Source organism: Nocardioides sp. Root1257, from assembly GCF_001425175.1.
GTDB lineage: Bacteria > Actinomycetota > Actinomycetes > Propionibacteriales > Nocardioidaceae > Nocardioides.
In genome coordinates, this window is the sequence record NZ_LMDV01000009.1 from 793,729 (window position 1) to 850,021 (window position 56,293).

General features: G+C 72.6%; 52 protein-coding genes and 1 pseudogene (2 of these 53 running past the window's edge). 31 read left to right on the plus strand and 22 right to left on the minus strand.

Annotated elements, in window-relative coordinates; translation table 11 throughout:
• Both ASC77_RS27525 and ASC77_RS17880 read left to right on the plus strand, forming a co-directional pair.
• Positions 1–5,230: the 3' portion of a putative Ig domain-containing protein gene (locus tag ASC77_RS27525; RefSeq protein ID WP_056156049.1), read on the plus strand. The gene continues 1,175 nt to the left of window position 1, outside the view; the window shows 5,230 of its 6,405 coding nt (coding positions 1,176–6,405); its start codon lies off the left edge, out of view; the stop codon is at positions 5,228–5,230.
• Positions 5,231–5,268: 38 nt separating this feature from the next.
• On the plus strand, positions 5,269–7,185 hold the full coding sequence (locus tag ASC77_RS17880) for a phospholipase C (RefSeq protein ID WP_056156051.1): 1,917 nt from the start codon (positions 5,269–5,271) through the stop codon (positions 7,183–7,185).
• Between the two features lie 22 nt (positions 7,186–7,207).
• Here the strand turns inward: ASC77_RS17880 and ASC77_RS17885 are convergent, their stop codons facing one another.
• The gene (locus ASC77_RS17885) at positions 7,208–8,077 is read right to left on the minus strand and encodes a LysR substrate-binding domain-containing protein (RefSeq protein WP_056156055.1); all 870 of its coding nucleotides are present in this window, start codon (positions 8,075–8,077) and stop codon (positions 7,208–7,210) included.
• A gap of 130 nt (positions 8,078–8,207) precedes the next feature.
• Between ASC77_RS17885 and ASC77_RS17890 the strand changes: the two genes are divergently transcribed.
• The 16 genes from ASC77_RS17890 to ASC77_RS17965 all read left to right on the plus strand — a co-directional run bounded on the left by ASC77_RS17890 (position 8,208) and on the right by ASC77_RS17965 (position 22,882).
• A complete protein-coding gene (locus ASC77_RS17890; protein ID WP_056156057.1) occupies positions 8,208–9,581 on the plus strand; it encodes an NtaA/DmoA family FMN-dependent monooxygenase in 1,374 nt (457 codons plus the stop codon).
• 87 nt (positions 9,582–9,668) lie between these two features.
• On the plus strand, positions 9,669–11,240 hold the full coding sequence (locus ASC77_RS17895; protein WP_056156060.1) for an ABC transporter substrate-binding protein: 1,572 nt from the start codon (positions 9,669–9,671) through the stop codon (positions 11,238–11,240).
• Positions 11,237–12,280 carry an ABC transporter permease gene (locus tag ASC77_RS17900; RefSeq protein WP_082574881.1) on the plus strand — a complete coding sequence of 348 codons (1,044 nt, stop codon included), beginning with the start codon at positions 11,237–11,239 and terminating at the stop codon, positions 12,278–12,280. Before ASC77_RS17895 ends, ASC77_RS17900 begins: the two co-directional genes overlap by 4 nt.
• Positions 12,277–13,167 carry an ABC transporter permease gene (locus tag ASC77_RS17905; RefSeq protein ID WP_056156063.1) on the plus strand — a complete coding sequence of 297 codons (891 nt, stop codon included), beginning with the start codon at positions 12,277–12,279 and terminating at the stop codon, positions 13,165–13,167. Before ASC77_RS17900 ends, ASC77_RS17905 begins: the two co-directional genes overlap by 4 nt.
• Positions 13,151–14,179 carry an ABC transporter ATP-binding protein gene (locus ASC77_RS17910; RefSeq protein WP_056156066.1) on the plus strand — a complete coding sequence of 343 codons (1,029 nt, stop codon included), beginning with the start codon at positions 13,151–13,153 and terminating at the stop codon, positions 14,177–14,179. Before ASC77_RS17905 ends, ASC77_RS17910 begins: the two co-directional genes overlap by 17 nt.
• Entirely contained in the window at positions 14,176–15,264 is a 1,089-nt protein-coding gene (locus tag ASC77_RS17915; RefSeq protein ID WP_082574883.1) for an ABC transporter ATP-binding protein, read from the plus strand. Before ASC77_RS17910 ends, ASC77_RS17915 begins: the two co-directional genes overlap by 4 nt.
• Positions 15,261–16,403 carry an LLM class flavin-dependent oxidoreductase gene (locus ASC77_RS17920; RefSeq protein WP_200945021.1) on the plus strand — a complete coding sequence of 381 codons (1,143 nt, stop codon included), beginning with the start codon at positions 15,261–15,263 and terminating at the stop codon, positions 16,401–16,403. Before ASC77_RS17915 ends, ASC77_RS17920 begins: the two co-directional genes overlap by 4 nt.
• A gap of 31 nt (positions 16,404–16,434) precedes the next feature.
• Entirely contained in the window at positions 16,435–17,571 is a 1,137-nt protein-coding gene (locus ASC77_RS17925) for an LLM class flavin-dependent oxidoreductase (protein ID WP_056156070.1), read from the plus strand.
• Between the two features lies 1 nt (position 17,572).
• Entirely contained in the window at positions 17,573–18,727 is a 1,155-nt protein-coding gene (locus tag ASC77_RS17930; RefSeq protein ID WP_056156073.1) for a CaiB/BaiF CoA transferase family protein, read from the plus strand.
• Positions 18,724–19,347: an enoyl-CoA hydratase/isomerase family protein gene (locus tag ASC77_RS17935; protein ID WP_156391163.1), complete on the plus strand. Its 624-nt coding sequence runs from the start codon at positions 18,724–18,726 to the stop codon at positions 19,345–19,347. The genes ASC77_RS17930 and ASC77_RS17935 overlap by 4 nt, the downstream gene beginning before the upstream one ends.
• Complete coding sequence (locus tag ASC77_RS17940) at positions 19,344–19,952, plus strand: hypothetical protein (protein WP_056156078.1); 609 nt, start codon at positions 19,344–19,346, stop codon at positions 19,950–19,952. Before ASC77_RS17935 ends, ASC77_RS17940 begins: the two co-directional genes overlap by 4 nt.
• The gene (locus tag ASC77_RS17945; protein ID WP_056156082.1) at positions 19,952–20,653 is read left to right on the plus strand and encodes an alpha/beta hydrolase; all 702 of its coding nucleotides are present in this window, start codon (positions 19,952–19,954) and stop codon (positions 20,651–20,653) included. The genes ASC77_RS17940 and ASC77_RS17945 overlap by 1 nt, the downstream gene beginning before the upstream one ends.
• Entirely contained in the window at positions 20,650–21,162 is a 513-nt protein-coding gene (locus ASC77_RS17950) for an NAD(P)H-dependent oxidoreductase (RefSeq protein WP_056156085.1), read from the plus strand. Before ASC77_RS17945 ends, ASC77_RS17950 begins: the two co-directional genes overlap by 4 nt.
• Positions 21,159–21,674 (plus strand): flavin reductase family protein, encoded by a 516-nt coding sequence (locus ASC77_RS17955; protein WP_056156086.1) that lies wholly within the window; start codon positions 21,159–21,161, stop codon positions 21,672–21,674. Before ASC77_RS17950 ends, ASC77_RS17955 begins: the two co-directional genes overlap by 4 nt.
• Positions 21,675–21,710: 36 nt before the next feature.
• A complete protein-coding gene (locus ASC77_RS17960; RefSeq protein WP_056156090.1) occupies positions 21,711–22,400 on the plus strand; it encodes an aspartate/glutamate racemase family protein in 690 nt (229 codons plus the stop codon).
• Positions 22,397–22,882 (plus strand): hypothetical protein, encoded by a 486-nt coding sequence (locus tag ASC77_RS17965; protein ID WP_056156093.1) that lies wholly within the window; start codon positions 22,397–22,399, stop codon positions 22,880–22,882. The genes ASC77_RS17960 and ASC77_RS17965 overlap by 4 nt, the downstream gene beginning before the upstream one ends.
• Here the strand turns inward: ASC77_RS17965 and ASC77_RS17970 are convergent.
• From ASC77_RS17970 to ASC77_RS27530, 3 genes and pseudogenes are all read right to left on the minus strand, one after another.
• Positions 22,869–23,363, minus strand: a complete 495-nt coding sequence (locus ASC77_RS17970) for a DinB family protein (RefSeq protein WP_056156096.1) — start codon at positions 23,361–23,363, stop codon at positions 22,869–22,871. The genes ASC77_RS17965 and ASC77_RS17970 overlap by 14 nt on opposite strands.
• A 9-nt stretch (positions 23,364–23,372) precedes the next feature.
• Positions 23,373–24,074, minus strand: coding sequence for a helix-turn-helix transcriptional regulator (locus tag ASC77_RS17975; protein ID WP_235547803.1), 702 nt, complete (start codon positions 24,072–24,074; stop codon positions 23,373–23,375).
• 42 nt (positions 24,075–24,116) lie between these two features.
• Positions 24,117–24,344: pseudogene (locus tag ASC77_RS27530) on the minus strand (helix-turn-helix domain-containing protein); the annotation flags it as partial.
• Between ASC77_RS27530 and ASC77_RS17980 the strand changes: the two are divergent.
• Positions 24,321–24,863, plus strand: coding sequence for a DUF664 domain-containing protein (locus tag ASC77_RS17980; RefSeq protein ID WP_056156603.1), 543 nt, complete (start codon positions 24,321–24,323; stop codon positions 24,861–24,863). The pseudogene ASC77_RS27530 and the gene ASC77_RS17980 sit on opposite strands and share 24 nt — an antisense overlap.
• A 65-nt stretch (positions 24,864–24,928) precedes the next feature.
• Here the strand turns inward: ASC77_RS17980 and ASC77_RS17985 are convergent, their stop codons facing one another.
• Together ASC77_RS17985 and ASC77_RS17990 are read right to left on the minus strand one after the other, a co-directional pair.
• Positions 24,929–25,573 (minus strand): fasciclin domain-containing protein, encoded by a 645-nt coding sequence (locus tag ASC77_RS17985; RefSeq protein WP_056156098.1) that lies wholly within the window; start codon positions 25,571–25,573, stop codon positions 24,929–24,931.
• Positions 25,574–25,683: 110 nt separating this feature from the next.
• On the minus strand, positions 25,684–26,847 hold the full coding sequence (locus ASC77_RS17990) for a PucR family transcriptional regulator (protein WP_056156101.1): 1,164 nt from the start codon (positions 26,845–26,847) through the stop codon (positions 25,684–25,686).
• Positions 26,848–26,940: 93 nt separating this feature from the next.
• Here ASC77_RS17990 and ASC77_RS17995 point away from each other — a divergent pair, with 93 nt between their 5' ends.
• Positions 26,941–28,056, plus strand: coding sequence for a ferredoxin reductase (locus ASC77_RS17995; RefSeq protein WP_056156103.1), 1,116 nt, complete (start codon positions 26,941–26,943; stop codon positions 28,054–28,056).
• A 13-nt stretch (positions 28,057–28,069) separates the two neighbouring features.
• On the plus strand, positions 28,070–29,305 hold the full coding sequence (locus tag ASC77_RS18000; RefSeq protein ID WP_056156106.1) for a fatty acid desaturase family protein: 1,236 nt from the start codon (positions 28,070–28,072) through the stop codon (positions 29,303–29,305).
• Between the two features lie 138 nt (positions 29,306–29,443).
• On the opposite strand, the gene ASC77_RS18005 is transcribed toward ASC77_RS18000, so the two are convergent.
• Together ASC77_RS18005 and ASC77_RS18010 are read right to left on the minus strand one after the other, a co-directional pair.
• Positions 29,444–30,547, minus strand: a complete 1,104-nt coding sequence (locus tag ASC77_RS18005) for an FUSC family protein (RefSeq protein ID WP_056156108.1) — start codon at positions 30,545–30,547, stop codon at positions 29,444–29,446.
• Positions 30,548–30,576: 29 nt separating this feature from the next.
• Positions 30,577–31,440, minus strand: a complete 864-nt coding sequence (locus ASC77_RS18010; RefSeq protein ID WP_056156110.1) for an aldo/keto reductase family oxidoreductase — start codon at positions 31,438–31,440, stop codon at positions 30,577–30,579.
• A gap of 102 nt (positions 31,441–31,542) precedes the next feature.
• Between ASC77_RS18010 and ASC77_RS18015 the strand changes: the two genes are divergently transcribed.
• Genes ASC77_RS18015 through ASC77_RS18025 form a run of 3 tightly spaced genes read left to right on the plus strand, consistent with a single transcriptional unit; the run spans position 31,543 to position 35,071 of the window.
• Positions 31,543–32,463: a helix-turn-helix domain-containing protein gene (locus ASC77_RS18015; RefSeq protein ID WP_082574976.1), complete on the plus strand. Its 921-nt coding sequence runs from the start codon at positions 31,543–31,545 to the stop codon at positions 32,461–32,463.
• 7 nt (positions 32,464–32,470) lie between these two features.
• The gene (locus ASC77_RS18020; protein WP_056156113.1) at positions 32,471–32,869 is read left to right on the plus strand and encodes a hypothetical protein; all 399 of its coding nucleotides are present in this window, start codon (positions 32,471–32,473) and stop codon (positions 32,867–32,869) included.
• A 39-nt stretch (positions 32,870–32,908) separates the two neighbouring features.
• The gene (locus ASC77_RS18025) at positions 32,909–35,071 is read left to right on the plus strand and encodes a DUF4185 domain-containing protein (protein ID WP_056156116.1); all 2,163 of its coding nucleotides are present in this window, start codon (positions 32,909–32,911) and stop codon (positions 35,069–35,071) included.
• On the opposite strand, the gene ASC77_RS18030 is transcribed toward ASC77_RS18025, so the two are convergent.
• From ASC77_RS18030 to ASC77_RS18040, 3 genes are all read right to left on the minus strand, one after another.
• Positions 35,013–38,063, minus strand: a complete 3,051-nt coding sequence (locus tag ASC77_RS18030) for an MMPL family transporter (protein WP_056156117.1) — start codon at positions 38,061–38,063, stop codon at positions 35,013–35,015. The genes ASC77_RS18025 and ASC77_RS18030 overlap by 59 nt on opposite strands.
• A gap of 107 nt (positions 38,064–38,170) precedes the next feature.
• Entirely contained in the window at positions 38,171–39,811 is a 1,641-nt protein-coding gene (gene pgm / locus ASC77_RS18035; protein ID WP_056156118.1) for a phosphoglucomutase (alpha-D-glucose-1,6-bisphosphate-dependent), read from the minus strand.
• 103 nt (positions 39,812–39,914) lie between these two features.
• Positions 39,915–40,268, minus strand: a complete 354-nt coding sequence (locus tag ASC77_RS18040) for a ClpX C4-type zinc finger protein (RefSeq protein WP_056156120.1) — start codon at positions 40,266–40,268, stop codon at positions 39,915–39,917.
• Between the two features lie 215 nt (positions 40,269–40,483).
• Between ASC77_RS18040 and ASC77_RS18045 the strand changes: the two genes are divergently transcribed.
• A complete protein-coding gene (locus ASC77_RS18045) occupies positions 40,484–41,176 on the plus strand; it encodes a VC0807 family protein (protein ID WP_056156123.1) in 693 nt (230 codons plus the stop codon).
• Here the strand turns inward: ASC77_RS18045 and ASC77_RS18050 are convergent.
• Entirely contained in the window at positions 41,173–41,994 is an 822-nt protein-coding gene (locus ASC77_RS18050; protein WP_056156124.1) for an oxidoreductase, read from the minus strand. The two genes, ASC77_RS18045 and ASC77_RS18050, sit on opposite strands and share 4 nt — an antisense overlap.
• Positions 41,995–42,059: 65 nt before the next feature.
• Between ASC77_RS18050 and ASC77_RS18055 the strand changes: the two genes are divergently transcribed.
• Entirely contained in the window at positions 42,060–43,472 is a 1,413-nt protein-coding gene (locus ASC77_RS18055; RefSeq protein WP_056156126.1) for a PQQ-binding-like beta-propeller repeat protein, read from the plus strand.
• Between the two features lie 25 nt (positions 43,473–43,497).
• Here the strand turns inward: ASC77_RS18055 and ASC77_RS18060 are convergent, their stop codons facing one another.
• The 5 genes from ASC77_RS18060 to ASC77_RS18080 form a co-directional block, all read right to left on the minus strand.
• A complete protein-coding gene (locus ASC77_RS18060) occupies positions 43,498–43,995 on the minus strand; it encodes a pyridoxamine 5'-phosphate oxidase family protein (RefSeq protein WP_056156606.1) in 498 nt (165 codons plus the stop codon).
• A 55-nt stretch (positions 43,996–44,050) separates the two neighbouring features.
• On the minus strand, positions 44,051–44,989 hold the full coding sequence (locus ASC77_RS18065) for an oxidoreductase (RefSeq protein WP_056156128.1): 939 nt from the start codon (positions 44,987–44,989) through the stop codon (positions 44,051–44,053).
• Positions 44,986–45,813 (minus strand): maleylpyruvate isomerase family mycothiol-dependent enzyme, encoded by an 828-nt coding sequence (locus tag ASC77_RS18070; protein WP_056156607.1) that lies wholly within the window; start codon positions 45,811–45,813, stop codon positions 44,986–44,988. Before ASC77_RS18070 ends, ASC77_RS18065 begins: the two co-directional genes overlap by 4 nt.
• A gap of 10 nt (positions 45,814–45,823) precedes the next feature.
• Positions 45,824–47,560, minus strand: coding sequence for a SpoIIE family protein phosphatase (locus ASC77_RS18075; RefSeq protein ID WP_056156133.1), 1,737 nt, complete (start codon positions 47,558–47,560; stop codon positions 45,824–45,826).
• A gap of 86 nt (positions 47,561–47,646) precedes the next feature.
• Positions 47,647–48,249, minus strand: coding sequence for a LysE/ArgO family amino acid transporter (locus tag ASC77_RS18080; protein WP_056156138.1), 603 nt, complete (start codon positions 48,247–48,249; stop codon positions 47,647–47,649).
• Between the two features lie 69 nt (positions 48,250–48,318).
• Between ASC77_RS18080 and ASC77_RS18085 the strand changes: the two genes are divergently transcribed.
• Positions 48,319–49,191 carry a LysR family transcriptional regulator ArgP gene (locus tag ASC77_RS18085; protein ID WP_056156141.1) on the plus strand — a complete coding sequence of 291 codons (873 nt, stop codon included), beginning with the start codon at positions 48,319–48,321 and terminating at the stop codon, positions 49,189–49,191.
• Positions 49,192–49,251: 60 nt separating this feature from the next.
• Here ASC77_RS18085 and ASC77_RS18090 read toward each other — a convergent pair whose 3' ends face one another.
• Positions 49,252–51,123, minus strand: coding sequence for an acyl-CoA dehydrogenase (locus tag ASC77_RS18090; RefSeq protein WP_056156145.1), 1,872 nt, complete (start codon positions 51,121–51,123; stop codon positions 49,252–49,254).
• Between the two features lie 180 nt (positions 51,124–51,303).
• Here ASC77_RS18090 and ASC77_RS18095 point away from each other — a divergent pair, with 180 nt between their 5' ends.
• The gene (locus ASC77_RS18095) at positions 51,304–52,209 is read left to right on the plus strand and encodes a sulfite exporter TauE/SafE family protein (RefSeq protein ID WP_056156148.1); all 906 of its coding nucleotides are present in this window, start codon (positions 51,304–51,306) and stop codon (positions 52,207–52,209) included.
• Positions 52,210–52,276: 67 nt separating this feature from the next.
• Positions 52,277–52,735 carry an RrF2 family transcriptional regulator gene (locus ASC77_RS18100; RefSeq protein WP_056156151.1) on the plus strand — a complete coding sequence of 153 codons (459 nt, stop codon included), beginning with the start codon at positions 52,277–52,279 and terminating at the stop codon, positions 52,733–52,735.
• A 30-nt stretch (positions 52,736–52,765) separates the two neighbouring features.
• Here ASC77_RS18100 and ASC77_RS18105 read toward each other — a convergent pair whose 3' ends face one another.
• Positions 52,766–53,629 (minus strand): hypothetical protein, encoded by an 864-nt coding sequence (locus tag ASC77_RS18105; protein ID WP_056156158.1) that lies wholly within the window; start codon positions 53,627–53,629, stop codon positions 52,766–52,768.
• 107 nt (positions 53,630–53,736) lie between these two features.
• On the opposite strand from ASC77_RS18105, the gene ASC77_RS18110 reads away from it, so the two are divergent.
• A complete protein-coding gene (locus tag ASC77_RS18110) occupies positions 53,737–54,189 on the plus strand; it encodes a nuclear transport factor 2 family protein (RefSeq protein ID WP_056156161.1) in 453 nt (150 codons plus the stop codon).
• Here the strand turns inward: ASC77_RS18110 and ASC77_RS18115 are convergent.
• Entirely contained in the window at positions 54,176–54,751 is a 576-nt protein-coding gene (locus ASC77_RS18115) for a TetR/AcrR family transcriptional regulator (RefSeq protein WP_056156164.1), read from the minus strand. The two genes, ASC77_RS18110 and ASC77_RS18115, sit on opposite strands and share 14 nt — an antisense overlap.
• A gap of 65 nt (positions 54,752–54,816) precedes the next feature.
• On the opposite strand from ASC77_RS18115, the gene ASC77_RS18120 reads away from it, so the two are divergent.
• Complete coding sequence (locus tag ASC77_RS18120; protein WP_056156166.1) at positions 54,817–55,308, plus strand: FBP domain-containing protein; 492 nt, start codon at positions 54,817–54,819, stop codon at positions 55,306–55,308.
• Between the two features lie 14 nt (positions 55,309–55,322).
• Here the strand turns inward: ASC77_RS18120 and ASC77_RS18125 are convergent, their stop codons facing one another.
• Both ASC77_RS18125 and ASC77_RS18130 read right to left on the minus strand, forming a co-directional pair.
• Positions 55,323–55,961 (minus strand): DUF2461 domain-containing protein, encoded by a 639-nt coding sequence (locus tag ASC77_RS18125; RefSeq protein WP_056156169.1) that lies wholly within the window; start codon positions 55,959–55,961, stop codon positions 55,323–55,325.
• Positions 55,962–55,971: 10 nt separating this feature from the next.
• Positions 55,972–56,293, minus strand: the 3' portion of a protein-coding gene (locus tag ASC77_RS18130; RefSeq protein ID WP_056156173.1) for a hypothetical protein. It continues 842 nt past the right edge of the window; only the last 322 of its 1,164 coding nucleotides appear in the window; its start codon lies beyond the right edge, outside the window — the gene reads right to left on this strand; its stop codon occupies positions 55,972–55,974.

The following is a 56,293-nucleotide window of genomic DNA, read 5'->3' on the forward strand; positions in this document are numbered from 1 at the left end:
CTACCAGTACGCCGCGACCGGGCTGCCGTCCGGCGTCGCGATCGACCCCGCCACCGGTGTCGTCAGCGGCACCCCGACCGCCCCGGTCGGCCGCTACGCCGTGCACGCCACCGCGACGGACAGCGGCGTCGGCGGGGCCGCCCAGTCGGCGTCCGTCGACTTCACGATCGTCGAGCGACCGAAGGCCTCGTCGCCCGGCGGGGGCGATGCGCTCACGGCCCTGCGGATCAACGAGGTCAGGGCGACGGGCACGCCGGGCGACGACTGGGTCGAGATCGTCAACACCGGCGCCGCCGTCACGGGCGCCGCGGTGAGCATCGTCGACGTGGACGGCGCGACCTACCACGTGCCGACCCAGGACGTGGCCGCCCACGGCTTCGTCGTCGTCGACGGGTCCGACCTCGACGCTGCGGGCCTCGACCTGACCACCGGCACCACGCTCGACCTCACCTCGGCCGACGACACGCTCCTGGACGAGACCACGCTGACCTCGTTGCCGTCGACGTCCTGGGCGCGCTTCCCCGACGGCACGGGTGACTTCGCCGTCGCCAAGCACGACACCCGCGGGGCCACCAACAGCGTGCCCGCGGCGTACGCCACCGACCACCTCGTCGTCGCTGCGGTGTACGGCGCGGACGGCACGGCGTTCAACAGCGACTGGGTGGAGCTCTACAACCCGACCGACGAGCCCGTCGTCCTCGGCACGATCGACGGCAACGGGGTGGTCACGCCGAACTACTACCAGTGCTACCGCTCCAACTCGTCCAACACGTGCTCGTCGATGAAGCTCTACGGCACCGTGCAGCCGCACCACTACTTCCTGGTCTGGAACGGGCACAACGCCGACGCCAACGTCGACGCCCACAGCAAGGGCGTGCCGCCGGCCGGCATCACGCCGGACCTGGACTTCCGCTACGGGTCCAACGACACCAACAGCGCCGCGACCAAGGCAGCCAACGACCCGTCCGGGCAGAGCAACAACGGCTTCGGCGGCTGCAACACCGGCGGCCAGCTCTGGCTGCTGAACGCCTCGAGCAACGGCGTGGCGCCGGGTGGCGACATGTCGTCCGTCTCTGCGCGTGCCGCCGGGGTGGTCGACGGCGTCGGGTGGACCGCCAACGGCGCCACCCAGCCGACCGGGGCCGAGAGCACCGGGGCCGAGACCGTCACCGGCCTGAGCTCGGGCACCAACAACGCCTGTGTCATCACCCGCCGCTACGCGTCCGGCTACGCGATCGACTCCGACGCCAACAGCACCGACTTCACCACCGTCCAGGACCCGGGCACCGTCGTCCTCCACGCCCAGGCGAGCGACCGCGTCGCGATCACGCCGATCGGTGCCACCGAGATCTCCCTCAACGGGCCGATGGACCCGATCCAGGTCGAGGCGACGGCGATCTGGGGCGACCTGACGTACGCCGCCACCGGCCTGCCGGGCGGCATCTCGATCGACCCGAGCACGGGCATCATCAGCGGCACGCCGACGGCCAGCGACGAGCTCGGCGACTACCCGGTCACGGTCACCGTCTCCGACGACGTCCCCAGCGACACGGCCACGACGTCGTTCACGCTGACCGTGAGCAAGGTCCTGCGCCTGGACCCGATCTCCGACCTCTCGGTGCACCAGGGCGCTGCTCTCACCGGCGTGCACGCGACGGCTCACGGCGGCTTCCCCGGCTACACGTACGCCGCCACCGGCCTGCCGGCCGGCGTCGCGATCGACCCGGCCACCGGCGTCATCAGCGGCACGCCGACCGCCGCACTCGGTCGCTACGACGTGCACGTCACCGCCACCGACAGCGGGACCGGCGCCGAGCAGGGCTCCGTCTCGCGGGACTTCACGATCGTCGTGCTCCCGCCGGTGGGCGGCCCGTCCTCGGGCGACCCGCTCGCGGGGCTGGCCCTCAACGAGGTCAGGACGACGGGCACCCCCGCCAAGGACTGGGTCGAGATCTACAACACCGGCGACGCCCTCGACGGTGCGGCCCTCGCCCTCGAGGACCGCGCGGGCGACACGTACGTCGTGCCCACGCAGGACGTCGCCGCCCACGGCTTCGTCGTCGTCGACGGTGCCGACCTCGACGCCGCCGGGCTCGACCTCGCAGCCGACGACACGCTCTACCTGACCGAGGCCGACGGCACGCTCCTCGACGAGACCTCCTGGTCCTCGCGGCCGACGACCTCGTGGGCGCGCCACCCCGACGGCACCGGCGAGTTCGGCGTCGCGGCCTACGCGACCAGGGGCGCCCCCAACAGCGGCCCGCCGGAGATCAGCCCCAACGACCTGCTCGTGACCGAGGTCAACTACGACAACAACTCGACCGACTACTACGAGTACAGCGAGATCACGAACACCACCGACCACCCGATCGACTTCTCGGCCTACGGCCTCACCGTCACCAAGAGCGGCGCGGTGATGACGCTCCACGACCCGTCGGACACCTCCCAGCACTCGCCCACGATCAACCCGGTCATCCCGGCGCACGGGACCCAGGTCTTCTGGTGGGTCGAGAACCAGTACGGCGCCACGCTCGACGTCGGCGCCAAGACGTCGGCGCAGTTCCGCGCGAACTACGGGATCCCCACCACGACGCCCGTGGTGCTCGTCTACGGGTTCGCCTCGATGGCCAACTCGGGCGGTGACCACAGCTTCTACATCTCGGTCAACAAGGGCAGCACGCTGGTCTCGCGGGCGTACGTCGACACCCCGTGCGCGGCCAACACCTTCAACGGTGCGGCCGTCTGCACCGCGACCAACGGCAACTACGCCGAGCACTACCGGACGCCGGCGGACCGCTCCAGCGCGGACGCGGCGGTCTGGTACAACTCGCTGTACGCCGGGGGCGACTCCGTCGGACACCCGCTGAAGAAGGCGCTGAGCAGCCCCGCCACCGTCGACCTCGAGCAGCTCGGCTTCACCCGGGGCGTCAAGATCACGGCGACGAGCAGCACGTCGCTGACGCTGACCAACACGACGAGCTCCGCGGTCGACCTGTCCGGCTACGTGCTCGAGGACCGGGCCGGCGCCGACCACGTCCTGCCGCCCGGCACGACGCTCGCTGCCGGTGCCGACCTGGTGCTCCCGTCGAGCGACACCGGCTTCACCCTCGGCGCCACCGACTGGGTGACGCTGCTCGCGCCGCGTGGCTACGCCTACACCGACGGCGCGGGCATCGTGGACACCACCGGGCCGCTGCTCACGGCGGTGCCCTACGACTCCAGCACCGGCGGTGAGCCGGTGATCGACGAGACCACGGGCCTGCCGCTGCCCCCGGCCGGGGGTCTCTACCGCCCGGCCGGCATCTCGGCCGCCGACGGCACCGTCTACGTCTCCAACACCGGCGACAACGTGCTGGCGTCCATCACCGACGGAGAGACCAGCACCGTGGCGGGCTCGCTCACCGGGTACGGCGACCTCGGCGACGAGGGACCGGCCAAGGACGCGCAGCTCTACCAGCCGGGCGGCACCGCCGTCGACGCCGACGGCAACATCTACGTGGCCGACAGCGGGGACAACGTGATCCGCAAGGTGACGGCCGACGGCGTCATCCACCGCTTCGCCGGCACCGGCGTGGCGGGCGGAGCGGGCGCCACGGTCACCGCGGCCAGCACGCCCCTCAGCGTGAACCTCTGGCACCCGAACGACGTCGCCGTCGACAGTGCGGGCAACGTGTTCATCGCGGACACCTACGACAACCGGGTCCTCGAGGTCTCCGCGGCCGGTGCGATCTCCGTGGTCGCCGGCACCGGACGGGCCGGCTACACCGGGGACGGCACGGCCGGCCCGAGCGCGCGGCTCTCCCAGCCCGCGGGCGTCGCCGTGGACAGCGAGGAGAACGTCTACATCGCCGACGCCTCCAACAACGTCGTGCGCCGCGTCGACGGCTCGACGGGTCAGATCACCACCGTGGCGGGCGACTACGCCAAGAACCAGTCGACGAACGGCTGCCTCGGCGCCTACTCCGGCGACGGGGGACCGGCGACCTCGGCGCAGCTCAACACCCCGCAGGACGTCGCCCTCGACGGCGAGGGCAACCTCTTCATCGCCGACACCTTCAACCACGCGATCCGCCAGGTCAGCCCCGGCGGCACCATCTCGACCCTGGTCAACACCTCGGCGAAGGCCGGGACGGAGAACCTCAGCCCGGTGGGCGGCGGCTCCTTCCCGTGGGGCACGCACCTGAACACGCCGTACGCCGTGGCGGTCGACCGCACGACCAACATCGTCTACATCGCCGACACCAAGAACAACGCGGTCGCCCAGGTGGTGCACGCGGCGTTCACCGGCGACGCCTCCGGCCCGGTCGAGCCGCCCGAGCAGGTCGCGATCACGGGCTCCGGCACGGCGGCGAACGCCTGCGCCGTCCTCCTGAACGGGCCGGTCGTCTCGGCGAGTGCGCCGACCGTCTCGGGGACCCTCGCCGTGGGCTCGACCCTCACCGCCGACGCCGGCGCGTGGTCGCCGACCCCGGACTCCTTCACCTACCAGTGGCTGCGCGACGGCGTGCCGATCAGCGGCTCGACGCAGGCGACCTACACGGCGACGACCGCCGACGCCGGTCACCTGGTGTCGGTCGCGGTCACGCCGGTCAAGGACGGCTTCTCGTCGACCAGTACGACGTCGGCGGCCGTCCTGATCCCGGTGCCGGTCGACCCGCAGGAGAAGACGCTGACGACGGTCGTGCCGACCGTCTCCGGCGGGTTCGTCGTCGGCTCGAAGGTGCGGGCCGTGGCCGGGGCCTGGAAGGCGGGCACCACCCCGGTGACGTCGTTCGACTACCAGTGGCTGCGCAACGGCGTCCCGATCCCCGGCGCCACGTCGGCGACCTACACGGTGACGACGGCCGACTACCGGACCCGCGTCGCCGTCCAGGTGACCGGCGCCTACCCGACGTACACGACGGCGTCCGCGCTCTCCGCGTCGCACGTCGTGGCGGCGGGCGCCCTGACCCGCGGGAAGCCGGCGATCCACGGCCCGGCCAAGGTCGGCCGCAGGCTGACGGCCTCCCCGGGCACCTGGCGCGCCGGGACGGTCAAGCTGACCGCCTCCCACCTGAGGTACCAGTGGTTCGCCGGCGGCAAGCGCATCGCGGGCGCCACGAAGGCGGCGTACAAGATTCCGCGGAAGCTCGCCCACCAGCGGATCACGGTCCGGGTCACCGGCCTCTACCCCGGCTACGCCACGGCCACCGCCACCTCCCGGCCGACGCCCGCCGTCAAGACCACGTGACAGCCTCCGCACCCGAGCGCGCAGAAGAGAAGGAACCCATGACTGACAACAGCACCAGCCCGCTCGACACCCACGCCAAGCGACGCACGGTGGTGATGGGCGCGGCCGCCGTCGCGGGTGCGGCCGGCATGTCCGGGCTGCTCCCGAGCCGGCTCGAGGCGGCCGCGGCGGCGGAGCCGGAGGAGTTCGACCTCTCGAAGGTCAAGCACGTCGTCTACGTGATGCAGGAGAACCGCTCGTTCGACCACTACTTCGGGACCTTCCCCGGCGTCCGTGGCTTCGACGATCCGGACGCGATGACCCTGGCCAACGGCAACTCGGTCTTCCAGCAGCCCGACCCGTCGAACCCCGACGGCTACCTGCTCCCGTTCCACATGGACACGAAGAACACCGGCGCCGCGGCCGTCCCGTCGCTCTCCCACGACTGGCGCGACCAGCACGCGTCGTGGAACAAGGGCGCGATGGACGGCTGGCTGAGCACGCACGTCGCCTCGGACGGCGCGGCGAAGGGCAGCTTCACCATGGGCTACATGGAGCAGCAGGACATCCCGTTCCACTGGGCGCTCGCGGAGCGCTTCACGCTGCTCGACAATTACCACTGCTCGGTGATGGGGCCGACCTACCCCAACCGCGCGATCTGGATGTCCGGCACCAACGACCCGCAGGGCGAGCAGGGCGGGCCGATCCTCGAGACGGTGGCGCCCAACACGCTGACCTGGAAGTCCGCGGCCGAGGTGCTGTACGACGCCGGCTACAGCATCAAGACCTACTCGAGCTCGGGGTCGTACAACTACTTCAAGTGGTGGAAGAGCTTCAAGACCACCGGCCAGGTGGACACCGAGCTCTACAACTGGGCGACCGGCAACGGCACCCTCTTCGGCAACGGGACGCCCGGCGGCGCCGGCAACCCGCTCGCTCCGACGAAGGCCCAGGTCGGCTACCTCGCGTTCGAGGAGGACTGCGCCAACGGGACGCTCGCCGACGTGACGTGGCTCTTCCCCGACGGCCCGTACGCCTCGGACGAGCACCCGCCGAACACGCCGGCCGCCGGTGCCTACTTCCTCGCGTCGAAGCTCGAGGCGCTGGCCGCCAACCCGGACCTGTGGAGCTCGACCGTCTTCATCATCAACTACGACGAGAACGACGGGTTCTTCGACCACGTGCCGCCGCCGGTGCCGGACCCCGAGCTGCACCCCGAGGAGTACGTCCACATGCCCTCGCCGCGCGGTACGCCGGGCGGCGGGCTGCCCGCCGGGGCCGGGTTCCGCGTGCCGTGCCTGATCATCTCGCCGTGGACCGTGGGCGGGCACGTCTACTCCCAGGTCGCCGACCACACCTCGCCGCTGCAGCTGATCGAGGCGATCACGGCGGCCGGCGGGCTCGCCGGCACGGGGCCGGTCACCTTCGACGCGATCACGCCGTGGCGTCGCTCGACCTTCGACGACCTCGCCGGCGCGTTCCAGGCGGTGCCGCAGGCAGCGCCCGACGACGCGGAGTTCGACCCGGCGGCGCGCCAGGCGAACTACTCCGCCCAGCTGACGGCCTCCGCGCTCCCGATGCCCGCCCGTCCGACGGCCGCGCAGACGGTGCCGCACCAGCTCCCCGAGGAGCAGCCGGCAGCGACGACCACCTCCTCGACCGCGGCATCGGCGACGCCGGCCGCGATGGTGGCGGTCGCACCGGCGAAGAGCTCGGTCACCGTGACCGAGACGGTCCGCTCAGGGCGCAAGGCCGCGCTGAGGGTCGTGGGTGCCAAGCCGGCGAGCCGGGTCGTCGTGCGCCACGCGCACGGTGCCGTGGTCGGGCGGGTCGTCGCCGCTGCGGACGGCACGGCCGCGCTGCGGATCAGCACGCGGCACCTGAAGGCCGGGCGCCAGCACCGCTACACCGTCATGTACGTCGACGCGGCCGGTCACCACCACACCCGCAACGTGGCGTTCAAGGTCACCCACTGAGGGTGGTCGGACCGCGGCCCGGTCAGGCGCCGACGGCCAGCGTCGGCCGGGGGCGCAGGAGCGGTCGGAGGACGCCGGCGACGGCCTGACCGATCGGTCCCTGCAGGCCCGGCCGCGAGCAGACGTAGAGCTGCAGCGGCTCCGGCGTGGGCAGGTCGCTGACCGGCACCAGGCCCTGCGGGGCGTGCCCGAGCGTGGCCATCAGCGCGACGCCCAGCCCCGCGGCGACGGCGGCCTGCACCCCGGCGAGCTGGGTGGCCTCGGCGCCGATGACCGCCGGGATGTCGTGGCCCGACAGGGTCTCGAGCGCCCGGGTGCGCAGCGAGCACGGGTTGTCGAAGGCGACCACGGGCACCGGCGTCGACCCGTCGGGACGCGTCCAGGTGGGTGCGGCGTACCAGGACAGGTCGAGCTCGCCGACCAGCTCCGCCCGCGGGCCTTCGGCCTGCAGGAGCAGCGCGAGGTCGACGGCTCCGGTGGCGACGCTCTCGCGGAGCCGGGCGCCGCGGTCGAGGCGGAACCTGACCCGGTGGTCGGGGGCCGCCTCCGCGAGGCCGGCGGCGAGCGCGGGGAGCAGCTGGGCCGCGGCGTGCTCGGTGGAGCCGATCGTGATCGTCTCCTCCACCTGCACGCCGAAGCCACGCAGCGTGTCGTCGTGGAGGGCGAGGATCCGCCGGGCCTGCACGAGGAGCTGCTCGCCGTCGGTGGTGAAGCGCGAGCCGCGACCGTGGCGCACCACCAGCGCGCGCCCGGTCGCGGACTCGAGGCGGCGCACGTGCTGGCTGACCGCCCCCTGGCTCAGGTGCAGCGAGGAGGCGGCGCGCTGGAAGCCGCCGCAGTCGGCGATGGCGACGAGGCTCCGCAGAGGTGCAATGTCGAGTGTGCCGCTCATATTTGTCAGGTTAGCGGACGCGCCATCACGGGGGGTGATCGGTCCGCATCACGAAGTGTCGTTGGAGTCCCGGCCTAAAGTCATCTAAATTGGTCGACATAAGAGGAAAACTCGGAGGAGGGCGGGGCAGATGGTCACGAAGCGACAGATCCACCTCGGTGCCGTGCCCTACGGCACCGGCGGCCCGGGCAGCCACACGCTGTGGTTGGACCCGGAGATCCCCGGCGACGCCTCGGTCGACGTCGACTGGTTCACGGGCATCGCGCAGCTGGCCGAGCAGGGCAAGTTCGACCTGGTCTTCATCGTCGACAGCCAGTTCATCACGCCGTACTCGCCGCCCCACTACCTCAACCGGCTCGAGCCCCTGACGCTGCTCAGCGCGCTGGCCGTTCAGACGGAGCGGATCGGCCTGGTCGGCACGGCGACCACCAGCTTCAACAGCCCCTTCAACCTGGTCCGCCGGCTCGGCTCGCTCGACCTGATCAGCCGCGGCCGTGCGGGCTGGAACGTCGTGACGACCGGTGACGCCGGCACCGCGGGCAACTACGGGCTCGACGACCACTACGACTACGACACCCGCTACGGGCGGGCGCAGGAGTACGTCGAGCTCGCCCGGGCGCTCTGGGACTCCTACGAGGACGACGCCTTCGTCCGCGACCGCGAGAGCGGTGTCTTCCTCGACCGCAGCAAGCAGCACGTGCTCGACCACGAGGGGCAGTACTTCAAGGTCCGCGGTCCCCTCAACCTGGTCCGCTCCGCGCAGGGACACCCCGTGGTCTTCCAGGCCGGTGACTCCGACCAGGGCCGCGACCTCGGCGCCAGCGTCGGAGAGGGCATCTTCACCCACGCGCCGGACATCCCCGCGGGCCAGGCGTTCTACCAGGACCTCAAGGGCCGGGCCCGCGACCGGTTCGGCCGCGATCCCGAGCACCTGGTGATCATGCCGGGCATCAAGGTCGTCGTCGGCGACACCGACGAGGAGGCCCGCGAGATCGAGGCGTTCAACAACGACCGCGACCACACCTTCGGCGCGGCCCTCGCGGAGTTCGGCCGCCCCTTCGGCTGGCACGACTTCACGCAGTACGACCTGGACGCGCCGTTCCCGGTCGAGACCCTCGAGCTCGGCCGCCGTTCCTTCTACACGCAGGCGAAGGCGATCACCGAGCGCGCCGCGGAGAACGGCTGGACGCTGCGCCAGACCGTCGAGGCGACGCGCTACTTCCGCAAGAGCGAGTTCGTCGGGTCGGCGGCCACCGTCGCCGACAAGCTCGTCGAGTGGTGGGAGGCCCGTGCCTGCGACGGCTTCAACATCGGTGTCGACCACCCCTCGAACTTCCGCCGCGTCGTCGAGGAGGTCGTCCCGATCCTCCAGGAGCGCGGTGTCTTCCGCGCCGACTACGACGCGACCACCCTGCGCGGGCATCTCGGGCTGCCCGTGCCCGTCAACCGGCACACCGCCGCCCGTCACCTGGCTGACGACCAGGGCGCCGGCGTCCCGGCCTGAGCTCCGGGCGCCCGGCCAGCACCCGGCTGGGCGCCCGGTCCTTCCTCGACCGTCACCACCCCGAGTCCCCCGAAAGGCAACACCACGATGCCCACGTCCTCCCGTCCCCGCCGTACGCCCACGACCAGCCTGGGCCGTCGCACGTTCCTCGGCGCCAGCCTCGGCGCGAGCCTGATCATCGCGCTGGAGGCCTGCGGCGGCACCGCCACCGGAGGTGCCGGTGGTGCGGCCGGAGGCAGCGGCGGCGGCACCCTGACCTGGGCCTGGCAGCTGCCGACCACCTGGGACCCGGTCACCTCCTCCGCAGGCTCCGACGTGCAGATGCTCGCGCTCGCCTACGACCCGATCACGGCCCTCGACGAGCAGGGCAACGCGATCCCGTGGCTCGCCGAGTCGTGGGCCTACGACAAGTCCGGCACCCAGGTCACCTTCACCCTGCGCAAGGGGCTGAAGTTCAGCGACGGCAGCCCGTTGGACGCCACGGCGGTCGCGAAGTCGATCGAGCGCGGCCGCACCCAGGACGGCTCGCTGATCGCGCCCCAGATGACCACGATCAAGAAGGCCACCGCCTCGGGCGACCTCGACGTCGTCCTGGAGCTGAGCGAGGTCGACTACCAGTACCCGCTGCTGTTCGCGGGCAAGACCGGCATGGTCGTCAACCCGGCCGCGTTCGAGAAGGACGCCGACGCGCTGGCCACCCAGCCGGCCGGCTCCGGGCCGTTCTCGGTCACGAAGTACGTCCAGAACGACCACGCCTCGCTGACGAAGAACAAGAACTTCTTCGCCGCCGACGAGATCAAGGTCTCCGCGTTCGAGCTCTACCCGCAGGCGGACCCGGCGACCGTCGTCGCCTCGGTCCAGTCCGGCCAGTACAACCTCGCCCGGATCTCCGGCGCCCAGATCGACCAGGCGAAGAGCGCGGGCCTCGACGTCCAGGTCATCGACACGATGTTCGTCTACACGCTCGACGTGCACTCCGGGATGGCGCCGTTCGACGACCCGGCCGTCGTGGAGGCACTGAAGTACGCGATCGACCGCGACAAGCTCGCCGAGGTGGTGTTCTTCGGCGTGGGGCAGGCCGACTACCAGCCCTTCCCGCCCGGGTACGTCGGCTACAACGACGACCTGGCCGACGCGTTCGCCTACGACGCCGACAAGGCGCGCACGCTCCTGAAGGACGCGGGCTACACCAAGCCGGTCCCGGTGAAGTTCACCAGCTCCGGCTTCTCGACGCCGTCGGTCGAGCTGATCCAGGCGCAGCTCAAGGACGTCGGCTTCGACGTCACGATCGACACGATCCCGGCCACCCAGCACACCCAGCTCGTCTACATCGAGCACTCCAAGGCGCTCACCTTCGACGGCTTCGCCGGGCGCGAGTCGCCGGTGCAGGCCTTCCAGGTGCTCTTCGGCGCCGAGGGCCTGATGAACCCGGGCCGGCAGACCGACCCCAAGCTCGAGGCCCAGCTCAAGAAGGTGAAGCAGACGCCGACCGACGACCCGTCGTACCCCGGCCTGCTGCAGGAGGCGACGCGGATCGCGGTCACGACCTTCCCGAACGCCTTCCTGGTCACCGCGCCGGCCGCGGTGATCCGCAAGGGCGTCTCGGAGCTCCCGGACTCGCCGAGCCTGCGCCGCTTCGAAGGGGTGACCGTGTCGTGAGCATCGCCGTCCAGGCGGCGGCCGTCACCCGGGCCCGCCGTGCGCCCGTGGCCGCGGGCCGGGCACTGCCCTGGCTGCGGACGCTGCTCAGCACCCTGGTCGTCACGGTCACGGTGCTCTTCCTCGCCTCGGTCGTCACCTTCGCGCTCGGCGCGCTCAGCGACAGCAACCCGGCCGCCGCGGCCCTCGGCGAGACGGCGACCCAGGCCGACATCGACCGGCTCAACCACGAGTTCGGGCTGGACCGGCCGCTGGTCGCGCAGTACTTCTCCTGGGTGGGCCACGCGCTGACCGGCGACCTCGGGCGGTCCTGGTTCACGACGATCCCGGTCACCGACAGCATCAAGGCGGCGCTCCCGGTCGACCTGTCGATCGCGGCACTCGCACTGGTGCTGGCGATCGTGATCGGCGGCGGCGCCGGCATCGGTGCGGCGCTGAGCAACGGCGGGATCGTCGACCGCTCGGTGACGCTCGTCTGCTCGATCCTCGGCACGCTGCCGCCGTTCGTGATCGGCATGGCGCTGATCGTGGTCTTCTCGGTCAAGCTGCAGCTGCTGCCGGCCGGCGGCTACGTGCCGCTCGCCGTCGACCCGGCGCAGTGGCTGCGGTTCTCGATCCTGCCGGGCCTCGCGCTCAGCCTCGACGTGGCCGCCTCGATCGCCCGCCAGCTGCGGACCTCGCTCGTCGGCGAGCTGCGGGAGAACTACGCCGTGGGCGCCGAGATGCGCGGGTTCGGCCGGCGTCGCGTGCTCTTCGGGCACGTGCTGCGCAACGCGGCCGGCCCGACGCTGGCCGTCATCGGCCTCGCGATCCCGCTCATCATCGGCGGCGCCGTGATGACCGAGAAGCTCTTCGGGCTGCCCGGCATCGCCCAGCTCGCGCTGCAGTCGGCCGAGAAGGGCGACGTGCCGGTCGTGCTCGGGACACTGCTGGTGACCGCCGTGATCGTGGTCGCCGCCAGCCTGGTCATCAACGTGCTGCAGACGGCGCTCAACCCGGCCGCGCGCCGCGGTGCCGGGGCGACGGGAGCGGCCCGATGACGACCCTCAAGGCCCTGTGGCGCGTGCCCAGCGCCCGCTTCGCGTTCGTCGTGCTGGCGCTGGTCGCCTTCCTCGCGATCTTCGGCGGCGCGCTCGCGCCCGACGACCCGCTCAAGCAGTACACGGACGACGTGTTGCAGGGGCCGAGCAGCGCACACTGGCTCGGCACCGACTACCTTGGCCGCGACGTGCTGAGCCGGCTGATGGCCGGCACCCGGCTGTCGGTCGTCGGAGCCCTCGAGGCGGTGCTCATCGGCGCCGCGCTCGGCGTACCGTCCGGCCTCGCGTCGGCCTGGCTCGGGCCCCGGCTCGAGTGGATCACCCTGCGGGTCAGCGACACCCTCGTGATCCTGCCGTTCACGGTCTTCGCGATCGCGGTCGCCGGCACGCTCGGCAACGGGCTCCAGCAGGCGATGATCGCGATCGGCGTGCTGATCAGCCCGATCTTCTACCGGGTCACCCGGGCCGCGGCGCTCGGCCTGCGGCGCACGCAGTACGTCGAGGCCGCGGAGCTGATGGGCGCGACCGAGTGGTGGACCCTGCGCAAGCACATCTGGAGCAAGGTGCTGCCCAACGTCGCGGTGACGTCGGCCCACGCCATGGGCGCCGCGCTGCTGGTCGTCGCGTCGCTCGCCTTCCTCGGCCTCGGGGTCACCCCGCCGGCGCCGACGTGGGGCGGGATGCTCTCCGCCGACCTCGGCTACCTCGCCCAGCAGCCGTTCGCTCCGATCTACCCGGCGCTGCTGATGATGGCGACCGTCGGGTCCCTCAACCTGCTGGCCGATGCCGTCCGCGACGCCACCGGAGCGAGCGCCGTCCCGCGCCGGCGTCCTCGGCGCACCGCCGCAGCCCCGCGAGAGGAGCAGCCCGATGTCGTCACTGCCTGACCCCCGTGCCGAGCGCACCCTGGAGGTCTCCGGCCTCCAGGTCTCGGTCGGCGACCATCTGGTCGCCGTGCAGGACGTCTCCTTCTCGATCGGCCGCGGCGAGTCCGTCGGCCTGGTCGGCGAGTCCGGCAGCGGCAAGACGCTGACCTGCCGGGCGGTGCTCGGGCTGCTGCCGGCGAGCGGCGCGATCGACCACGGCCGGATCACCCTCGGCGACGGCGCCGACGAGGTGGAGCTCACCGCCCTGAGGCGCTCGGCCTGGGACCGCGTGCGCGGCCTCCGGCTCGGCGCCGTCTTCCAGGACCCGGCGTCGTACCTGAACCCCTCTCTCACCGTGGGCCACCAGCTCGCCGAGCAGCTCCGGGTGAAGCGCCGGCTGTCGCGCAAGGACGCCCACCACCGCTCCGTGGAGCTCTTCGCCGAGGTCGGCCTGCGTGACCCCGACGCCGTGTTCCACCAGTACCCGCACCAGCTCTCGGGCGGCATGCTGCAACGCGTCCTGATCGCGATCGCGGTCTCCTGCGAGCCGGAGCTCCTCATCGCCGACGAGGCGACGACCGCCCTCGACGTCGTGATCCAGGCCGAGATCCTCGCGCTGCTGCGCCGGCTGCGCGAGACCCACGGGCTGTCGCTGCTGCTGGTCACGCACGACCTCGCCGTGGTCGCCGAGACGTGCGAGCGGATCCTCGTCATGTACGGCGGGCAGATCGTCGAGAGCGGCCCGACCGAGCAGGTGCTGCGCAACCCGCAGCACCCGTACACGCAGGCGCTGATGGGCGTCGCCACCATCGGCGACTGGCAGCGACGCACGCTCGACGTCATCCCCGGCCAGCCCCCGGCGGCCGGTGAGGAGATGCCGGGCTGCCGGTTCGCGCCGCGCTGCGTCTTCGCCTCCGACCGCTGCACGACCGGCCCCGTGGACCTCACGGACCTCGGCCAGGACCGCGCCGCGCGCTGCGTCCTGGTCGAGCAGCCGACCGCCCAGGCCCCCACGAAGAAGGTGTCCGCATGACCACGACCCACGAGGTGCGCTCGCAGGTCGCCGTGACCACCACGGGGTCACCGCTGCTCAGCGTGCGGGGCCTCTCGGTGTCCTACGCGCCGCCCAAGAAGGCCGCGAGCCTGGGGACCGGCGCCGCGCTGTCGGAAGCCGACCTCGACGTACGAGCGGGTGAGGTGGTCGGGATCGTCGGCGAGACCGGCTCCGGCAAGACCACGCTGGCCCGCGCCACGGTCGGCCTGGTCCGGCCCGTGGCGGGCTCCATCGGGTTCGCGGGCGAGGACGTCGGGTCGCTGCGGGGCCGTGCGCTGCGAGCGTTCCGGCGCTCCGGCCAGGTCCAGCTGGTCTTCCAGGACCCGCTCCGATCACTCGACCCCGACCTCACCGTCGCCGACGTCGTCCGCGAGCCGCTCGACATCGCCCGGACCCTGGACCGCCGGGAGCGGGACGAGCGGGTCGACGACTCGTTGCGGCTGGTCGGTCTCGACCCGGTCGCGGTCCGCGGCCGCTTGCCGCGCGAGCTGTCGGGCGGCCAGCGCCAGCGGGTGTCGATCGCCCGGGCCATCTCGACCCGGCCACGCCTGCTCTTCTGCGACGAGCCGGTCTCGGCCCTCGACGTGTCCAACCGCAACCTCGTGCTCAACCTGCTCGACCGGCTGCGCACCGAGCTCGGGCTGGCGGTCATCATCATCGCCCACGACCTGAGCTCGCTGGCCGGCATCGCCGACCGGGTCGCGGTGTTCTACCGCGGTCGGATCGTCGAGCAGGGTCCGATCCGCGCGGTGCTCGAGCAGCCCGCGCACCCCTACACGGCACTGCTCGCGGCGTCCGCGCCCAGCGTCGAGCGACGCGCCGACGAGGCGGACCGGCTCCGTCCCGAGCAGCTGCAGCCCGCCGCCGCCGGCCGCGCGTGGCCCTCCGACGGCGTCTGCGTCTTCGCCCAGCGCTGCCCGTTCGCCCACGACGCCTGCACCGACCAGCCGGCCCTCGTGCCGGTGCCGCACGACACCGGCCGCCAGGCCGCGTGCCACGTCGCCGCCACCTGGCGCGACCGACTGGACCACGACCACGAACAGCCCACCCGGGAGTCAGCATGAGCACGCCCCAGATCGAGTTCATCGGCATCACCGCCACGCAGCGCGTGGACACCAGCGGCCCCACCGGAGCCCAGGCCGGTGAGGGGCGGAGCGGGATGGCGACCCACACCGAGGTCGGCGTACCGGTCGGCCCGCCGGTCGACAAGGAGTTCGCCGCCGAGCTGGCGCGGGCCCACGAGGCCGCCGGCTTCGACCGGGTCCTGATCGCGCACTCCTCGTCGTCGATCGACGGGTTCGTGCTCGCCGACCAGACCCTCGAGGCCACCGACACGCTGGGGGTGCTGCTCGCGCACCGGCCGGGCTTCTGGGCGCCGACGATCGCCGCCCGCGCCTACGCGACGCTCAACGCGTTCCACCGCGGCCGGGTCGCGATGCACGTGATCACGGGCGGCGACGACACCGACCAGCAGCGCGACGGCGACTACCTCACCAAGGAGGAGCGCTACCGGCGCACCGACGACTTCCTCACCGTCGTCCGGAAGGAGTGGGAGTCCGAGGTCCCGTTCGACCACGACGGCGAGTTCTACCGGGTCACCGGAGCACAGGCCTCGGTCCGACCGGAGCCCGGGCAGATCCCGATCTACTTCGGTGGTGCGTCCGAGGACGCCATCCGGGTCGGCGGCAAGCACGCCGACGCCTACGCGTTCTGGGGCGAGCCCCTCGACGGCATCCGGCAGCGCATCGCCGAGGTGCGTGCCGCGGCGGCGCCGTACGGCCGCGACCCGCGCTTCTCGGTGAGCCTGCGCCCGATCGTGGCCGACACCGAGGAGGAGGCCTGGGCGCGGGCCGACGCCGTGCTGGCCGCGGCGCAGGCCACGGCAGGGGGCAACGGGCCCCTCACCGGCTTCGGGAAGAACGCCGTCGGCTCGCAGCGGCTCGTCGCCGCCGCCGAGGCGGGCGACGTCCACGACAAGCGGCTCTGGACCGCGCTCGCCAAGGTCACCGGCGGCGCCGGCAACTCGACCTCGCTGGTCGGCACCTACGAGCAGGTCGCCGACGGCCTCCTCGACTACGTCGACCTCGGCGTCACCACCCTCCTCATCCGCGGCTTCGACCCGCTCGAGGACGCGAAGCAGTACGCCCGCGTCATCGAGCTGGTCCGCGCGGGTGCCCAGCAGCGCCCGGCGCTCGCCGGCTGACCACTCCCACGACGCTCAGGAAGGCAGAGACATGACGTACGACGACGTCGAGATCCTCGGCATGATCGGCACCGCCGACGGATCCGAGATCCGCCCCGGCGACGGCCGGGCGATCGACCCCGACTACACCGCCCGCTTCGCCCGCGCCCACGAGGACGGCGGCTTCGACCGGGTCCTCATCGGCTACGGCTCCGGCTGGGCCGAGGGCAGCCAGGTGGCGGCGTACGCCGCCGCGCACACCGAGCGCCTCGGCCTGCTCGTCGCGCACCGTCCCGGTGTCGTGCACCCGACCCTCGCGGCACGCACCTTCGCCACGCTCGACCAGTTCAGCGGCGGCCGGGTGGCGCTCAACATCGTCACCGGCGGCACCGACTCCGAGCAGCGGCGCGAGGGCGACTACCTGTCCCACGACGAGCGCTACGCCCGCACCGACGAGTACCTCGGCATCCTGCGCCAGGTGTGGGACTCCGCCGGACCGCACAGCCACGAGGGCACCTACTACCGCTTCGAGGACCTCAGCCCACACGTGCGTCCTCTCGACGGGCGGCACCTCGAGCTGTTCTTCGGCGGCAGCTCGCCGGCGGCGTACGGCGTGGGCGCGAAGCGCGCCGACACCTACATGCTCTGGGGCGAGCCGCTCGCGGAGACCGCCGGGCAGATCGACACCGTCGCCCAGCGCGCGGCCGAGGCCGGCCGGGCCAGTCGTCCCCGGATCTCGGTGTCCTTCCGCCCGATCCTCGGCAGCACCGACGCCGCGGCGTGGGAGCGGGCGCACGGCATCCTCGACACGATCAACGGCCGGGTCGGGGCGCAGTTCAAGGAGAAGGTCGGACAGCTCCACCCGGCCGGCAAGGCGCCGGAGAACGCCGGCTCCCAGCGGCTCCTCGCGGTCGCAGCGAAGGGCGACGTGCACGACCGGTGCCTGTGGACCCCGACGACCACCGCGGTCGGCGGCGGTGGCAACTCGACCGCGCTGGTCGGCTCCCCGGAGACCGTGGCCGCGGCGATCCTCGACTACGTCGAGATCGGCGTCGACACGGTCCTGATCCGGGGCTACGACCCGCTCCAGGACGCGGTCGACTACGGCCGCGACCTGCTGCCGCTCGTCCGCCAGGAGCTCGCGCACCGCGCCGCGACCCGCGGCCAGGCCGAAGCGGCGGCTGTCTGACGTGACTCGACCGTTGGAAGGGGTGCGGGTCGTCGAGCTGGCGCACGTCGCCGCCGGGCCGTTCGCGGGCATGCTGCTCGCGGACCTCGGCGCCGACGTCGTCAAGCTCGAGCCGCCGGCGGGTGACCAGATGCGTGCCTGGCCGCCGTTCGCGGAGTCCGGGGACGAGCGGTTCAGCCACAACTTCGCCTCCGTCAACCGCAACAAGCGCTCGGTGGTCGTGGACCTCAAGGATCCTCGCGACCTGGCCCGGGCGCGTGCGCTGGTCGACGCCGCCGACGTCGTGGTCGAGAACTACCGCCCGGGCGTGCTGGACCGCCTCGGCCTCGGGTACGACGCGGTCCGCGAGGGCCACGCCGGCCTGGTCTACTGCTCGATCTCGGGCTACGGCCTCACCAGCCCGTACGTCGACGCCGGCGCCTACGACGTCGTCATCCAGGGGATGTCGGGGCTGATGAGCGTGACGGGCGAGCCCGACGGCGGCGCGGTCAAGGCCGGTGTGCCGGTCGGCGACTTCACCGCCGGGCTGTACGCCGCCTACACGATCGCGGCGCTGCTGCCGCAGGTGCGGGAGACCGGCACCTCGGTGCGGGTCGACTGCCCGATGCTCGACTGCCTGCTCGGCGTCTCGGCCCTGCAGACCAGCGAGTTCTGGGGCACCGGCCGCGAGCCCCAGCGGCTCGGTACGGCGCACCCGCGCAACGCGCCCTACCAGGGCTTCGCCGCCGCCGACGGCGACTTCACGGTCGCTGCGGGCAACGACCGGCTCTGGGCGGCGGTCGCCGACGTCGTCGGCCGGCCCGAGCTGGTCGACGACCCGCGCTTCCGCACCCAGGTCGACCGGGTCCGGCACCAGCACGAGCTCGCGGGGCTGCTCGCCGACCGGTTCGCCCTCGAGAAGCGCGAGCACTGGCTGGCCGAGCTCCGGGACCGGGGCGTGCCGTGCGGCCCGGTCAACACCTTCGGCGAGATCCTCGCGGACCCGCACGTCGAGCAGACCGGCCTGGTCGCGTCCCTCGACGTCCCGGTCGCCGGCCCGACGCCGACCGTCGTCTTCCCGGTGCGCATCGAAGGGGCCGTGCCCCGGCTCGACCGCGGCGCGCCCCGGCTGGGCGCCGACACCGACGTGCACGACGAGTGGGTGGCGGCGTCATGACGGTGTCGGTGGAGCGTGGCGACGTGTGGACGGTGACCCTCAACCGTCCTGCTCGCGCGAACGCGCTCTCGGCCAACCTCGTCGAGACGCTGCACGCGGTGCTCGACCAGGCCGACCGGGCCCGCCCGGAGGCGCTGGTGCTGCGCGGCAACCCGCGCCACTTCGCGGCCGGCTTCGACCTCGGCGGCCTCGAGGTCGAGACCGACGCCTCCCTCACCCTGCGCTTCCTGCGCATCGGGCTGCTGCTCGAGCGGCTCCTCGCGGCGCCGTACGTCACCGTCGCGGTCGCCGAGGGGGCGGCCGTCGGCGCCGGTGCCGACCTGGTGCTCGCGTGCGACCACCGGCTGGTCGACCCGCGGGTCTCCCTGCGCTTCCCGGGTTCCGCCTTCGGCGTCGCCCTGGGTGCGGTCCGGCGCGCGGAGCTCGGCGACGCGCAGGTGACCGGCCGTCCCTCGGACCTGGCCTTCGCCCTCCGGTCGACCCCTCCCCGCCCGTCGCACGACGGCGACGCCGAGCTGGCCACGCTGGCCCGCTCGCTGGCGGCGCCGGGCCTCCGCGACCGCATCGCGGCGTACGCCGCCGCCCGAACCGCCGCCCGACTCACCCAGGAGCGAGCATGACCCAGCAGCAGATCGTCCCCGTCGACACCGACGTCCCCGAGCTCGTGACCTTCGCCCGCACGGTCGAGGGCCTGATCGCGCAGGGCCTCGACGAGCAGACCCTCACCTCCGCGATCCAGGCCGAGCTCACGGCGACGCTCGCCGCCGGCTTCGACCTCCCCGCCGGCACGACCGAGCCGGACCCCGACCGCTACGTGATGTATCCGCTGCACGTCGCCCGCGACGGCTCGTTCTCGATCGCCAGCGCGGTCTGGAACGTCGGCCAGGGCACCCCCGTGCACGGCCACGAGACCTGGGGCGTCGTCGGCATCTACAGCGGCGTCGAGGTCGAGACCCGCTACGAGAAGCCGGCCGCGCCCGACGTGCCCCTCGTCGAGCAGGGCACCGACGACTGGGGCGCCGGCGAGGTCACGGTCTGCTGCACGACCGACGACGACGTGCACCAGGTGCGCTGCGGCGGCGACCAGCCGGTCGTCGGCATCCACGTCTACGGCGCCGACATCGGCACCCTGCCCCGCCGTTCCTACGACCCCGAGACCGGGGCCGTCCACTGGTTCACGTCCACGTGGGCCCACCGACCCTCCGATGCAGAAGGAGCTCGCTGATGACCGTCACCTCCTGGGACGAGCCCGCCGGCGCCAACCCGCGCGGGACCCTGATCGTGCTGCCGGGCCGCGGCGAGACGCCCGCGGCGTACGAGCGCTTCGGCCGCCGGCTCGCGGCCGACGCCTACCGGGTGCGGCTGGTGCCGGTGGCGCTGGCCGACGTCGAGGCCGCGCGCGTCACGGTCGAGAAGCTGCTCGCCGACGAGGAGCTGCCGGGGCCGAAGGTCCTCGTCGGTGCCGACAGCGGGGCCACGCTCGCCGCGCTGCTGGCGCCGGAGATCGCGGTCGACGCCGTGGTGGTCGCCGGCCTCGCGCTGCCCGACTCCGCGGGCGTGGGGTCGTGGGACGACGAGATCGAGGCGCGCACGGCCTGTCCGGTGCACCGCTCCGTGATCACCGGGGACGACGGCTTCGGTCGCGGGGGCCTCAACGAGCCGCTGCCGTGGAGCTCCGTCGAGCTGGCGCCCTCCGGCAAGCCCACGCTGCTGCTCCACGGCTCCGCCGACCCGATCACCCCGGCGGCCGCCGCGCTCGCGCCGTACGCCGGCGCCGAGGACGTGCGGGTCCGGGTGGTCAACGACGGCCGGCACGACGTGCTCAACGACGCGTCGCACCGCTCGGTCGCCGCGACGATCGTGCTCTTCCTCGAGTCTCTGCGGCTCGGCTCCGAGCTGCCCGAGATCGTGCGGGCAGCGTCATGAGCGTCGCCGTCGTCGTCGGCAACCCCAAGCCCGGCAGCCGGACCCTGGCCTCGGCGATCCACGTCGCCCGGGAGCTGGCCGGCGAGCCCGACCTCGTCGTCGACCTCGCCGACCTGGGGGCCGCCCTCCTGGACTGGTCGAACCCGCAGGTCACCGCGCTCGTCGAGCAGGTCGGCGCGGCCGACCTCGTGGTGGTCGCCAGCCCGACGTACAAGGCGGCCTACACCGGCCTGCTCAAGCTGTTCCTCGACCGGTTCGCCGGTGGCACCGGGCTGTCCGGGATCGCCGTACCGCTCATGCTCGGCGGCAGCCCGGCGCACTCGCTCGCGCCGGAGCTGACCCTGCGTCCGGTGCTCACCGAGATCGGCGGCACCGTCGTGGGCCGCGGCCTCTACGTCCTCGACTCGCAGCACGACGACCCGGCGGCGCACGACGCCTGGCTGGCCGCGACCCGCCCGTTCGTGACCACCCTCCTCAGTCATACCTCCGCGAAAGGCAGTGCCGCGTGACTCAGCAGCTCTCCACCAACCAGGACCTCGACCCGACCCTGCTGCGCGCGGCGTTCGGGTTCTTCCCGACCGGCGTGGTCGCCATCGCCGCGGAGGTCGACGGGCGCCTGGTCGGCCTGGCCGCGAGCTCGTTCACGACGGTGAGCCTCGACCCGCCGCTGGTCTCGGTCAACCTCGCCCGCACGTCCAAGACCTGGCCCGACCTGCGCCGCGCCGGCCACCTCGGCGTCACCGTGCTGGCGGGGGAGCAGGCGGTCGTCTGCCGGCAGCTCGCCGGCCCGGTCGACGACCGGTTCACCGGCATCGCGCACCTGGTGAGCGACGAGGGCGCGGTCACCCTCGACGAGGGACTGGCCCGCTTCGACTGCACGATCTACCAGGAGGTCGACGCCGGCGACCACATCCTGGTGCTGCTCGAGCTGCACGCCGTCGAGCACGTCGACGCCGACAGCCCCAGCACGCCGCTGGTGTTCCACCGCAGCGGCTTCGGCAGGCTCGAGCAGACCGCCTGAGGGCCGACGTGAGGTCCTGCGTGGTAGGTATCTGGGGTGCGACGCATCGGCCTGCTGGGTGGGATGAGCTGGGAGAGCTCGGCGCTGTTCTACGACCTGCTCAACCGCGGGGTCGCGGAGCGGCTGGGCGGGTTCCACTCCGCGCGGCTGCTGATGAGCTCGGTGGACTTCGCGGAGATCGAGGAGCTGCAGCGCGCGGGTGACTGGGACCGCGCCGGTGAGCTGCTGGCCGACGAGGCCGCGCGGCTCGAGGCCGCGGGTGCCGACCTCCTGGTGCTCTGCACCAACACGATGCACAAGGTGGCGCCCGCGATCGAGGCGGCGACCGGCGTACCGCTGCTCCACCTGGGCGACGTCACCGCCCGGGCCGTGCGTGCGGCGGGCCTGACGACCGTCGGGCTGCTCGCCACCCGCTTCACGATGGAGCAGCACTTCTACGTCGACCGGATCGCCCGGCACGGCGTCGCGGTGCTCGTGCCGTCGGCGGAGGACCGTGAGGTCGTGCACCGGATCATCTACGAGGAGCTGGTGCTCGGCGTCGTCCGCGACGAGTCGCGCGAGGCCTACCGCGCGGTGATGGAGCGGCTCGCCGCCCGGGGTGCCGAGGGCATCGTGCTCGGCTGCACCGAGATCGAGCTGCTGGTCGGCGCCGACGACAGCCCGGTGCCCGTCTTCCCGACCACGCAGCTGCACGTGGATGCCGCGATCGACGCGGCGCTCGCATGACCGAGGACTTCCGGGCCGATCGGGTCGGTACGGCGCTGGCCGGCACGAACCCGACGGTGCTCCGACGGCTGCGCGCGGGCTTCGCGGTGATCGCCGACGTGCAGCACCTGCCCGGCTACTGCGTGCTGATCAGCGACGACCCGGCGGCCGACCAGCTCACCGACCTGACGCCCGAGCGGCAGCTGGCGTTCCTCGAGGACATGGCGATCCTCGGCCGGGCGGTGGCGGCGGTGGCCGCCCGTCGCGACCCGGACTTCCGGCGGATCAACCTGGAGATCCAGGGCAACACCGACGCGTTCCTGCACGCGCACGTCACGCCGCGCTACGCCTGGGAGCCGGCCGACGTCGTGGGCTGGCCGGCTGCGCTGCACCACTGGACGAAGCAGGTCGGCGCCGGCCACGAGCTCGGCCCGCAGCACGACGAGCTGCGCGCGGAGCTGACCGCCGAGATCGACCGTCAGGTGGCGGCTACCGGCCGGTGACCTCGTCGATCTGCTCGCGCAGGATGTCGGCGTGGCCGACGTGGCGGATGACCTCACTGGTGGTGTGGGCGAGCACCCAGCGCAGCGTCTTGCGGTGACCGTCGACGGGGACCACGGTCAGCGCCTCCGGGGAGCCGGCCGCCGCGATGTGCCGGTCGGCTTCGTCGACGGCGGCGCGGAAGTCGGTGATCACGTCGGCTGAGCTGCGGTCCTCCGGGACCACCATGGTGAAGTCGGTGTCGGCGTACGCCGGGTCGCCGCCGACGTGGTGGGCGAACCACCAGCGCTCGCCGGCCGCGCAGTGCTGCACCAGGCCGAGCAGGTTCGTGTCGGACACGACGAGGCGCCGCCGCAGTTGCTCCTCGTCGAGGCCGTCGAGCTTCTTGAGCAGGCAGGAGCGGGCGAAGTTGAGGAAGGCGAGGGCGGTGTCGAGCTCGCCGTCGTCGTCGCGGGGGACGATCTCACGCTGGGTCTCGAGCATGGCCCGACCCTAGGTCGCGCCGTCGGCCGACGCGACCAGCCGCCGGCCGAGCTCGGCGAGCGCGTCCCGCACCTCGTCGCCCTCGACGGTGAAGGCGACGGGGATCAGCGCGAGCTGCCGGGCGTACCAGTCCGGGTCCTCGGTGCTCGCCACCATCCGGGTCCGGTGGCCGGGCAGCTCCTCGAGCAGGGCGAGGCTGCGCGGGACCCAGCGCCGGACCCACACCGGAGGCGCCTCGACGACCACCTCCACGGCGTACCGCCAGCCCTGCGAGAAGTGCTCCTCGACGGTGCGCAGCGCGTCGAGGTCGGCCGGGGGAGTGAAGGTCTCCGGGAGCGTCGCCACGTCGGTCACCCGGTCGACGCGCAGCACCCGTCGGGCGTCCCGGCTGCGCGACCAGCAGAGCAGGTACCACCGGCTGTGCCGCAGCACGACGGCCCACGGCTCTACGACCATCTGCGAGAGGTGGTCGCCGGACCGGTAGGAGAGGTCCAGCACGCGGGCCGACGAGCAGGCCGACAGCAGTCGCTCGAGGTGCTCGTGCGGGGTCGCCTCGCCCGCCGGCTCCGGCAGGGGTACGGCGACCCGCTCGGGCAGCGCGCGCACGATCTTGCCGAGCGCGCCGCCGACGACGTCGGCCGGGTCGGCGGCTCCGGGGTGCCCCTCGAGCGTCGCCATCACCAGGCCGGCGGCCTCCGCCGCGGTGAACATCAGCGGCGGCAGCCGCAGTCCGCGGCCGACCCGGTAGCCGCCGTACGGGCCGCTGACGGACTCGATCGGCAGGTCGGCCTCGCGCAGGATCGCGACGTAGCGACGGGCCGCGCGACCGGTGACGCCGAGGGCGGCGCCGAGCTGGTCGGCGGTGATGCCGCGGCGCGCCTGGACCAGCTCGAGGGCCTGGAGCGCTCGTGCAGTCGGGGAAGTAGATCGTCCGGGAATGGTCCTAGTGTGCCGGACATGACGGAGATCAACATCGGACAGGAACCCCCACTCGCCGGCACCGAGGTCGAGGCCCTGATCGGGTCGCTCAACCGGATGCGCGGCTACCTGCTGTGGAAGTGCGGCGGCCTGGACGCCGCCGGCATCCGCGCCACGCTCGGGCCGTCGACCCTCACGCTGGGCGGCCTGCTCAAGCACCTCTCGGCGGTCGAGGCGGTGACCTTCGCGTGGAAGCTGCACGGCCGCCGGCCCTTCCCGCCGTTCGACGAGTGGGACTGGGACGACGGGGCCTCGCTCTTCCGGGTCGAGGACGACGACACGCCAGAGTCGCTCGAGACGCTCTTCAAGGAGTCGGTGGCGAAGGGCCAGGCGCTCGTCGACGAGGCGATCGCGACGGTCGGCCTCGGCGGCGACGCCGACATCGCCGACGACCAGGGCACGCACGCCAACGTGCGCCGGCTCGTCTACGACATGATCGAGGAGTACGGCCGCCACGTCGGCCACGCCGACCTGATCCGCGAGTCCGTGGACGGTCTGGTGGGCGAGGACCCCTCGGACTAGCTGCGCCCCGCCGGGACGTCGTACGGACGGGGCGACGACCCCGTCCGTGCGACGTCCGCGGTCGCTCAGAGGTCGAGCGGCAGGAGCACCCGGTCGATCGCGTGGCCGATCTGCCGGTTGCCCTTGTTGATGTTCGTCGCCACCACCCGCGGGTTGCGGAGGTCGGGGTCGGCGTCGACGAGGGTGACCTTCGAGCCCTTCACCCGGACCGTGACGGTCCCGCCCTGCGCGGTCGTCAGCTTCGCGCCGTCGGACTTGAGCACCTTGGCGGCGCCCAGGGTCTTGCCCGGCACGACGTGGTAGAGCAGCACGGTCTCGATGACGTCCACGCCGGCGGCCTTGGCGAGCGCCTTGAAGGTCGCCCGCTCGGTCTTCGGTGCCGTGCCGGTGAGCGTCTTCGCCAGCTGGCGGAAGGCGCGGTCGGTCGGCAGGAACGCCGTGAGGCGGACCTTGCCCCGGGCGAGGACGCCGACGGGGCTCTTCGGCTTCTCCTTCAGGACGGTCGAGACCGCCTGGTCGAGGATGTCGAAGTCGCCCCAGTTCTTGTCGAAGTGGTGCCCGTCGGCCGCCAGCACCGCCGCGAGGCTGGTCCGGCCTGCTCGATCGGCGGTGCTCGGCGCCGCCTGGGCACCGGGTGCTGCCGCCACGGTGGTGGTGGCAGCGAGGACGGCCGCAGTGAGGCCGGCGGCAACAGTGTGCTTCCTGATCATCGGTTTCCCTCCCGAAAGTTCCGCGGCGACGCCGCGGGATAGGTGCAGTTGCACCGGGGGTTCGGAGACGTCCGGGGAACGGATGGGGCGGATCTCGAAAGCTTTTCGGCTCAGCCCAGCGCCACCGTCAGCGCCAGCACGGTGTCGGGGTCGTCGAGGCGGTCGCCGTACAGCTCGCGGAGCTGGCCCATCCGGTAGCGCACCGTCTGGGCGTGCACGAAGAGGTCGGCGGCGACGTCCTCGCGCCGGCCCTGGTGCAGCAGCCACGAGCGCAGGGTGTCGGTCAGCTTCTCGGCGGTGCCCGGGCGCAGGTCGGCGAGCGGCGCGAGCAGCTGCGCGCGCAGGTCGGCGCGGGCGGCCGGGTCGGCCTCGAGGACCAGCGGCACCAGGTGCGCCTCGGTGTCGAGCTCGAGACCGGCGGCACGGGCGCGCAGGGCCCGGTCGTACGACGCGCGCACCTCGAGCCACGGCCGCGCCGGGCCGGCGGTGCAGCCGCGGGTGCCGAGCGTGCGCAGCAGCGCCGTACGCCGGTGGCCGTGCGCGTCGGGCACCAGCAGCAGCACGCTCTCGTCGAGCTCGGGCGCCTCGGTGGCCGCGATGGTCGCCGGGGAGACGGAGGCGAGCACCGGTCGCACCTGCGACTCCGGCACGATCACCGCGGTGAGGGTGCGCGGCGGCTCCCACCCGGCGCGCTCGACCGCGGCCTGCACGGTCTCGACCGGCGACCCGGTGAGCAGGTGGTGGGCGATCCGCTCGAGCCGGCGCTGGCGCACCCGGCCGGTGGTCGCGAGCTCGTCGGAGTGCCCGGCGACGCTCGCCGCGGACAGCTCGTCGATGTAGGCGAAGACCAGCTCCGCGAAGGCCACCAGGGTCTCGGCGTCCAGGCCGTTGCGCACCGCCGTCGTCGACATCTCGCGCCAGGAGACGCGGGCGCCGATCCGGTACGCCGCGAGCAGCGCCTCGGTCGTCCGGCCGCTGCGCGCCTCGCCGCGACCGAGCTGGTAGGCGCCCTCGACGGCGGGCGCGGTCGGCGTGGACACCTCGGCGCCGCGCTTGCCGCTCGCGAGCGAGAGGAAGCCGCCGAGCGCGAGCTGCACCGCGTTGCGGATGGTCTCGCCCATCGGCCCGCTGAACGCGTCGGTGTAGCTGGGGACCTCGTCGATGATGGCCGCGACGACGTGCTCGGCGACCTCGGGCAGCTCGCCGCGCATCCGGTCGACCGCGAGCGGAGGGAGGCGGAGCCCGTGGTCGGCGGTGCGGCGTACGGCGGCCATGGCGTCCTTTTTGTCATCTGCGAACAACTGTGACGTGGATCTTCACGTCCTGCGGTCAGGATCTTACGCCCTGGGCGCAGCACACTGGAGTGCATGAGCATCGCCCTCCCGTCCACGACGACCCGGTCCACCCGCGGCCGGACGTTGCGCGACAGCCTGCGCCGCGTCGCGGAGGCCGCCGTCACGCCGCTGGAGCTCAGCGACGTCCTCGACGTGTTCCACCCGCTGCGCCGCGGCGCCGACCTCCGAGCCCGCATCGTCGAGGTCCGCCCCGAGACCCACCAGTCCGCCACGATCGTGCTCCAGCCGGGTCGCGACTGGACCGGCCACGTGCCCGGTCAGTACGCCCGCGTCGGTGTCGACGTCGACGGCGTCCGCCTCTGGCGCACCTACTCCCTGACGCACGGGCCGCGCGCCGACCGCCGGATCAGCATCACGGTCAAGGCGATCCCCGACGGCGTCGTCTCCAACCACCTGGTCCACCACGCTCGCGCCGGCCAGATGATCCAGCTCGACCAGCCCCAGGGTGAGTTCGTCCTCTCCCAGCCCCTCCCCGCCAAGCTGCTGCTCGTCACGGCCGGCTCCGGCATCACGCCGGTCATCGGCATGCTGCGCAACCTCTTCTCGCGCGCCGAGCGGCCGCAGACCGACATCGTGCTGCTGCACTCGGCCCTGTCCCGTGCCGAGGTGATCTTCGGCAGCGAGCTGCGCCAGTACGACGCCGCCGGGTGGCTGCGCCTCGTCGAGATGCACACCGACACCCACGGGCTGCTCCAGGTCGACGACCTCGACGAGATCGTCCCCGACCTGGCGGAGCGCACTGCGTACGCCTGCGGACCGGCGGGCCTGCTCGACGCGCTCCAGGAGCACTACGACGAGCGCGGCCTCGTCCTCACCACCGAACGCTTCCGGCCCGTGACCGTCGTCGCCGGCGAGGGCGGCACCCTCACCTTCGCGGGCGGCACCGTCGTCGAGGCCGACGGCGCGACCCCGATCCTCGACGCGGCCGAGAGCGCCGGCGTCCTGATGCCCAGCGGCTGCCGGATGGGCATCTGCATGGGCTGCGTCGTCCCCCTGAAGGAGGGCGCGGTGCGCGACCTCCGCAACGGCGCCCTCACCGTCGCCGTCCCCGGCGAGACCGGGCCGGGTGGCGTCCGCATCCAGACCTGCATCAACGCGGCCGCTGGCCCGTGCCACATCGACCACTGAGAGCGAGGCACTGATGACCACGATCACCAAGAAGCCCGTCAACCCCACCGCCCACCTGACCCCGGAGGACATCGAGCAGCTCGGCATCGAGCTCGACGCGATCCGCCAGGACGTGCTCGACAGCCGCGGCGAGCAGGACGCGGCGTACATCCGCAACATCGTCACGGTGCAGCGCCGCCTCGAGCTGGCGTCGCGCGCCGTGCTGCTCGGCTCCGCGCTGCCGCCGCTGTGGGTGCTCGGCACCGTCGGCCTGTCCGTCGCCAAGATCCTCGAGAACATGGAGATCGGCCACAACGTCATGCACGGCCAGTGGGACTGGATGCGTGACCCGAAGATCCACTCGACCACCTGGGAGTGGGACAACGCGTCGACGGCCGACGGCTGGAAGCACGCGCACAACGAGATCCACCACACCTACACGAACATCGTCGGCAAGGACAACGACCTCGGCTACGGCATCATGCGCGTCGACGAGGACCAGCGCTGGCACCCGATGTACCTCGCGCAGCCGGTGTGGAACTTCATCAACGCCTGCTTCTTCGAGTACGGCATCGCGGCGTACGACCTCGAGCTGGGCCGCAACCTACGCATCCCCAAGGAGAAGCGCAGCGAGCAGTTCAAGACCAACCTCTCGAAGACGCTCAAGAAGATCCGCAAGCAGGCCACGAAGGACTACGTCGTCAACCCGGCGCTGGCCATCCCGTTCGGCGGCTTCCTGCCGACGCTGGCCGCCAACTTCACCGCCAACCTGGTGCGCAACGTGTGGTCGCACTCGGTGATCATGTGCGGTCACTTCCCCGAGGGCGTCGAGACGTTCGAGAAGAAGTCGATCCCGGACGACGAGACCCGCGGTGAGTGGTACCTGCGCCAGATGCTCGGCTCGGCCAACATCTCCGGCTCGAAGGCCATGCACCTGATGAGCGGCAACCTGTCGCACCAGATCGAGCACCACCTCTTCCCCGACCTGCCGTCCAACCGGTACGCCGAGGTCGCGCCCAAGGTCCAGGCGCTGTTCGACAAGTACGACCTCAACTACCACTCGGCCCCGCTGCCGCAGCAGGTCTACTCCGCCTGGCACAAGGTGGTCCGGCTGTCGCTGCCCAACGGCTGGCTCGAGACCACGACGGTCAAGAACCTCCCCGAGCAGACCAAGCTGCTCTGGGCGATGACGACGAAGGGCCCGAAGGTCCGCCGCGCCGCCACCGCCCGCCTCCAGCAGCAGGCGCGCAGGATGACCAAGGCCGCCTGAGGCCTGCGGGTTTCACCGGTCAGCCGCCAAGGCCCGCGCGACACGCCGACGACCGACGGCGTGGCGCACGGGTTCTGGCTGCCAGGTCTGCGGGTTCTGGCGGTCAGCCGGTGAAACCCGCAGACTTGCCGATCGCAGTCAGCGCCGCTGCAGGCGCGTGATCGCCAGCGGCGGCTGGCCGAGCGGGTTGGCGGCGGCGACCTCGTCCATCGCATCCAGGGTGTTGCGCAGGTTGACGACCAGGGCGCCGTAGACGGGCCAGTGCGCCGGGGATCTCTCGAGCGCGCCGAGGTCGTCGACCAGCGAGCTGAGCCGGACGTGGACGTCCCCGATCCGGTCCGGGTCCGCATCGGCGATCGCCCGCCCCGCGTCCCTGACGAGGAGCGGCCAGCGATCGCGGAAGCCAGGCTCCCACTGGTCGCGGCCGGCGACGTGGTAGCCGAGGGTGCGCGCCATGCTCCGGGTCTCGGCCACGGCCTGCTCCATGCGGCCCAGCAGGGCCTGCCAGCGCCGCGGGTCGCGAAGCCCACGCGCCGAGCGGCGCGGGTTCATCCGCCCGCTCTCCTGCGCTTGTCGCACGAGCGCCCAGGCGTGATCCAGATCGGCGTCCAGCGAGCGGGTGCGATCGATCCACGCGGCGACGTCCTTGTCCGTGCAGGGTCCGACCATGCCGTCGCCGATGTCGATGAGCAGGGCGCCGATGTCGTCGTCGATGCTGTTCATGGCCGAGATCGCCGTACGCCGGCGCAGTGGCGGCCAGACGACGGCGTTCACGAGCAGGCCCACGACGATGCCGATGGCGGTGTCGAGGAGCCGGTCGAGCAGCAGGGAGTCGTCACTCGTGTAGCCGGTCGTCAGCACCACCATCGCGGTGGCCGCGACCGTGATCGCTTCGGAGCCGAACCAGTCCAGTGCGCCCACCACCAGTCCCAGCGTGATCACCACGGCGACCGAGACCGTGTCCAGCCCGAGCGCGTTGCCGACCGCCCAGGCGAGCACCACCCCGACGACCGCCGCGGTGACCTGCTGGAGCCCGCGCGAGAACGTCCGGTACACCGTCGCGTGCACCACCAGCAGTGCGGCCCAGGGGGCGAGGAACGACTGCGACAACGAGAACGCCTCGGTGGCGAGCACCCAGGCGAGCACGGCCGCGAGCGCCGTCTTGAGGAGCTGGGTGACGTCGGTCCAGAAGACGGGGTCGTTGGACCGACGTCGCCACTCATCGGGCAGGGAGGCAGTCATCTGGGGACGGTAACCGTCTCCGCCCGAGGTCAACCCCCGATCGCGTCCAGCTCGGCGACGTCCTCGGCCGACAGCACCAGGCCCGCACCGGCGACGTTCTCGCGCAGGTGCGCCACGGACGAGGTGCCGGGGATCAGCAGGATGTTCGGCGAGCGCTGGAGCAGCCAGGCCAGCGCGACCGCCATCGGCGACGCGTCGAGCCGCGTGGCGACGGCCGACAGCGCCGAGGACTGGAGCGGGCTGAAGCCGCCGAGCGGGAAGTACGGCGCGTACGCGATCCCCTGCTCCGCCAGGGCGTCGATGAGCTCGTCATCGCCGCGGTGGGCGAGGTTGTACTCGTTCTGCACCTGCACGACCGGGGCGATCGCCTGGGCCTCGGCGACCTGGCCGGCCGACACGGTCGAGAGCCCGATGTGCCGCACGAGGCCCTCCTCCTGGAGGGCGGCCATCGCCTCCATCCGCTCGGCGATCGACGCGGCGGGATCGTCCATGATCCGCAGGTTCACGACGTCCATCGCCTCGAGGCCCAGGTTGTCGAGGTTGTCGAGCACGCCCTGGCGCAGCTCGGCGGGCGACTGGGCGGGCAGCCAGCCACCCTCCTCGTCGCGGCGGCCGCCGACCTTGGTGACGATCACGAGGTCGGCGCCGTACGGGTGCAGCGCCTCCTTGATCAGCCGGTTGGTGACGTGCGGGCCGTAGAAGTCGCTGGTGTCGATGTGGTTGATGCCGAGGGCGCGGACCTCACGCAGGACCGCGAGCGCGCCGTCGTGGTCGGCCGGCGGCCCGAAGACGTGCGGGCCGGCGAGCTGCATGGCGCCGTACCCGACGCGGGCGACCGTGCGGTCGCCCATCGTCCAGGTGCCGCCGGGGAGTGTCGTCGTCGAAGTAGTCATGGCCCCACCGTGCGTCGCGGGCGCACCGACACCCAGAGCCCCGCTGATCCTGGGAGTGAGGGGACCAGGGACGGCCGGGCTCGCGCGGCTACCGTGAACCAGGTGAGTGACGACGCCGGTCCGAAGGACAACCGCCTGGGCGACTACCTGCGGGCCCGTCGCGAGCTGGTGTCGCCCGAGAGCGTCGGCCTGCCCGGCCACGGCGTACGCCGGGTCGCCGGCCTGCGGCGCGAGGAGGTCGCCATGCTCGCCGGCATCAGCGCGGACTACTACCTCCGCCTCGAGCAGGGCCGCGACCGCAACCCGTCGGTCCAGGTGCTCGAGGCCCTCGCCGGCGTCCTCCAGCTCGACGCGACCGCCACCGACTACCTGCTCCGGCTGGGGGCGCCGAAGCCCCGGCGTCGCGTCCGCCGACCGCGTCCGGAGACGGTGCCGACGGCGACCGCCCAGCTGTTGAGCGTGATCGGGCTCCCGGCGTTCATCGAGGGCCGCTACCTGGACGTGCTCGCCGCCAACCCGCTCGTCACCGCCCTGTCGCCCAACGTGCGGGTCGGCGAGAACCGGCTGCGCTCGATCTTCCTCGATCCCGATGAGCGGACCCTGCACCCCGACTGGGCGCGCACGGCGCCGCGCCTGGTCGCCGGCTTCCGCAACCGGATCGGCGACCGCGTCGACGACCCCCGGGTGGTCCAGCTCGTCGGCGAGCTGTCCCTGGGGAGCGAGGAGTTCCGCAGGGCCTGGGCGCGCCACGACGTGAAGCCCATCCAGAGCCGCTCCATCCGCATCGACCACCCCCAGGTGGGCGAGATCGAGCTCGACCTCTCGAAGCTCGCGATCGAGGGCACCGACGGCCAGATGCTGGTGATCTACCACGCCGTACCGGGGACCGAGGCGGCCGACAAGCTCGCCCTGCTGTCGTCCCTCGTCGGGGTAGTCCCTGACGGAATGGTCCTCGACACGCCGTACGACGGGACCGAAACGTCAGGGACTACCCCGGCGGCCGGCCGGCCCCGTCCAGCATGATCTCCCCATGAGGTTCACCGAGCACGAGCTGACCGCGGCCCTGACGGGAGCGGCGAAGAGCGTGCTGGCCGCGCAGGACAAGTCCGTGCGCAAGGGCAGGCGGAGCGTCGACGAGGCGTGGGCCGAGCTCACCCAGTACGGCCGGTTCCAGCTGCTCGACGGCCTCGGCGACCAGGTGCTGCCGGTGCTCGTCGCGCTCCCGGACGTCGAGGTGGAGGCCGGCACCCGCCCCACCTTCACCGAGGAGCAGGTGACGGCGACGGTGGAGGGACAGGTCGGGGACGACCTCGGCCGGCTTCGGCGCGCGGTGACGGTGAAGGCGCGCGTCGCCCTGGTGCAGGTCGCGCTCGCTCACGTGCCGCCGCGGCAGGACCCGGATGCCCTGATCGTGCCCGACCACCTCTGACACACTCGGTCCGACGGATCAGCTGCCGAACGAGGTGACGTGGCATCGAAGGAGCGGGCGCGCCGGTGGACCGTCGTCGCCTGCCTCGTCGTCATCGTGGTCCAGGCGGTCGCCCTCGCCACCCTGACGCTCCGCGGGGGTGAGCGCGCACCGCACCACGTCCCGCTGCTGATCGCCGGGCCGGCGGTCGTCGCCGAGTCCCTCGCCGGCGAGGCGGGCTCGATGCCGGGGGAGCCCTTCGACGCCACCTGGACCGACGACGAGGACGAGGCGCGGGCGGCGATCCTGGACGGGACCGTCGTCGCCGCCGTCCTCGTCGACCTGCGCACGACCCAGGACGTCGTGCTCGTCAACGCCCGGGCCGACCACGCCCTCAACGACGCCGTGGTCGAAAGCATCGCGTCGGTCGAGCGCGCCCACGACCGCACCGTCACGGTCGAGGAGCTCGCGAAGGAGGGGGCGGACGGCGCGGCCGGTCGGGTCCGCATGCACGTGCTGCTGCTGGGAGCGGTGGGGTTCGGCTTCGTGCTGCTGATCTCGCTGGTCCGCGGGCCGGTCGCGAGCTCGGCACGGCTCGGCGTCCTGCGCGTGGTCGCTCTCGCGGGGGTCTCCGTGGCGGGCGCCGCGCTGTTGCAGGTGGTCCCCGCGACGAGGCTCCCCGGCGACGACCTCGCGATCATCGGCCTCGGTGCCCTCTACGCCTTCTCGCTGGGCGCCCTGGCCCTGGCGGTCGAGGCCCTCGCCGGCCTGGTCGGCCTGACGGCCGCGGCGGCGTCGTACTTCGTGCTCGCCACGCCGCTGCTCGCCGGCACCAGCCACCACCTGCTCCCGCCGCCGTGGTCGAGGGTGACCCCGTGGATGCCGATCGGCGCGGCCCAGGAGGCCCTCGGCACCGTGGCGTACTTCGACCCCGGCCGCGCCGTGCAGCCGGCCCTGGTCGTCGCCGCGGCCGGGCTGCTCGCGGTCCTCGCGCTGGTGCTCGCCCGGCAGCTGCGGTTCCACGACCTCGGGGTAGGCAGTCCGGCAGCGAAGGCGGTGCCGGTGCGGCACTGGCGGCTCTGGGTGGTCGGCTCCGTGCTGCCGCTGGCGGTCCTGCTCGGACTGGCGATCGCGTTCGTGCCGACCGACGTGGTGGAGGCCGCGTCGTTGCCGAGCGTGGCGACGGAGACGTCGTGCGTCGACAGGGGAGGTCGGCCCCGGGACGTCGCCGAACTCAACCACCAGATCGCGACGTTGCAGGGCAGCCCGGCCTTCCAGGGGGGCGACGTCGGCGCCGACGTCCAGCTCGCCGACGGTCGCTTCCTCGTGGTCTTCGGTGACACCCTGCGCAGCGCCGACTTCGACGGCCCGCGGTTCGCGCGCAACTCGATGATGCTGTGGGACACCGACTGCGTCTCGGTCGTCCTGCCTCCCTCGCACGGCGCCCTGATCCCCGACCGGGTCGACGGGGTCGGCTACTGGCCGATGTCCACCGCGGTGGCCCACCGGCCCGGCTACGACCTGGTGCTCGTCTCGGCGCAGCGGGTGAAGGCGACCGGCGGCGGCTCGTTCGACTTCGCCAACCTGGGTCCGGCCCTGGCGGTGTTCGTGGTGGCCGAGGGGCAGACCCCCCAGCTGATCAAGGTCGAGGACATCGGGGCCGACGACTCGAAGAGGAGCCGGCCGGAGTGGGGCGCTGCGATGGCCGTCGACGACGACTGGCTCTACCTCTACGGGACGGCCAACCCGGACAAGGAGGGCGTGTTCGGCTTCTCGCTGCGGGTGGCGCGGGTCCGGCCGGAGGACGTCCTCGAATCGTCCAAGTGGCGCTTCTGGGACGGCTCTCACTGGCAGCGCACGCCCAGCAGGTCCGCCGAGCTGCTGCCGGCCGTCGGCGGGGTGTCGCAGACCCTGAGCGTCTTCCCCAGCGGCAAGCGCTGGTATGCCCTCAGCAAGCGGGACGGCGACCTCGGCGACCAGATGGTCTTCTGGACGGCCCCCGCGCCGACCGGCCCCTTCACGCCGACCGACCCGGTCGCGTCGCTGCCGGCCGACCCGGACAGCGGAGCGGTGACCTATATGCCCCTCGCACACCCGCAGATCTTCCCGGAGGCCGGGACCATGGTGGCGTCGTACAGCAACAACAACACCGATCCCCAGAAGATCAAGGCGGATCCGACGCTCTACCGGCCGACGTTCCTCCGGGTGCCACTGCCGAGGTGACCGGCGCCGGCGGCTCCTCCCCCTCGATGGAGACGTGCGGCAGCACCCGATCGAGCCAGCGCGGCAGCCACCATGCGGCCCGGCCGCACAGCACCAGCAGTGCCGGTGCGAGGGTCACCACCAGGATCCCGGCGAGCAGCACTGCGACCGACAGCCCGACGCCGAACTGCTTGATCGTCGGGTCGTCGTTGATGATGAAGCTCGCGAAGACCGAGGCCATGATCAGCGCGGCCGCTGTGGTGATCCGGGCGCTCGACCCGAGGGCCGACCGTACGGCGGGGCGCGGCTCCTCGCCACCGTGGTGGTGCTGCTGCACGTGGCTGACGAGGAACACCTCGTAGTCCATCGACAGGCCGAAGAGACCGGCGAACATCATCAGCGGCACATAGCTGGCGATCGGCACCGAGCTGCTGGCGGTGTCGATGCCCAGCAGCGAGATGCCCCAGCCCCACTGGAACGCCGCCGTGAGGACGCCGAACGCCGCAGCCGCGGAGAGCAGGTTCGTGAGCGCCGCCTGCAGCGGGATCAGCAGCGAGCGGAAGGCGATCATCAGCAGGGCCATGCCCAGCAGGATCACCGTCGCGATGACCAGCAGCAGCCGGGCCGAGATCAGCGCGGCGAGGTCGACGTACGACGCGGTGTAGCCGCCGACGTACGACGTGATGCCCCCGCCCGTGTTCGTCTCGGGCAGCACGGTGTCGCGGACGCGCTCCACGAGGTCGGCCGTGTCGTCGGAGGCCGGGGCGGTCCGCGGCACCGCGGAGAGCAGCACGACGTCGCCCTTCTTGTTCAGCTGCGGCGGCGTCAGCGTCAGCACTCCCGACGTCGCGGACAGTCCGTGCTGGAGGTCGACGACCCGGGGATCGGTGCCCCGCTCGTCACCCCCGGCCTGGGTGACCATGTCGGTGAGCTCCTGCTTGAGCTGCTCCGCCTGCTTCTGCTCCTGCTGGGCCTGCTGCTGCGCGGCCTTGAGCTCGTCGGCCTGCTGCTGCAGGGCATCGGCCTGCTTGCGGAGCGCGTCGCCCTGGTCCTGGAGCTGGTTGGCCCGGCGCTGCAGCTCGGCCGCCCGCTGCTCCGGTGACGCCTTCTGCTGCGCGAGCCGGTCGGCCTGGCGTTGCAGCTCGGCCGCCTGCCGCTCCAGCTGCGCGGCCTGTGCCTGGAGGCGCCGGCCCTGGTCGGCGAGCCGCCGCGCCTGCTGCTCCAGCGGGGCCAGCCGCTCCCGGACGACCGCCTGTCGCGCGCGGACGTCGACCAGCCGGGCCCGCAGCCGGGCGACCCGGTTCGGGTGGCCCTGGGCCCGGTCGATCCGGCGCTCGAGGATCCGCTCGCGTACGCCGAGCCGGACCAGCTCGCCCGCGAGCGGCCGGATCCGGGCGGCCAGCGCCCGCGCCTGGCGCTCGAGCGACGCCTTGCGGGCCTGCAGTGCGGCCTGCTCCGACTCGAGGCGCGCCTGCTCCGCCCGGAGCGCGCTCGCTTGGTCCTCCAGCGACGACTGCTGGGCCCGGAGGCTGTCGCCCTGGCGCTCGAGCGTCGCCTGCTCGGACTCGAGCCGGGACTGCTCGTCCTCGAGCTGGGCCTGCTGCTTCTCGAGCTGCTGCTTCTGCTTCGGCAGGTCCTTCTGCTTCTGCTCGAGGTCCTGCTGGAGCGACGTCGCCTCGTCGTACTTCTGCGTGTACTCCTTGCTCGGCGCGGCGACGGGGTCGAGCTCCGAGGCGATCTGGAGCGGCCCGTTGTACCCCACGCCGAAGCCGGCGGTGATCAGGTCGTAGGCCTGTCGCTCGGTGGTGTCGGGCGACGTCGCGCCGACGTCCTCCTGCCCGAGCTCGAGGGAGAACACCGGGATGATCAGCGGCACCAGTGCGGCGAGCGACACCACGGTCACGACGACCGGGTGACGGTGCACCACGCCGGCCCAGCGCGCCCACAGGCCGGTCCCGTGCTTGCGCGTACGCCGCAGGCGCGCGGGGAGCGCCAGCCGGTTGACCCGGTGGCCGAGCAGGCCGAGCACCGCCGGCAGTAGCGTGATCGCGACGAGCACCGCTGCCACGACGGCGATCGCGGACGCGAGCCCGAGCGTGCTCACCAGCGGGATGCCGGCCACGCCGAGGGCGAGCAGGGCGATGACCACGGTGCACCCGGCGAAGACGATCGCGCTCCCGGACGTGGCGACCGCCCGGGCGACCGAGTCCCGCACGGGGAGGCCCTCGCGGAGCTGGTCCTGATGTCGGGTGATGAGGAAGAGCGCGTAGTCGATGCCGACCCCCAGGCCGATCATCGTCGCCAGGGTCGGCCCGCTCGACGGGATCGGGAGGGCGTGGCCGAGCAGCCCGACGATCCCCAGCGCGACGGCCAGCCCCACCACCGCCGTGATGATCGGCAGTCCCATGGCCACCAGGCTGCCGAGCACGAAGCTGAGGATGATCATCGCGGCGATGATCCCGACGACCTCACTGGTCTCGGAGTCGTCGGTGGACAGCGCCGAGCCGATCGAGCCGGCGGCGGCGACGGTGATCCCGGCCCGTTGGGCGGGCTCGGTGGCGTCCACCACCTCCTGGGCGAGCTCGGGAGTGAGGTCGCCGGACCCGATGTCCAGCAGCACGGGCGCGAAGGCGGTCCGGTCGTCCTTCGACAGCAGGCCGGCCGTCTGGCCGGAGCTGCTCAGCGGGTCCGTGACGCTGTGCACGTGGGCGACCTTCGCGATCGCCTTCACCGAGTCGGCGACGGCCTGCTTGTTCGCGTCGTCGGTGAGCTTGCCCGTCGAGACGTCGAAGACGATCGGGTTGACGCCGTTCTGCTGGGGCGGGAACCGCTCCTCCAGCAGGTCCTTGGCCGCCTGGCTGCCGGTCCCGGGGAGCGAGAGGTCGTTGCTCGTCTGGGCGCCGAGGCTCGACACCGCCACGCCCACCCCGGCCGCGAGCAGGACCCACAGCGCGATGACGACCAGACCGTGCCGGGCGCAGAACGCACCCAGACGGTGCAGTAGTCGGGCCACGGCTCCCTCCTCGGCGGCCCTCCGAGCATGCTGAAGGGCCGCGGAGCGGGGTCGAGACCAGGCCCGACGTACTCGATCTGCGGTATGTCCCGCGCTCTGCCCAGCGGTCAGCCCAGCGCGGCGTCGACCACCTCGCGCGCCTCGGCCTGCACCTCGGCGAGGTGCTCCGGACCGCGGAACGACTCGGCGTAGATCTTGTAGACGTCCTCGGTGCCGGACGGGCGGGCGGCGAACCAGGCCGACCCGGTGGTCACCTTCAGCCCGCCGATCTTCGCCCCGTTCCCGGGCGCCTCGGTCAGCTTGGCGGTGATCTCCTCGCCGGCCAGCGACGTCGCGGTCACGGCGTCCGGCGAGAGCCCGGCGAGCGCCGCCTTCTGCTCGCGGGTCGCGGCCGCGTCGATCCGGGCGTACGCCGGCTCCCCGTGCTCGGCGACCAGGTCGGCGTAGTGCTCCGAGGGCGAGCGGCCGGTCCTCGCCAGGATCTCCGAGGCGAGCAGGGCCAAGATGATGCCGTCCTTGTCCGTGGTCCACGCCGAGCCGTCGGTGCGGAGGAACGACGCGCCCGCCGACTCCTCGCCGCCGAACCCGAACGACCCGTCGATGAGACCGGGGACGAACCACTTGAACCCGACCGGCACCTCCACCAGCTCGCGCCCGATCGAGGCCGCGACCTTGTCGATCATCGAGGACGACACGAGGGTCTTGCCGATCCGTGCACCCGCCGGCCAGCCCGGCCGGGCCCCGCCGAAGAGGTAGCCGATGGCGACCGCCAGGAAGTGGTTGGGGTTCATCAGGCCGGCGTCGGGCGTCACGATGCCGTGCCGGTCGGAGTCGGCGTCGTTGCCGGTCGCGATGTCGTACTTCTCCTTCTGCGCGATCAGCGACGCCATCGCCGACGGCGAGGAGCAGTCCATCCGGATCTTGCCGTCCCAGTCGAGCGTCATGAACCGCCAGGTCGGGTCGACCAGCGGGTTCACGACGGTCAGGTCGAGCCCGTGCCGCTCCGCGATCGCCGCCCAGTAGTCGACCGACGCGCCGCCCAGCGGGTCCGCCCCGATCCGGACGCCGGCCTCCTTGATCGCCGCGAGGTCGACGACGTGCGGCAGGTCGTCGACGTACGTCCCCAGGAAGTCGTACGCCGACGCGGCGGCCCGCGCGCGGGCGAAGGGCACCCGCTGCACCCCGGCCAGGCCGCGGCCGATCAGCTCGTTGGCCCGGGCCGCGATCACCGACGTGGCGTCGGAGTCGGCGGGACCGCCGTGCGGCGGGTTGTACTTGAAGCCGCCGTCCGAGGGCGGGTTGTGCGACGGCGTGACCACGATGCCGTCGGCCAGGCCCGAACCCGAGGTTCGGCCGCCGTTCGCCCGGATGATCGCGTGCGAGACCGCCGGGGTCGGCGTGTAGCGGTCGTCGGCGTCGACCAGCACGGTCACGTCGTTGGCGGCGAGCACCTCGAGCGCCGTCGCCCACGCCGGCTCGGAGAGGCCGTGGGTGTCGCGGCCGATGAAGAGCGGCCCGTCGTACCCCTGCTCGCGCCGGTAGTCGACGATCGCCTGCGTCGTCGCCAGGATGTGGGTCTCGTTGAAGGCCGTGCGCAACGACGAGCCGCGATGCCCGCTGGTGCCGAACGCGACCTGCTGATCGGGGTCCTCGGGGTCCGGCACGCCGGTGTAGTACGCCGTCACCAGGTGCGCGACGTCGACGAGGTCCGAGGGCTGGGCGGGCTGTCCTGCGCGATGGTTGCTCATGCACGTACTCGCTTCGCTCCGTGCGCGCATGAGGCACATGGGGCGCTGTGTTCGATGATTCGCTCGCTGCGCTCGCTCATGCCGCCATCATGCCCCGATCCTGCTAGCGCGCACCCGTGCTGAACCGCTCCTGCGCCTCCCGGCGCGGGATGCCGAGCGCCTGGCCGATCGAGGTCCACGACAGCTTCCGGGAGCGGGCGAGGTCGACCCACTCGACCAGGAATTCCTCCGCCTGGAACGCCGACTGCTGGATGGACCACAGGTGCCCGAGCAGCTCGGGGTCCGACATCCGCTCCCACGGCGGCGACCTGAGCTCGCGGTCGCCGCTCAGCGCGGCTCCGAAGTCCGCCACGCAGGTCCCGCAGATGAATGCGCCGAGGCCGCCGAAGAGCGGTGGGTCCGCGCGACCCTCGTCACCGCAGAACGAGCAGAACTTCAGGCTGGGATCGAGGTCCATGGCGCTCCTGTTGCCGACTCCCCGAGACCACGGGCCCCACGCCCCGCCGGTGGAAGAGTACGAGGTGACTGCTCAAGGTGTCAGGCGCTCCTGCCGATGAGATTCACGTCACCACCTCGACGTGTCGGGCGGCCGCGGGTTTGCGCCGGCGGGTGTCCGGGCAGGTCGAGGTGACGCTCCCTCCCGGGCGACTCCGGTCGCCAGTCAGGTGTTCCATGTCTCTCCTCGCAGCCCCGCCCGCCCCGACCGTCGTCGAGGCGAGCGCGCCCGTCGACCGTCCGGCGCCCCCGCGACTGCGCGCCGTCATCCGCCGGGTCGCGGCCAGCCTCTTCGTGGCCTGCGTGGTCCCGGCCACCGTCTTCTACACGGCGTTCCGCCTGTACGGCGTCTGGTTCGCGATCTTCGCCGCCCTGACCTGGTCGTACGGCGCGATCGCGTGGCGCGCCGTCACCGGCCGGCGTACGTCGGGCCTGCTGGTCCTCACGGCGAGCGTGATGACCGTGCGGACCCTGGTGGCGCTGCTGACGGACAGCACGTTCCTCTACTTCCTGCAGCCGATCATCACCGACGCCGCGATCGGGACCGTGTTCCTCGCGTCCGCGATGACCGCCCGTCCGATGGTGGCCCGGCTGGCCGGCGACTTCTACCCGATGGACGACGAGCTCGCCTGCCGTCCCGGGGTTCGCTGCCTCTTCCGCAACCTCACCCTGATGTGGGCCGGCCTCGCGATCGCCAAGGCGGGCTTCACGCTCTGGCTGCTGCTCTCGCAGTCGGTGGAGACGTTCGTGCTGGTCAAGAGCGTCTCGATGCTCTCGATCAACGCCTCCGCCGTCGCCGCGACGATCGGGCTCGCCGTCCTGGTCGGGCGGCGCGAGGGCCTGCTGCACCCCCGGCTGGCGACGGTCTAGCCGAGCTCCTCCAGGGCCGCCAGGTCCTCGTCGTCCAGCGTGATCCGGCCCGCCGCCAGGTTCTCCTCCAGGTGCGCCACGGAGCTGGTGCCGGGGATGAGCAGGATGTTGGGGGAGCGCTGGAGCAGCCAGGCGAGCGCGACCTGCATCGGCGTCGCGCCGTGCTTGCCCGCGACGCCGTCGACCGCGGCGAGCGCCAGCGGGCTGAAGCCGCCGAGCGGGAAGAACGGCACGTAGTAGATGCCCTGCTCCGCCAGCGCGTCGACGAAGTCGTCGTCCTCGCGGTGCGCGACGTTGTAGGCGTTCTGCACCATCGCCACCGGCGCGATGTCCTGGGCGGCCTTCACCTGCTCGGGCGTGCAGTTGCTGAGTCCGAGGTCCCCGACCAGTCCCTGCGAGCGGAGGTCGGCGAGCACGGTCCACTGCTCCTGGAAGCCGCCCTCCCAGTCGTCCATGAACCGCAGGTTGACCCCGCCCAGCCGCTCGATGCCGAGCCGGCCGAGGTTGTCGTGCACCGCCGCCTTGATCTCGTCGGGCGCGAAGGCCGGCAGCCACGCACCGGCGTCGTCGCGCCGGGCGCCGACCTTGGTGACCAGCACCAGCTCCGGCGGGTAGGGGTGCAGGGCCTCGCGGATCAGGTCGTTGACGACGTAGGGGCCGTAGTAGTCACTGGTGTCGATGTGGTCCACCCCGAGCTCGACGGCCCGCTGCAGCACCCGCCTGGCCTCGTCCGGGTCGGCCGGCGGCCCGGAGATCCCGGGGCCGGTCAGCCTCATCGCGCCGTACCCGATCCGCTTCACGTCCGAGAGTCGCTTCATGGCCTCCACTGTGCTCCGGCGCGTGCGCGGAGCCAAGGGGCCGCCGGACACTACGATCGCGGGCGATGAGGTTCGGTCGCACGCTCGCCCTGCTCGGCGTCGCGGTCCTCTGGTTCGGGTTCGGGCCCCTCGTGCTCGTCGTCGCGGGGCTCTCGCTGCTGTGGCCGCCGCTGCGGGCCTGGCTGCGGCCGACACGCCGCGTGGTCGCCGTCTGGGCGGCCGTGGTCGTGGTGCTCGCGGGCCTGGCCGTGGTCGTCCCCGACGGGTGGGTGCCGATCCCGCCGGGGCCCGGGCGCTGGGTCACGCCGGCGTACGTCGGCCGTCCGTCCGTGGCCGGTCCCGTGCGCGGGCCGGTCGGCGAGTCGCCCACGGTCACCACGAGGTCGTACGGCGTCAGCGACTGCGCGCGGATCGAGCTCGACGACGACGGCCGGCTGGTGCTGCTGTGCGGCGGGGACCGGCCGGTCCTGCGCGTGGTCGACCCCGACAGCCTGCGGCAGGAGCGGTCCGCCGACCTGCCGGGCTCCGGGTGCGCCGGGCAGCTGGCGGTCGACGGCGACGACGTCGTCGCCTCGAGCGGCCAGCGGATCTTCCGCCTCGGCGTCGACGACCTGGTCGTCGAGTCGTCGGTCGACCTCTCCGGCGACCTCGGTGACGACGACTGCGTGGCGGGGCTGGGGGTCGACCCGACCGGTCGGGTCTGGTTCGCCTCCGGCGCCGGGGTCGTCGGCTTCGTCGCGGGCCGGAAGGCGCGGACCGTCGACCTGGCCGACCGCGTCGAGCGGCCGGTCACGGTGTCGGACGACGGCGTCTTCGTCGCCGGCGCCGACGCGCTGCACCGGGTCGACGTGGCGGCCGGGAGCCCCACGCCCGCCTGGGCCGCGGCGTACGACGACGGGGGCGAGCGTGGCAGCGCGCCCGTCGTGCTCCCCGACGGGCTGGTCGCCGTCGCCGACAACCGCGACCCGCGGCTCGAGGTGGTCCTCCACCGCGCCGACACGGGCGAGGTGGTCTGCCGCACCGAGGTGTTCGACGACGACGAGGGCGCGACCGACGGGGGTCTCGTGGCCGCCGGCACCGGCGTCGTCGTCGCGAACTCCCACGGCTACGGCGGCGTCGCCTCCACGGTCCTCGGCCGTACGACGAGCCGCGGCATCGCCCGGGTCGACGTCGTCGACGGCCGCTGCCGGGTGACCTGGACGACCGACATGGACGCCCCGAGCGGCGCGCCGGCCGTCTCCACCGAAGACGGGTTCGCCTACGTGTGGACCAAGCGGCACAGCTGGCTGGGCGTCGACGCCTGGTACCTGAGCGCCCTCGACCTGCGCACCGGCCGCCTCGCGTGGGCCCGCCGCACCGGCCTCAACCCGCTCGTCGACAACCACGGCGGGTCGGTCGTCCTCGGCGCCGACCGCTCGGCGTACGTCCCCGTCCTCGGCGGCCTGGTCCGCGTGGCCGACCGCGAGGTCGGCGGGTGACGGCGACGTGCGTGCTCGGCACCGATCAGAAGCGGAAGGTCGTCTGCGAGTGCGGGTCCTTGCCGAAGGCGATCACCTTCGCAGGCGGGACGACGTAGACCCACGGGCTGCTGCCGTCGCCGTCCGTGAAGCCCTCGTCGTCGGCGCCCCAGGCCCAGTCCTCGCCGTACTTGCGTCGCCACGCCGCGGCGAGCGGCAGGAGCTGGTCGCGTCCGGTGACCCGCTGGGCGGTGCCCTCGACCACGACGTCGGTGCCGGACGTCCAGTCGTTGCCGCCGGTCGTCACGGCGACGAGCGGGGAGTGCTCGAGGTTGGCGGACTTCTGCTCGCCCGGTCCCGTGCAGAACGCGAAGCGACCGCCGCTCCAGACACCGACGAGGGGCGTCACGTGCGGGCGTCCGTCGGAGCGCACGGTGGTCAACCAGTAGAGCTCGGCCGCGTCGAGCAGCGCCGCCACGGCCTCCCAGGTGAGGGCCGTCGCCGTGGGCGCGCTGAAGCGGTCATCGATCCGTCCGGTGGTCATGCGGGTACCGACCACGGCGCGGCCGCGGACTCATCGGTCGTCCCGAGGGCTCCGCTCACGGGTAGCTGACACCGGTGACCTGCTCGCTGATCTCCCAGAGGCGGCGCTGGGCGACCTCGTCGTTCGAGAGCTTGTTGCTCGTCGTCACTCGCGGGCGGCCGCCCCACTCGAGGAGCCCGTCCGGGCCGACGTACGTCGCGCCGGGGAGGTCGGCGGTCGCCGCCATCAGCGTCGGCCAGGCGCCCTGCTCGGCCGTGTTGGGCGAGACCAGCTTGATGGCGCCGTCGAGGATCGAGGCGATGCCGCCGCTGGAGCGGCCGTACTGCCCGTTGGCCGCCAGGTGCGTCGACGCGAAGCCCGGGTGGGCGACGAGCGCCTGCACCGGCAGCCCGGCGCGCCGCAGCCGGCGGTCCAGCTCGTAGGCGAAGAGCAGGTTGGCGAGCTTCGAGCGCCCGTAGGTCGGCCAGGGCTGGTAGCGGCCGTGCTGCTCGAGCGGGTCGTCCAGCGGGGCCGACCGCGCGATCCGGTGCATCTGCGAGGAGACCGAGACGACGCGGCCGTGCCCCGAGGCCACGAGCTGGGGGAGCAGGAGGCCCGTGAGCAGGAACGGTCCGAAGTGGTTGGTCGCCATCTGGAGCTCGAGCCCGTCGTCGGTGCGGTGGTAGGGCGTCCCCATCACGCCCGCGTTGTTGACGAGCACGTCGAGCGGTCCCAGGTCGGCTGCGGCGGCCGCGGCCCGGCGCACCGACGACAGGTCGGCGAGGTCGAGCTCGACCCTTTCGAGGGTGGCGGCCGGGACCTCGGCGAGGATCGCCTGCTCGGTCTCGGCGATCCGCTCGGGCGAGCGTCCGGTGAGCACCACCCGGGCGCCGTGCCGGGCGAGCTCGAGGGCGGTGTGGTGGCCGAGACCGCCGACGGTCGTGCCGGTGACGAGGACCGTGCGCCCCACCTGGTCGGGGATGTCGGACGGGTCCCAGCGGTCGGAGCGGGTCACGGCGTGGTCGCCATGGCGCCGATGATGCGACCCGCCAGGTCGTCGTCACCGGTGACGGCGAAGGTGCCCGGCTCGGGCTGGCAGCGCCCGCCGGCCAGGCGGATGAACGCCTCGCGGTCCATCCGGAGCGTGACGTCCGCGGACGCGGGCGCGCTCGCGAGGCGTTCGCCCCGGCGGGCGTCGTTGACGGCGAACGCGAACGGGTCGCTGCCCTCCAGCTCGAGGACCACGGTCGTGCCGGGGTCGGCTCCGGCCCGCTTGGCCACGACGAAGCCGAGGCTCTCGGCGAGGTACTCGGCCGTGTGCCGCGCGGCGGCGGAGTCCATGCCGCCGGGCCGGTCGACCGCACGCCGGATGTCCTGCTCGTGCATCCACACGTCGAGCGGCCGGTTGCGCAGCAGCGTGCGCCAGTCCCAGCCCACGCCGCCGAAGATCGGCTCGGGCTTGGCGGCCGGGTCCGCGGGCGGGTCGGCGAGCAGCGCCGTGTGCCGCGACGTGGCGGCGGACCGGATCTCGTTGATGATCGCGTCCGGGCTGGCGTCGCGTCGGGTCACGACCCCGATCTCGGTGTAGAGCCCCATCATCCCGGTGACGTGCGCGGGCTCGCCGACCTCCGCGGTCTCCTCCGGCGCGCCGGCGAGGATGCTCTCCAGGTGCGCGACGTGCGACGCCACGGCCTTCACGTCCCAGCCGGGCAGGTCGGTCGGGGTCGCCCACTCCTCGGCTGGCAGTTCCTCGAGCAGGTCCGTGAAGTCGTTGATCGCCTGCCACCAGACGTCGACGTACGCGCCGAGCAGCTCGGCGTCGTTCAGGGGGTCCGTCATGCCCAGCACCCTATGCGCGGAGGTGTACGGCGAGCACGGCGACGTCGTCCGCCAGCTCCTGCCCGACGAGGTCGCCGAGCACCGCGTCGAGGAAGTCGTCGACGGCCAGGGCCTGGTGCCGCTGGGCGGACTCCGCGAGCCGTGCCAGCCCGGTGCTGATCGTCTCGCCGCGCCGCTCGACGAGGCCGTCGGTGTAGAGCAGCAGGGTCGAGCCCTCAGGCATCAGGACGCTCCGGTCGGTGCGCTCGGTGTCCGGCTGCACCCCGACCATCAGGTCCGGGGTGCCGTCGTCGAGGAGGCTCACCTCGCCCTCGGCGGTCACGAGCAGCGGCGGCGGATGCCCGGCGTTGGTCCAGCGCAGGGTGCGACCGGCCGATCCGTCGCCCGCCTCGACGCGGGCGTAGACGATGGTCGCCATCGCGTCGACGCCGAGGTCCTCCATGGCCTGGTCGAGCCGGTGCACCTGGGCGGCCGGGCCGTCGCCGAGCGACCAGGCGATGGTCCGGAGCATGGTCCGCAGCTGACCCATCACGGCTGCCGCTGCGATGTCGTGGCCGACGACGTCGCCCACCATCAGGCTGGTCGCGCCGCTGCGGGTCACGACGGCGTCATACCAGTCGCCGCCGACCTGGTCGCGCGAGGCCGCGGGCCGGTAGCGGGCGGCCAGCTCGAGGCTCGCCGACTCCGGCAGTGCGGGCAGCAGGGCGCTCTGCAGGGTCACCAGGGCGTCGAGGCGCTCCTGGAGGAGGCCGGCGCGCTGCACGGCCTGGGCTGAGTACGACGCCAGCGCCTCGATCGTGATGCGGTCCTCCTCGGTGAGGGGGTGCGGGCCGTCCCAGATCAGCGCGAGCGTCCCGAGGACCGAGCCGCGGGTGATCAACGGCTGGAAGGTCCGGGCGTCGCCGACCTGCCTGACGGTGTCGAGGTGGGGGTAGAGCGCGTTCTGGACGTCCTTGTTGCTGAAGTACTCGGCGTGGCCGTGCACGGCCGCCCCGCCCACCGGGTTGGTGTCGTCGAACGGCAGCACCGCGTTGCGGATCGCCGAGATCCAGGTCGTGGCCGGCGGTGCGACGAACGTGAGCACCTCCTGCGCCTGGTCGCGCGGGCCCTGGTCGTCGAGGCCGCGCAGCCAGATCCCGGCGTGCAGGCAGCCGAGCTGGTCGACCGCGATCCGCTCCACCGCCTGGGCCACGTCGGTCATGGTCCGGGTCGCCGACAGTCCCTCGCTCAGCGCGAGCAGCACCCGGCTGCGGTGGGACAGGTCGGTCGCGCTGCGCTCACCGCGGTCCGCGAGGCCGCGCAGACCCCGCTCGGAGAGCTCCGCCGAGCACGCCGCGGCGAGGTCCTCGAGCATCTCGACCTGGTCGTCGGTCCACTCGTGCGGCTCGTCCCCGAGAGCGCACAGCGAGCCGACCACGGCGCCGGTGTGATCGGTGATCGGCCACCCGGCGTACGAGATCACGCCGTAGTCCGGGATCGCCGGGCTGTCCCGGAGGAGGTCGTGCTCACGCGCGTCCGAGACGATCAGGGGCTTCTGCTCGGCGACGACGTGCTGGCAGAAGGAGTGCGAGATCGGGGACTCCCGGTCGCGCTGGAGGTCCGCTGGGAGGCCGCACGCACCGGGGAAGACCTGGCGGTCCCGCTCGATGATCGTCACGGTCGCGGTGGAGACGCCGAGGGCCCGGCACACCATGCGGGCGTACCGGTCGAGCGACGGGTCGCCATGGCCCGCGGGGTCCTCCGTCATGCGTGCTTGGTCCTCCTGCCGCGAGGGTAGCGGTGCAGGAGAGTCCACCGTGGCGGTTGGGGGAGAGTCCCACCCGTCCGGGTGGTTCAGCCGGTGGCGAGCTTGAGGGCGATCAGCAGCATCGTGAGTCCGATCAGGACGTCGAGCACCTGCCAGGCGCGCGGGCTGGACAGGAAGCGGCTGGCGTAGCGCGCGCCGTACCCGAGCCCGCTGAACCACAGGATGCTGCCGAGCCCCGCGCCGAGGGCGAACCACCAGCGCCCCGCCGGGCCCTCGTGGCTGGCGATGGTGCCGAGCAGCAGCACGGTGTCGAGGTAGACGTGCGGGTTGAGCCAGGTCAGCGCCATCGCCCGCGCGGCCGCCCCCCGCCGGCTGACGCTGACCTGCTCGTCGGCCCGCAGGGACTCGGGCTTGCGGGCGCGGAGCAGCGAGGAGACGCCGTACCAGGTCAGGAACGCGACGCCGAGCCACCGCACCACGTCGAGGACCCACGGCGCGTTCTCGACGAGCCGGCCGATGCCGGCGACGCCCGCGACGATGAGCACGAGGTCCGAGAGCGTGCAGATCGCCACGACCAGGCCGACGTGCTCGCGCGCCAGACCCTGCCGCAGCACGTAGGCGTTCTGGGCGCCGATCGCGATGATCAGGGAGAGTCCGGTCAGCAGGCCGGCGGCGGCGGAGTCGAGCACGGGGCCACGCTAGGTGTCGGCTCGGCTGAAGGACAGCGAATGTTTCTGCAAGACCATTAGCGTGGCTTCATGGAACTCGCTCCCGCCCAGCTCGAGGCCCTGGTGGCGATCGCCGACCACGGCACCTTCGACGCGGCGGCCCGCCACCTGCACGTGACGGCGTCGGCGATCAGCCAGCGGATCCGGGCGCTCGAGTCCGACGTCGGGCAGGTCGTGGTGCGGCGTACGACGCCGTGCCGGCCGACCCCCGCCGGGGAGGAGCTGATCCGACTCGCCCGGCAGACCCGGCTGCTGCAGGAGGAGGTCCGCGACGCGCTCGCGCACGGCCACCTCGGGACGGTCGACCTGCCGGTCGCGGTGAGCGCGGACTCGCTGGCGACCTGGTTCCGCGCGGCGCTCGCCGACGTCGCCGACTGGCCCGACGTGGCGCTGCGGCTGCACGTCGAGGACCAGGCCTTCTCGGCCGACCTGCTCCGCAGCGGCGACGTGCTCGCCGCCGTGACGTCGGAGCCGGCGCCGGTCCAGGGCTGCTCCGTCGAGCCGCTGGGTCACCTGCGCTACGTCCCGGCCGCGGCGCCCACGGTCGCCGAGCGCTGGCGGCGCGGCCGCGGTCCCGACTGGGCGGCGATGCCGATGGTCGTCTTCAACGAGAAGGACCTGCTCCAGCACGAGCTGCTGGCTGCTCGCGGTGTCGCCGAACCGCCGGTCGTGCACCGGGTGCCGACGTCGGCGGACTTCCTCGAGTCCGTCTGCCTCGGCCTCGGCTGGGGGATGATCCCGCTCCCGCAGCTCACCGCGTCGGTCGAGCAGGGCCGGCTGGTGCCCCTCGGCAGCCGGCTGCACGTCGACGTACCCCTGCACTGGCAGCGCTGGCGCCTGGACTCCCCGGTCCTCGACCGCCTCACCGAGGTCGTACGACGGGCCGCGGGTGCCCTGAAATGACGGCGACCCGGCGCTGGTCCTCACCTCATGGGTGAAGACCAGCGCCGGGTCGGCGATGGATCAGAAGGCGGACTCGTCCAGGTCCATCAGGGACAGGTCCGTGGCCTCGGCGAGCTGACGCTCGGCGGCGATCTTCGGCAGCACGTTCTGCGCGAAGAACTGCGCGGCCGCGACCTTGCCCTCGTAGAAGGCCTTGTCCTTGCTTCCCAGGGATCCGGCGGCGTCTCCGCCGAGCTTCTCGAGCGCGACCTCGGCCTGGCGCAGCAGCAGCCACGAGCAGACCACGTCGCCGAGCACCATCAGCAGGCGGCTGGTGTTGAGGCCGACCTTGTAGATGTTGCGCACCTCGTCCTGGGCGGACATCAGGTCGTTGATCATGTGACCGACGATCGCCTGCGCGTCGTCCAGGGCCGTGGCGAGCAGCTCGCGCTCCACCTTGAGGCGACCGTTGCCGGCCTCGCTCGCGATGAACTGCTGGATCTCGTTGGCCAGGTGGCCGAGCGCGGCACCCTGGTCCTTGACGATCTTGCGGAAGAAGAAGTCCTGGCCCTGGATCGCCGTGGTGCCCTCGTAGAGGGTGTCGATCTTGGCGTCCCGGACGTACTGCTCGATCGGGTACTCCTGCAGGAAGCCGGAGCCGCCGAAGGTCTGCAGCGACTCGGTGCCGAGCAGCGTCCACGAGCGCTCCGAGCCGTAGCCCTTCACGATCGGGAGCAGCAGGTCGTTGACCTTCTCCGCGAGCTCGTCACGCTCGCCCGCGTGCTCGGCGACCATCACCTGGTCCTGCCAGGTGGCGGTGTAGAGCACCAGCGCGCGCATCGCCTCGGCGTACGACTTCTGCGTCATCAGCGAGCGGCGCACGTCGGGGTGGTGCGTGATCGTCACGCGCGGGGCGGTCTTGTCCGCGGACTGCGCGAGGTCGGCGCCCTGGACGCGCTCCTTGGCGAACTCGAGCGCGTTGAGGTAGCCGGTCGACAGGGTCGCGATGGCCTTGGTGCCGACCATCATCCGGGCGTTCTCGATGACCTGGAACATCTGCGCGATGCCGTTGTGGACCTCGCCGAGCAGGTAGCCGACGGCCGGCTCGCCGCCGCCGACCTGCGGGTCGCCGAAGGTGAGCTCGCAGGTGTTGGAGACCTTGATGCCCATCTTGTGCTCGACGTTGGTGACGTAGGCGCCGTTGCGCTCGCCCAGCTCGCCGGTCTCGAGGTCGAAGTGGAACTTCGGCACGATGAAGAGGCTCAGGCCCTTGGTGCCGGGGCCGCCGGCGCCCTCGACGCCGACCGGGCGGGCCAGCACCATGTGGATGATGTTGTCGCTGAGGTCGCCCTCGGCGGACGTGATGAAGCGCTTGACGCCCTCGATGTTCCAGGTGCCGTCGTCGTTCTGGGTGGCCTTGGTGCGACCGGCGCCGACGTCGGAGCCCGCGTCGGGCTCGGTCAGCACCATGGTGGTGTTCCAGCCCCGGTCGACGACCAGCTGGGCGATCTGGCGGTCGCGCTCGTTGCCGTTGCGGTGCAGCACGCCCGCGAACATGGGGCCGGCGCCGTACATCCAGATGGCCGGGTTGGCGCCGAGGACGAGCTCGCCCATGGCCCAGTTGATGCTCGAGGGGGCGGGGGTGCCGCCGAGCTCGGCGAACGTGCTCAGCCGCCAGTACTCGGCGTCCATCCACGCGTGGTAGCTCTTCTTGAACGACTCCGGCAGCGGTGCCGTGTTGGTCGCCGGGTCGAAGACCGGCGGGTTGCGGTCCGCGTCGGCGAACGACGCCGCGAGGTCCTCGCGGGCCAGCCGGTCGACCTCGGACAGGATCTCGCGGGCCGTCTCGGCGTCGACCTCGGCGAACGGGCCGGTGCCCAGGACCTGGTCGCGGCCGAAGACCTCGAACAGGTTGAACTCGATGTCCCGGAGGTTGCTCTTGTAGTGGCTCACTGCCCCACCTCGCCATGCTCGTCGTCAGAATACTGGTCGGTAACTTCCATGGTACGTACTCGTCAGTAACCCTGCAACACAACCCCCTCAAACCTGCCGGGTCCGCGGGGCGAACGGTTGACATCGGCCGCGTTCGCAATGACCATAAAGTCACTAGAGTTAATTCATTGAGGTGACGACATGCGCAAGCTCGTAATGCTCGCCCTCGTCGGCCTGGTCGCCCAGCTGGTCGACGGCTCGCTGGGGATGGGGTACGGCGTCACGTCCGCGACCCTGCTCGTGGCCGGCGGCCTCGGCCCCGCGGCCGCGTCCGCGGCGATCCACTTCTCGGAGATCGGCACCTCGCTCGTGTCCGGCATCTCCCACCAGGCGCTCGGCAACGTCGACTGGCGCACCGTGTCGATCCTGGCGGTCCCCGGCTTCGTCGGCGCGTTCGCCGGCGCGACGCTGCTGGTCAACCTCGAGCCGAGCCTGACCAAGCCGCTCGTCGCCGTGATCCTGCTGACCCTGGGCGTCTACGTGACGTGGCGGTTCCTCGCGCTCCGCACCCTGCGCTTCCAGCGCCGTCCGTCCGTCCGGTTCCTGGCGCCGTTGGGCCTGCTGGCCGGCGTCGTCGACGCGATCGGCGGCGGGGGCTGGGGCCCGGTCGGGACGACCTCGATGCTCTCGTCGGGTCGGCTCGAGCCGCGCAAGGTGGTGGGCTCCGTCGACACCGCCGAGTTCGTCGTCACCATCGGTGCCTCGCTGGGCTTCCTCGTAGGGCTCGGCGGCCAGGGCATCAACTGGGCCTTCGCCGCCGCCCTGCTCGCCGGCGGCGTGGTGGCGGCGCCGATCGCGGCCACGCTGGTGCGCTTCCTGCCGCCGCGGGTGCTGGGCGTCGCGGTCGGAGGTGTGATCGTGCTGACCAACCTCAAGACCCTGGCGGAGGTCGCCGGCGTCCCCGGGATCACCATCGCGCTGCTCGCCTCGCTGGTGTTCACGATGTGGGTCCTCTGGGTCGCCTACGCGATCAAGCTCGAGCAGGCCGAGCGTGAAGGCGGTGAGGGGCCGCCGCAGGAGCGGGTCCGCGCGCACCTGGCCGTCTGAGGGCGCGACGACGCGACAAGCCACCAAGGTCGAGTGAACAAGTCGACACATCTGACACACTGGACGCATGCGAGTTTCCGCGAAGTCCGACTACGCCCTCCGTGCGCTGATCGAGATGGCCTCGCGCGAGGACGGCCGCGCCGTGAGCGCGGAGGAGCTCGGTCGCCTGCAGGAGATCCCGCACGGGTTCCTCCAGGCGATCCTGGCCGACCTGCGCCGCGCGGGCGTGGTGATGTCGCAGCGCGGCCAGTCCGGCGGGTGGCGGATGGGTCGTCCCGCGTCGGACGTGTCCGTCGCCGACGTGATCCGCGCGGTCGACGGGCCGCTCGTCTCCGTCTACGGCCTGCGCCCCGAGGCGGTCACCTACAACGAGGCCGCCGACGTGCTCCAGCACGTGTGGATCGCGGCCCGGCGCTCGCTGCGCGACGTCTTCGAGCGCGTGTCCATCCAGGACCTCGCGGATCGCAAGCTGCCCGACGCCGTCACGTCGCGCACCGCCGACGAGGACGCCTGGCAGCCGCACTGACCTCGACGGGTCGGTGGGTCCCGGCGGACCTCAGGCCTGGCCGAGCCGCCGCTTGAGCTTGGCGCGCTTCTTCTCGAGCTTCTCGGTGCGCGCCGTGAGCACCTGGTTGTCCTCGCGCAGCTCGCCGACCTCGACCACGAGGGCCGCGACCAGGTCGGCAGTCTCCTGGAGCAGGTCGTCGAGGGCGACCGGTCGCCCCGTGTCCGACGGCAGCAGCGACGCGGTGTCGCCGCGTACGTCGTACCCGCCGTCCGCGAGGGCCTTGCGCCAGCGCTCCGCCCGCTCGAGCAGGTCGTCGTCGCTCGCGGGCGGTCCGTCGACCGCCCGGACCAGGGAGCGGACCAGGTGGGCCGGCAGCGCCGGCTCCGGCAGCGGGAGCAGGGCGGCGTCGAAGCCGACGATCTCGCCGAGCCCGCGCCAGGCCGCCTCGCGGGCGTCGCCCTCAGTCGGTACGACGAGGACGTGCAGGCGCTGTGGCTCCTTGACCGCCGCCGACCAGCGGTCGACGACCGAGGCGAGGTCCGGGCCGGTCGCGCCACGCGCGGTGATGACCACGTGCACCTGGAAGCCGGCCAGGCCGTCGAGGAGCAGGTCGATCTGCGGTCGCGTGCAGGTCGCGAGGAGCTCCTGGCTGACGACGACGTCGCCCTCGCCCTTCTGTGCCCGCCGGCAGAGCTGGGCCCAGGTGCCCTCGACCGCCTTGCGGGGGTAGCCCCACGCGCGGTGGTCGCGGCGGATCTCGATCGCGGCCCGGAACATCTCGTCGGCGGAGGTCGCGGGGTGCTGCACCCCCTGCTGCGCGAGGGCGCCCGCGTGCTCGGCGAGCGCGGCGTCGAGGAAGCCGGCCCCGCTACGCGGGAGCCCGACGTGGACGAAGACCTTGCGACGTGCCATGCCGGCACCGTCGCAGCCGTGGGCGGCCGGTGGGTGAACGCGTCGTGACCTCGGGCTTTCGGCCGCTGAGACTAGAACGTGTTCCACCTCACGCCTAGGATGCCGACATGATCACCTCCGACGCCATCACCTGGACCGCGCCGAACGACGACCACCCGGCGCGCGCCGCCTCGCAGCGGTCGTACTCCGCCGTCGCGAAGGGCGACCTGGCGGAGTGGCTGACGGTGTACGCCGAGGATGCGGTGCTCGAGGACCCGGTCGGGCCCTCGATGTTCGACCCGGAGGGCAAGGGGCACCGCGGGCACGAGGGAATCGCGGCGTTCTGGAAGCTGGCGATCGAGCCGATCGAGACCTTCGAGTTCGAGATCTACGAGTCCTTCGCCAACCCGGGCAGCAACACCTGCGCCAACATCGGCCGGATCAAGACGTCGTTCCCGGACGGCAGCTTCACGATCACCGAGCTGATCATGGTCTACGTCATCCACGACGACGGCCGGGTCGCCTCCATGAAGGCGTTCTGGGAGCCGGACCGCACGATGGCGTCGTTCACGAAGGGCTGACCGGCCACCGTCGCAAGGTGGCGTCGAGGGCGTCGAGGATCGCGACCCAGCTCTCGTCGGCCGGCGGTGCGCTGTGGTCGAAGGAGCCGCTGAGCTCGAGGTCGGCGAAGCCGTGGAACACGCTGCCGAGCAGGCGTACGGCGTGCACGGACGCCGTCGCGTCGAGGTCGTAGCCGCGCAGGATCGAGCGGGTCAGTGCCGCGTGCCGGCGCCCGGCGTCGACGGCGGGGGAGTCTGCGGGGACCGGGATCCGGGTGGCGGCGTACCGCCCGGGGTGCTCGCGCGCGTAGTCGCGGTAGGTGGTCGCGAAGGCAACCAGCGCGTCCCGGCCGGACCGTCCGGCCAGCGCGTCGGAGGCGCGGTCGGCGAGCTCGTCCAGGGCCAGCCGGGCGATGCCCTCGCGGAGGTCGGCGGAGCCTGCGACGTGGGAGTAGAGGCTCGCGACCTTGACGTCGAAGCCGCGCGCGACGGCGGACAGGGTGACGGCGTCGAGGCCGGCCTCGTCGGCGAGGTCGGCGCCGGCTCGAACGACCCGGTCGGTCGTCAGTCCCGCTCGTGGCACGGCGCTCTCCTCGGCATGATCTAGGGAGTTGCCTAAAGGTTATAGGAAACGTACCGTCGGTGCACGTGGAGCCGCTCACCGAGACCCAGATCCGCGCCGCCTTCGTGAACTGCTCGAAGGGCGAGGCACAGCGCCTCAACCTGCCTCGCGACCTGGCCGAGCGCGACTGGTCCGAGCTCGACTACCTCGGGTGGCGCGACCCGCAGGCGCCGGCACGCGGCTACCTCGTCGTCGAGCACGGCGGTCGTCCGCTCGGGCTGGTGCTGCGTGCCCCGGGCGTCGGGGTCGGGCGACGCGCGAGCATGTGCTCGCTGTGCATGACGGTGCGCTCCGGAGGGGTCGCCCTGATGGTGGCGCCGCGGGCCGGCAAGGCGGGACAGCGCGGCCACTCCGTCGGGACGCCGATGTGCTCCGACCTGGCCTGCTCGGCGTACGTGCGCGGGAAGGCATCGGCCTCGAGCCCGGTGCTGCAGGAGACGCTGACGACCGAGCAGCGGATCGACCGGCTGGTCGCGAACGTCGAGGTCTTTGTGGCGCGGGTCCTGCGCCAGGAGTAGCCAGGACGGGGCCCTCAGGTGCTGGCGTGGGTCGCGCACCACTCGACCAGCGGGCGCAGCGCGCGCCAGTCGGCGCGGACCAGGTCGAGGACCTCGGGCGTGTGGATCACGGGCTCGAACCCGAGCGGGTGGCCGGCGACCAGCGACCGGTGCCGCAGCAGCTCGATGCGCGGGTGGTCGGCGGCGTACCCCCGCGGGCTCGTCTTCAGCGTGTCGCCGCCGATCTCGAAGTGCTTGCGGCGCAGCGTCGTGAGGATCTTCTCGAGCTCGGGTCCGAAGCGGTCGTGGGCGATCGCCTCCCGGAAGGCCGCCAGCCGGGGGCCGCTCGCCTCGTAGAACCCGGCGCCGGTGCGGAGCCCGCGCGGCGAGAGCTCGACGTACCAGCCCGTGGCCTCGCCGACCCGGACGAACGCACCCTGGTGGGTCTTGTACGGCGTCTTGTCCTTCGCGAACCGGACGTCGCGGTAGGGCCGGAAGATCTTCGCGCTGCCGAACTCGGGCTCGAGCGCGGCACAGAGCGCGGTCATCGGCGCCTTGACCGCGTCGGCGTACACCGCCTTGTGCTTCTCCCAGAACGACTTGGTGTTGTCGACCTCGAGGTCGTCGTAGAAGTCGAGCCCCGCGGCGGGGAACCCGGTGAAGGCGGCAGTCACGACGCCCAGCCTAGAGAGGGGCGGTGACCTGCTCGTCGCCGGAGGAGGTGCGGGCGGTGAGGGTCATCGTCTCGCCGCCGCACCGCGGCTCCTCGAGGAACGCCTGGCCCTTCGGCGACTCGTAGACGACGCTCAGGCCGTCGTCGCCGGTCCACCGCATCAGCGCGGCCGGGCCGCCCTTGGTCTGCGGGTCGCGGACGAAGTACGTCGCCCCGTCGCACTCGGTGAGGCTGCCGGCGACGCCGGGCCCGAGGTCGAAGTACCCGTCGCCCACCCGCGCGACGTACTCCGCCTCCTCGATCCGCTGCTCACGCGGGATCGTCGACCAGACG

Coding starts and splice junctions, on each gene's coding strand:
- ASC77_RS17880 (WP_056156051.1), top strand. CDS start 5,269: ATGACTGACAACAGCACCAGCCCGCTCGACACCCACGCCAAGCGACGC.
- ASC77_RS17885 (WP_056156055.1), bottom strand. CDS start 8,077: ATGAGCGGCACACTCGACATTGCACCTCTGCGGAGCCTCGTCGCCATC.
- ASC77_RS17890 (WP_056156057.1), top strand. CDS start 8,208: ATGGTCACGAAGCGACAGATCCACCTCGGTGCCGTGCCCTACGGCACC.
- ASC77_RS17895 (WP_056156060.1), top strand. CDS start 9,669: ATGCCCACGTCCTCCCGTCCCCGCCGTACGCCCACGACCAGCCTGGGC.
- ASC77_RS17905 (WP_056156063.1), top strand. CDS start 12,277: ATGACGACCCTCAAGGCCCTGTGGCGCGTGCCCAGCGCCCGCTTCGCG.
- ASC77_RS17910 (WP_056156066.1), top strand. CDS start 13,151: ATGTCGTCACTGCCTGACCCCCGTGCCGAGCGCACCCTGGAGGTCTCC.
- ASC77_RS17915 (WP_082574883.1), top strand. CDS start 14,176: ATGACCACGACCCACGAGGTGCGCTCGCAGGTCGCCGTGACCACCACG.
- ASC77_RS17920 (WP_200945021.1), top strand. CDS start 15,261: ATGAGCACGCCCCAGATCGAGTTCATCGGCATCACCGCCACGCAGCGC.
- ASC77_RS17925 (WP_056156070.1), top strand. CDS start 16,435: ATGACGTACGACGACGTCGAGATCCTCGGCATGATCGGCACCGCCGAC.
- ASC77_RS17935 (WP_156391163.1), top strand. CDS start 18,724: ATGACGGTGTCGGTGGAGCGTGGCGACGTGTGGACGGTGACCCTCAAC.
- ASC77_RS17940 (WP_056156078.1), top strand. CDS start 19,344: ATGACCCAGCAGCAGATCGTCCCCGTCGACACCGACGTCCCCGAGCTC.
- ASC77_RS17945 (WP_056156082.1), top strand. CDS start 19,952: ATGACCGTCACCTCCTGGGACGAGCCCGCCGGCGCCAACCCGCGCGGG.
- ASC77_RS17950 (WP_056156085.1), top strand. CDS start 20,650: ATGAGCGTCGCCGTCGTCGTCGGCAACCCCAAGCCCGGCAGCCGGACC.
- ASC77_RS17965 (WP_056156093.1), top strand. CDS start 22,397: ATGACCGAGGACTTCCGGGCCGATCGGGTCGGTACGGCGCTGGCCGGC.
- ASC77_RS17970 (WP_056156096.1), bottom strand. CDS start 23,363: ATGCTCGAGACCCAGCGTGAGATCGTCCCCCGCGACGACGACGGCGAG.
- ASC77_RS17975 (WP_235547803.1), bottom strand. CDS start 24,074: ATGTTCACCGCGGCGGAGGCCGCCGGCCTGGTGATGGCGACGCTCGAG.
- ASC77_RS17980 (WP_056156603.1), top strand. CDS start 24,321: ATGACGGAGATCAACATCGGACAGGAACCCCCACTCGCCGGCACCGAG.
- ASC77_RS17985 (WP_056156098.1), bottom strand. CDS start 25,573: ATGATCAGGAAGCACACTGTTGCCGCCGGCCTCACTGCGGCCGTCCTC.
- ASC77_RS17990 (WP_056156101.1), bottom strand. CDS start 26,847: ATGGCCGCCGTACGCCGCACCGCCGACCACGGGCTCCGCCTCCCTCCG.
- ASC77_RS17995 (WP_056156103.1), top strand. CDS start 26,941: ATGAGCATCGCCCTCCCGTCCACGACGACCCGGTCCACCCGCGGCCGG.
- ASC77_RS18000 (WP_056156106.1), top strand. CDS start 28,070: ATGACCACGATCACCAAGAAGCCCGTCAACCCCACCGCCCACCTGACC.
- ASC77_RS18005 (WP_056156108.1), bottom strand. CDS start 30,547: ATGACTGCCTCCCTGCCCGATGAGTGGCGACGTCGGTCCAACGACCCC.
- ASC77_RS18010 (WP_056156110.1), bottom strand. CDS start 31,440: ATGACTACTTCGACGACGACACTCCCCGGCGGCACCTGGACGATGGGC.
- ASC77_RS18020 (WP_056156113.1), top strand. CDS start 32,471: ATGAGGTTCACCGAGCACGAGCTGACCGCGGCCCTGACGGGAGCGGCG.
- pgm (WP_056156118.1), bottom strand. CDS start 39,811: ATGAGCAACCATCGCGCAGGACAGCCCGCCCAGCCCTCGGACCTCGTC.
- ASC77_RS18040 (WP_056156120.1), bottom strand. CDS start 40,268: ATGGACCTCGATCCCAGCCTGAAGTTCTGCTCGTTCTGCGGTGACGAG.
- ASC77_RS18045 (WP_056156123.1), top strand. CDS start 40,484: ATGTCTCTCCTCGCAGCCCCGCCCGCCCCGACCGTCGTCGAGGCGAGC.
- ASC77_RS18050 (WP_056156124.1), bottom strand. CDS start 41,994: ATGAAGCGACTCTCGGACGTGAAGCGGATCGGGTACGGCGCGATGAGG.
- ASC77_RS18055 (WP_056156126.1), top strand. CDS start 42,060: ATGAGGTTCGGTCGCACGCTCGCCCTGCTCGGCGTCGCGGTCCTCTGG.
- ASC77_RS18060 (WP_056156606.1), bottom strand. CDS start 43,995: ATGACCACCGGACGGATCGATGACCGCTTCAGCGCGCCCACGGCGACG.
- ASC77_RS18070 (WP_056156607.1), bottom strand. CDS start 45,813: ATGACGGACCCCCTGAACGACGCCGAGCTGCTCGGCGCGTACGTCGAC.
- ASC77_RS18075 (WP_056156133.1), bottom strand. CDS start 47,560: ATGACGGAGGACCCCGCGGGCCATGGCGACCCGTCGCTCGACCGGTAC.
- ASC77_RS18085 (WP_056156141.1), top strand. CDS start 48,319: ATGGAACTCGCTCCCGCCCAGCTCGAGGCCCTGGTGGCGATCGCCGAC.
- ASC77_RS18095 (WP_056156148.1), top strand. CDS start 51,304: ATGCGCAAGCTCGTAATGCTCGCCCTCGTCGGCCTGGTCGCCCAGCTG.
- ASC77_RS18100 (WP_056156151.1), top strand. CDS start 52,277: ATGCGAGTTTCCGCGAAGTCCGACTACGCCCTCCGTGCGCTGATCGAG.
- ASC77_RS18105 (WP_056156158.1), bottom strand. CDS start 53,629: ATGGCACGTCGCAAGGTCTTCGTCCACGTCGGGCTCCCGCGTAGCGGG.
- ASC77_RS18110 (WP_056156161.1), top strand. CDS start 53,737: ATGATCACCTCCGACGCCATCACCTGGACCGCGCCGAACGACGACCAC.